Source organism: Emcibacter nanhaiensis (assembly GCF_006385175.1).
Classification (GTDB): domain Bacteria; phylum Pseudomonadota; class Alphaproteobacteria; order Sphingomonadales; family Emcibacteraceae; genus Emcibacter; species Emcibacter nanhaiensis.
This window is the reverse complement of the sequence record NZ_VFIY01000014.1, coordinates 1-57,671: the sequence shown is the minus strand read 5'-3', so window position 1 is coordinate 57,671 and position 57,671 is coordinate 1. Positions and strand designations below refer to the sequence as shown.

The following is a 57,671-nucleotide window of genomic DNA, read 5'->3' as shown; positions in this document are numbered from 1 at the left end:
CGGATAACGGTTCTGGATCGTGAACGGCTCGAGAAGCTGGTTCCCGAGGCCGAATATCCAGTCACCTGACATTTTGTTGTTATCCGGGAGAGACACCGGCGGGAAACCTGGCGAGGTCCCGCCGGGGAAATTCTCAGTGGCCAAGCGCCCTGGTGACTTCTCCAGTTGTCAACACGCCGTTGGCGATCATGGAATAGTTGACAAGGGCAGCCTTGTAGGCGTCTGCACCCGGTGCGGCAACGGCGTCCTTAACAACATAGACCTTGAATCCGTTCTCCATCAGGGCGCGCATATGGGAGTCGACGCAGAGATTGGCGACGAGGCCGCCCAGAATTACCGTATCGATGCCGCGGGCGCGCAGCTGATAGATCAGGTCATTGCTTTCCGGGCCATACATTTTGTGCGGCGCTACAACAATGGTTTTGCCGTCATGGATATAGGGTTTGTAGGGGCCGTAAAAATCAGCGCCTGATCCTTGAAAATTTCCGGCCTTGCCTGACACCCGTTGCAGGGCGCCCATATCCAGAAGCTGGCGCTGAAGGGCGCCGGCACGGGACCAGTCAACGTCAAGCGCGTTGTAAATCAGTGGATCGACAGCCAGGGCGAGACCTTTTGACTTGGCGGTTTTCATAAGTGTCTCGATATTGGCGACGGTGTTCAGCTCTTTCAGGTTTTCAGCAAGCAGTCCGTGGAGTTTGCCATCGGGCGCCAGGAAATCGTTTTGGGGGTCCGTGATCACGATCGCCGTGCGGGATTTGTCAAAGACCGGCAAAGGATCGTTGGCGGCGGAAGCCTGAAATGTTGAAAACGCAAGCGATATGCCTGCGATGACCAGAAGGAATGTCTTCTTCATTTTTAGTCCTTTCGAAATTATATTGTCTGCCTGTCAATCGGCATCTGTAGCGTGCTGTTGACGGTATTGTTCCTAGAACTTTCCGGAACGATAAGATGCAACAAATGTTCCACCCGGTTCCTGACAAGGTGTTTAAGATAAAGTTTGGTGCGAACGGGAAAGTGAACCGGGGATTCTTTCAGAAGAATGATTGAATAGAGTATTGCCTGAAAAAATATATAGTGTATGTTAGTATACATATATATTTTATTAAAGAATAATATCCCGATTCCGGGACATTTCCCGTATGATGTAATTGTCTATGTGATGAAGTGAGATGGGCGTTTTGATATGAGTAACTATGCAAAATCGATTATTGCCGGTGACAGGGAACATGTGCTGCACCCTACCACTAATCTGTTCGAGCACAGGGAAAACGGGGCGCTGGTGATCGAGCGTGGCCAAGGTATCCATGTCTATGATGTTCAAGGCAAGGAATATATTGAAGGCATGGCGGGGCTTTGGTGTACCAGCTTCGGTTTCAGCGAGTCTGAACTGGTCGATGCCGCAGTTGAACAGATGCGGAAACTGCCGTTTTACCACGGCTTCGGAAACAAGGCGGTTGTGCCGACTATTGAACTGGCACGCCGTCTGAAAAGCATGGTGCCATTTGAGGCATCCAAGGTATTTTTCACAAATTCCGGTTCGGAGGCCAACGATACCCAGCTTAAAATGATCTGGTATTATAATAATGCCGTGGGCCGCCCGGAAAAGAAGAAGATCATTGCCCGCTGGGGCGGCTATCACGGCGTGACGATTGCGACGGCCTGTTTGACCGGGTTGCCTGCCTTCAGGGGTGGATTCGATCAGCCGCTGGACAATATACTGCATGTGTCCTGTCCTCACTATTACCGGGATGCGGAAGAGGGGGAAAGCGAGGAGGAATATGCGGACCGTCTGGCCGAAGAACTTGAGCAGCTCATTCTGCGCGAAGATCCGGATACCATCGCGGCCTTTATTGCGGAACCTGTGATGGCGGGGGGCGGCGTTATTCCGCCGCCGCGGACATATTTCGAGAAAATACAAAAAATTCTCAGGCAGTACGATATCATTACCATAGCGGACGAAGTTGTCTGCGGTTTCGGCCGTACCGGCAATATGTTCGGGTGCGAGACCGTTGGTATGCAGCCGGATACCATGACGGTGGCAAAGCAGCTGTCTTCAGCCTACATGCCGATTGCGGCTGTTATTATTCCGGAATGGATGTATGAGGGACTGGTTGAGGCCAGCGCGGACAGGGGCATTTTTGGCCATGGTATTACCTATGGCGGGCACCCGGTGCCGGCCGCTGTCGCCCTGCGTAATCTGGAGTTGTTCGAGGAAAGGGATATGATGTCCCGTATCCGGGACGTCTCACCGCATTTCCAGGAGCGTTTGCGGGCGTTTGCAGATCACCCGATGGTTGGCAATGTCAGGGGTGTCGGGTTGATCGGCGCGGTGGAACTTGTGGCGTCAAAGGAGAAAAGGCTGCCTTTTGAAGCGTCCGCCGGCATCGGTCAGTTTTGCGACAACCGGTGCATTGAACATGGGTTGATACACCGTTTTTCCGGTAATGCGGCGTTGTTCTGCCCCCCCCTTATCATTACAGCAGAAGAGATAGACGAAATGTTCAAACGTTTTGGTCTGGCTCTTGATGAGACCTACAAATGGGCCCGTGAGACAGGGAGGTTTCCGGGGTGACGATGGCTAAATACGAGATGTTGATCGGGGGCGAGTGGGTTGCGCCTGTTAGCGGGAATTACATAGAAAGCATTAATCCTTACAATCAGGAGCCCTGGGCGCAAATTCCACGGGCAGGGCTAGAGGATGTCGAGGCGGCGGTGAGGGCTGCGTATGAAGCCTATACATCGGGGCCCTGGTCGAACATGACGCCGACGCAACGGGGTGCGCTGCTCAGGAGGCTGGGAGATCTGATTGCGGAAAATGTAGAAGAACTGGCGAAAATTGAAACCCGGGACAATGGCAAACTTTATGCCGAGATGTCCGCCCAGGTTCGCTATATGCCGGAATGGTTTTATTATTTCGGCGGGCTTGCCGACAAGCTGGAGGGCATGGTGCACCCGACAGACAAGGCCGATATGTTCAATTATTCCCGCTATGAACCCTATGGTGTCGTGGCGGCAATTACCGCCTGGAACTCACCGCTTTTGCTGGCGGCTTACAAGCTGGCTCCTGCGCTTGCGGCAGGAAATACGGTTGTCCTCAAGCCGTCGGAACATGCCTCCTGTTCCAGTTTGCAGTTCGCCCGCCTTGTCGAACAGGCGGGTTTTCCGCCGGGGGTGATCAATGTGATCACGGGGTACGGTAGTGAAATCGGGGACGATCTGACCGGACATCCGCTGGTGTCAAAGATTAGCTTCACCGGGAGCGAGGCCACGGGCCGGCGCATCCATGAAATTGCGGGCTGGGACTTCAAAAGCACCACCCTGGAACTTGGCGGCAAGTCCCCCAATATTGTGTTTGCTGATGCCGACCTTGACCAGGCTGCCAACGGGGTCATCGCCGGTATTCTGGCGGCCAGCGGCCAGACCTGTGTTGCCGGCTCAAGGCTTCTGGTGGACGAAGCAGTCTATGACGAATTTCTTGAACGGGTCCTGGCCATTGCAAAAGGGGCGAAATTGGGGGACCCGATGAGTCCGGAAACCAATGTCGGCCCGGTGGCGACCCGGGAACAATATGACAAGGTCAATGGATATCTTGAAACGGCCTTGTCCGAAGGCGCGGAATGTATTCTCGGCGGTCCTTCTGACGGGCCTCCGGAACCAGGGCAGGGACTGTTTATAAGACCCACTATTTTTACCAATGTTTCCAATGATATGCGTATCGCCCGGGAGGAGATCTTCGGTCCCGTTCTCGCGGTAATCAGGTTCAGGGACGAGGAAGAGGCAATCCGGATTGCCAATGACACCAGATATGGCCTGGCCGCCGGGATCTGGAGCCGGGATATCAGGAGATGTATGGAGCTTCCGGCAAAGCTGCAGGCGGGGACGGTTTGGGTAAATACCTACCGGGTTGTCAGCTATATGACGCCCTTCGGGGGATATAAGGCGAGCGGTTCGGGCAAGGAAAATGGCATGGAAGCCATCAAGCAGTATCTCCAGTTAAAAAGCGTCTGGCTTTCTACGGCCAGGACCTCTGCCAGTCCCTTTACCATCAGATAGCAATGCGTAAGGCGAATGACAATGAGACTTGAAAGATCAATGCTGGCTGTTCCCGCAACGTCACCGCATTTTTTTGCAAAAGCAGCGGCAAGCGAGGCGGATATTATTTTCCTGGATCTTGAGGATTCGGTGACGCCGGAACGGAAGAACGACGCGCGCACCAGCGTTATAGAAGCCCTGAACACAGTGGACTGGCGGGACAAGAATATGTCGGTTCGGATCAATGAAATTGATTCCGAATGGGGGTATCGGGATATCGTCCATATTGTCGAGCAGTGTCCCCGGCTGGATGCCCTCCTTGTGCCGAAAGTTGCGGCGGGAGAGGATATCAGGTTCGTCGCCAGATTGCTTGACGCCCTGGAAACACATCTGAACAGGGACCGCAGCATCCTTATCGACGCTCTGATCGAGACTCCGGCCGGCGTGACAAATGTGGATGAAATAGCCGCGGCTTCACCGCGTTTGAGCAGTCTTTCCTTTGGGGTGGGCGACTATTCGGTGGCCATGCAGGCACCGCAAACAAGTTTCGGATCACCTGATCCCCGGTATGGAATTCTCGGTGCAGAGGACGGGAACGGCAAACGCGGGTTCCACTGGAATGATCAATGGCATTATGCCCTGGCGCGTATTGCCAATGCCTGCCATGCAAACGGGGTGATGCCTGTCGATGGCCCGTTTACCGATTTCAGGGATGCCGAGGGCTACCGGGCCTGCGCGCACAGGGCCAGGGCGCTGGGATACGCGGGAAAATGGGCGATTCATCCTTCGCAGATTGTTGCGGCAAACGAGGTTTTTTCTCCCCGCGTCGAGGAGCTTGATCTGGCCCGTCGGATCAATGCGGCCATGGCAAAGGCCATGAAGCAGGGCGACGGGGCAGTGCAGCTGGACGGCAGGATGGTTGACCTGGCCCATGTCAAACAGGCCAGTGCGTTGTTGCTCAGGCAGGAAACCATCGCCAAAAGGGCGTCTCAGGCATAGGCAAAGGTCAGAGGAAAGCCGCCGCTGTGGAGAAAGACGATGACTTCGTCTTTCTGGTAACGCCCCTCTTGTATTCCTGAGATGAGGGCCGACATGGCTTTTCCCGTATAGGCGGAATCCAGGACAATTCCCTCGGAAAGGGCGACCTGCCGGATGCTCTCCTGTGCGGCGGGGGTGGTTGCGCCGTAGGCGGGGCCGGCAAAGTCGTCTCGCATGGTGACGGTGGGAAGGGCGGCGGCAGTTTCACCGATCAGGGGCATGACACCGGCCAGAAGACTTTTTGTTCTTTGTTCCGTCCGCTCACGGGCGGCGTCAATATCGATTCCTTCACAGACAATATCCTTATTCAATGCAGCGATGCCTGCCATCAGTCCCGCCTGGGTGCCGCCACTGCCGGCGGCAGAAACGATGCGCGTAACTTTGAGGTCAAGGTCTTTTGCCTGAGTGGCGAGTTCAAGGGCGCAGTTCACATACCCCAGGGCGCCGACAGGCGTGGACGCCCCGAGCGGAACAATGAACGGGATTCCGCCGGTGCGGGCGACATCTGATGCGAGGCTCTCCAGCGCCTGTTCCGGAGACTGTCCTTCCGGCAGAATATGAATTTCTGCCCCGAACAGGCGATCAAGGCAGATATTGCCGGAATTTTTGTAGGCCGAAGAGGCCCAGTCAGGCGGCGGGGCCAGCATCAGAATGCAGCGCAGGCCCAGCCTGGCGCAGGCTGCGGCAGTCTGGCGGGCGTGGTTGGACTGAATGCCGCCTGTGGTCAGGATGGTGTCCGCGCCGCCGGCTATGGCCTCACCAAGTACGAATTCCAGTTTCCGGGTCTTGTTTCCGCCCGACGCAAGTCCGGTGCAGTCATCCCGTTTGATCCAGATTTGTGGCCCGTCAAGTTCGCGGGAGAGATTTTCCATATATTCCAGCGGCGTTGGAAAATGGCCGAGTGTAATACGGGCAAAGGATGCCAGGCGTTCCCCGATTCTGGCAGCAGTCATGACCAGTTCTTCCCATAGGCGGTGAAAGGCGTTTCATCAAGCGGCCATATGGGGCGTTGAATATACCGGTAGGGATAGTCCCTGAAATCTGTTGAAACCGATCCAGGAGGGGAGGCATAGAGGACCTCCGCGGCAATGGGCGAGAATTGTGTATGAAAATGCTGGGCAGACTTGACAACAACTATTTTTTTGGAGGAGAGGTCTATGCCCATTTCCTGAAATGTGCGGGGGCCGAATATCTGCTGACGGACACGGTTGACGATGATTTCGACATTGTTCATGCGTATGGCGGCTGCTGGCCCGAGCGGTTCAAAATCACCGAATGTCAGTTGCTGCAGATCGTCCCTGATCCGGATCACTTCCGCAATTCCGTCAACGGGGGAACCGGATAACGGCCCCGCCTTGCCGCCAATGCGTAAGGGTAAAACGGTTCCTTCACCGGCTTTTTCAATCAGGTCATAGGCCAGCGGGTCCCAGATCATGCCGATCGCGGTATCGGGTATTCCGGCCTCAAGAATTGCTCGCAGGAAATGTGTTGAATCCCCTGCAGCACCGCCGCCCGGGTTGTCGGAGGCATCTGCGATAACCACCGGGCCGCCGTCGATTGCCATTGCCTGGTCGAGAGACTCCTGCACGCCCAGGCAGGGGGCGGCGATGTCATGGCGAAGCGCGAAGAATTTTTCCGCCAGCGATTTTGCCACAGATCCTGCAAGTGCCGGGTCATTGTCGGTCACGACCAAAACGCCGGCGCCAACACCGGGGAAATCCCCTGCCGGAAAGCCATGGGCCAGGGAAACGGAGAGTACGCCATCTCTTTGCTCTTCCCTGAACAGTTGATCCACAAGACTTCTCATGGGTTCACGCGTGGTATGGAAATAGCCAAGCATGGGGACGCGCTCATAGTGAACGACCGGGGAAATTGTCTTTTTGGCGGCGGCTTCCGTCAGGGCGACAAGTTCAGCGGCCCGGGCGTCAAAGTCAGTGTGGGGGTATTCCTTGCAGGCCATCAGTATCGCGGCGTTTTCCGTCATTGCGGGGGTAATGTTGCAATGCAGATCCAGTTCCACACCGATCGGGATATCCGGTCCGGCGACCTCCCGCAGGGCTTTCAGAATGTCTCCTTCGCAATCCTCATAGCCTTCCGCCATCTGGGCGCCGTGCAGAAACAGCAGCACCATGTCTACCGGCATGGCTTTGCGCAACCCGTCGACCATTTCGTCGCGCAGCGCTTCATAGTCCGCTTGCTTGCAGGGAGCGCTGGGACAGGCGCTTGTATAAAGACCGTCAATGACTTCCCAGCCTTGTTCCAGGCAATGATTTCTAAGAATTCCTTCCAGAGGGAGACTGTCGAGAAGACCCTGACCTTCACCTGTGGAGGGACGATACAGAAACATCTCACGGAAGTTGTCCATGTTGGTGGGAAGGGGGGAGAAGCTGTTGGATTCATGGGCCATGCTGGCGCAATAAACTTTCATGATCTGGGGTCTTTTCGTTGTAATTCACCAAGCGTGTCAAGAAGTTGCCTTTCCGTTTCGCCTTCCAGCGGAACATAGGGCGGCGCCATGGTGCGCCAGGCGGGGATTCCGGACTGGCTGGCCAGAATTGCCTTGACTGCAGGCACCAGGGGATGGGCCTGTATCGCTGTTCTGAGTTCAGTGAGGTGGTTTTGCAGGTGGGGGGCGTGACTGTCCCAGACCGCGCGCGCCATAGAGGATGTGATATTTATTGTGGCCGATATACAACCGGCGCCGCCGGCCTGGATCATGTCCAGAAGATATTCTTCGGTTCCGGAAAATACCCTGAAGGAGGGACTGATTGTCAGATAGTCCATCATTCCTTCCAGATCGCCGGAGCTATCCTTGAGACCGGCAATGGTATCGCCATGTCTGTCGATCAGATCATTGATGACGGCAGAGGTGAAGCGATACCCGGTCAGTTTGGGAAAATTATACAGGAAAATACAGACCTCCGGATCGTTGATCCCCTCGATCAGAAGGTCGTAATATCTCCGGATCCCGGTGTCCGTGACCGGCGTATAATAAAAGGGGGGAAGAACCAGAAGATTTTTAATGCCGTTTTCCGCGGCGCAGCGGCTAAGCTGCACGGCTTCTGCAATTGCGCAGGAACCGGTGCCGACCAGAAGGGTTTCTTTCGGCAGAAATTCGGCAGCCCGTTCGATCAGCTTTATTCTGTCGTCCAGATGTATGGAATTGGCTTCGCCGGTGCTGCCCAGAATGCCAAGTCCATGACAACCGGCATCCAGCAGATGACGGCAATGGGAAATGAAGAGATCGTAGTCCGGGCGCAAGTTCTTCTTCAGCGGGGTTGCGACAGCCGCAATAATACCGTGAAGCGGTTGACGGGTCATCTGTATTTCCTTTCAGGTCCATGTTCTGCCAAAGGCGTCAAAGGGGAGCGGGTCCAGAGGCCAGATCGGCCTGGTCAGATTCCTGTAGTCCCTTGAACAGAAATCACCGGTTACTGTTCCCGTGCCATCGGCATAAATGATCTGTTCCGCCATATCGGAAAAGGTTTCCCGGAAATGCTGGCTGGATTTGACTACAAGTACCCTGTGGGCGGCAGGATCGATGCCGAGTTCCGTGAAACATTCCGGGGAGAAGGTCTGCTGGCGAATGCTGTTGAGAACAATTTTGATACCGGCCGTTTCAACGGCAACGGCGGGACCAAGCGCAACTCTGGCTCCCTGGGCATGCTGGCGGGCGGTTTTGTTGACGGCCAGGACCCGGACATCTGCATCGACGGGAGAGCCGGAGCCGGGACCGGCCTTTCCCCCGAAACGGAGGGGCAGGGAGGCGCCAACGCCGGCTTTGATGACGGTTTCCACAGCAACAGGGTCCCAGATCATGGCGATCGCGGCGTTCCCTATCCCGGCCGCCAGCAGGCCTGACAGGATTTCCGTTGAATCGCCTGCCGCGCCACCGCCGGGATTATCTGTGCAATCGGCGATGACAAGCGGGCCGCGGTTGACCTTGCCGGCCTGTTCCAGGGCCTCCTTGAGAGGTGTCAATTGAACTGAGAAAGCTTCTCTTTGATGCCAGAATTCTTTTGCGATATCCCCGGCCAGACGATCCGCTTGTTCCTGGTCGTCGTTGGTGACGACAACCACCCCGGCGTGGGTGTCGGGCCCGTCCCCTGCGGCGAAACAATGGGCAAGGGAAATCGCCAGAATATTGTCCCGGCCTTCCATATCTTTCAGCTTGTCGACAAACCCCCGCATGGGCTGTTCGCTCGGCCTGAACAGGCCGAGCATCGGGATCGGCGCATAGGCCGTTGCCGGCCGGCATTTTCCGGCGGCCATCCGTTCCAGAATGTCCATGACCTGATCGGCCCGGATGCGGAAATCGGTGTGCGGATATTCGAGACACGCGAGCAGAATATCCGCGTCTTCAAGACTTTGGGCGCCGATATTGCAGTGAAGGTCGAATTCGACCCCGATGGGGATATCCGGACCGACTATTTTCCGTACCCGCGAAATGAGATCACTTTCGCAGTCCGGAAATTTTTCCGCCATTTGCGCACCGTGCAGAAACAGAAAGACGGCATCCACGGGCAGCGCCTGTTCAAGGTTTTGAATGATCTCGTCACGCAGGGTTTCATAGACTCCGCCGCCAAGGGGCATGCTGGGTTCTGCGTTGGCAATCAGGCCGACAATCGGTTCGTGGCCTCTCGTCGTCATCAGGTCGACCAGATCGACTTCAGCCAGAACCGTCCCCAGATGATGGCTCCCTTCCCCGGTTGAAGGGCGGTAGAGTACATCTTCCGCAAAATTCCGCAGGGAGGTTGGAATAGGCGAGAAGCTGTTGGATTCATGAATCATGGTGGCACAAAAGACCTTCATCCGCTGGGGGCTCCGTTTGGGTATGTCCTGGCGTAACTCTAGTAGAATACGCAATCTGTTTATCGGGTATAGATATAACAGCAAAAAAAGTATGAATCTATACTATTATACATTTTAGCTTCTGTTTCTGATTACAGAATGGTAGGAATATATATAACAGTATAGACAAGCTCGTGATTTCAGGAGACGGAAGAATGCGAATTTATATTTCGGCTGATATGGAAGGTATAGCTGGCGTTACTGCTATAAACCATCTGATACCGGGAGAATTTGAATATGACCGTGCTCGTGAATGGATGACGGGGGAAGTCAGGGCGGCTTGCGAGGCGGCTCTTGCTGCAGGCGCCGAAGAGGTTGTGGTGAGTGATTCCCACGGCAATGGGCAAAGCCTTCTGGTTGAAAAGCTGCCGCAGGAGAAAGTCACTCTTGTGCGGTCTTGGCCGAGACCGATGTTCATGATGCAGGGAATTGAAGACGGTCATTTCGACGGCGCGATGTTTATCGGCTATCATCTCGGGTCACGTCAGTATCCTGGTGCAATCGCCCATACGGTGGCTGGGGATGTCATCGAGATCCGCATTAACGGGAAGGTCATGTCAGAGACCATGATCTGTGCGGAAACAGCGGCCTGTTATGGGGTGCCGGTTGTTATGGTTTCCGGCGACGCGGGATATGTCGCACATGCCCAAAAGGTGCTGGGGGATGTCGAGTGTGCCGCGGTAAAAGAGTCTTATACCGGCCGTTCGGTCAAAACATTGTTACCTGCCGCGGCAGAGAAGCTCGTTGCGGAAAAGGTTGCGGCGGCGCTGGCGCGGATCAATGATTTTCACAGCCCCGACCCCACGGGTCCCTATGAGGTGGAGTTCTTTGTTTCGAATCTTCTGAAGGTGGATTGGCTCGAATTTCTTCCGGGATTCGAGCGTGTTGATTCACACACTGTCAGGGCGAGTGCGGAAAATGCGGTGGCGTTAAACAAACTAATCGGGTTTGTCGGATTTTATCAGCCCAGGGCCGTGTAGTTTCAGAGAGGAAAAGGGGTGACGCCTTTCAGGGCGTCACTTTTTCAAGAAGCATGTTCTGGATGCGATCCATACTGGCCCGCGCGGCTATGACCTGGCCTTTGCCGTCTCTTTCGAATCTGAGAGAAACCCTGAGTTGGGGATTCACGAAATAATCTTTCCCGGCATAGGAAACTCCAATACCTTCCTGGCCTGCAATCCAGGTGGTCAGGCTGTTTTCCTTGACTTTTATGGTCAGGAAGCTTTCGGTTTCAGGTAAATAGTAGCGGCCTGCGTATTCCGCCAGCTTTTCCGGACTTGCCGCATCGGTTTCGATTTTTTCGCCGTCGGTCAGGACGCCGGCATTGCGCAGCGTGGCTTTGCTATACCGGCCGCTGTCAAAACCGGAAAATTCCACCCCTGCATCGGCTTCCGTAATAAAGAAGCTGGTTGTGCTCGCCGGATAGAGTTTCAGAGCCGTCGGCCCAACCTGCAGGTTAATGCCGTCTTCGCGTTCCGTGATATGGAGAAAATTTCCGTCATTCAGAAGATACTGTCCGGAATATTGCTGCGGAACGATTTTTACATTCGCCGCATCGTCGGGTGTCATGCCGGTGGCCGGTGCTGTTTGGGCAGCTTCGGTTGACTGGGGGGCAGCCTGTTGAGGCAGGAACAGGTCCGCGATTTTCTGGGCGATGGTTTCCGCCGGGAATTCGGCGGTATTTCCCAGAATTGCTATCCCCAGTTTCTGGTCAGGGAAAACCATCAGACTGGACCGGAAACCGGCGTCGGTGCCGCCGTGGCGTATTGTTGGTACGCCATGGTAGGAGCCAAGATTGAGGCCGTAGCCATAATCCAGAGCCGAACCGTCATTGAGCTTTGTTTTCCGGATCATGCGATCTCGCAATGCGGTGCCACCGTAGGTGCCGGTGATCAGGTTGTCCATCCATTTTGCCAAGTCGTCAACAGTGGTCAGAAGGCCGGTGGACCCCACCATCGAGAAGTTCATCGGGTATTTACTGTAGCTGTTTCCGTCCTTTGCGGTACCGGCGGGCTGATAGGAATAGGCCCGGCCCGGGACGACTTCGCTGTAGTCGTCATTAAAGTGGCTATGTGTCATCCCCAGAGGGGTGAAAATCTCGTCGCTGGTCCACCGGCGAAAACTTTTGCCTCCGACACGGGCGACAATCTGCGCCAGAAGGGTGTAGCCGGCGTTGGTATACATGAAACGGCTGCCGGGCTCGAAGTTCAGATCCTGCTGCAAGGAAATCAGCCGCATTACATGCTGGTCAGTTGATACATCGGAGGGATTGCGCCCTTGCAGGGCAAACAGGGAGGTGACATCCCGAAGGCCGCTTGTGTGATGTATCATTTGCTCGACTGTTACCGGCCAGGGGAATTCAGGGACTTCCGGGATATAGTATTGAACCGGTTTTCCGACGTCCACTTTCCCGCGATATTCCAAGAGGCCAATAGCGAAGGCGGTGAACTGTTTGGACAGGGAAGCCGAGTGGAAAATGGTTTCCGGGGTGACAGGCACGCCGTATTCCAGATTCGCCAGGCCGTATCCTTTGCGGTGAATGACCTTGCCGTGGTGAATTACAATCACCGCGGCACCGGGCGTAGCGGCTGTACTCCAGGGGGCGAAGAATTCATCTATTTGTTTGGTGTGCTGCGACATTTCAGCCATAGCTCCGGTGTAGAAAATTATCGAGAATATGAAACCCAGTATCAGGCTGAGGCCGGAAAATCTTGTGGCCTTGTGCAGGTCGGCCGTGACCGGAAGAAAAGGTTTCATATTTCAATGCCTCGCTTTTTTGAGTTTAGGCCGGCTAAAAATTGCCGCGGGTGTTCCGAAAACTTATACCAGATGATTTGGTATGAAGCTATACCATTGAAAATATTGGAAGTTTCTCAGGTATGTTGCGATGTTTTTTCAGCTCTTGCAATAAATAAAGTATGATTATATACTTACATACAATAACTAACAAGAGCATCATAAAAATAAATTTACACCAGCAAGCTGATCATCCTCCCTGTCGAAAGTTCAGTGAGTAATTTGTCCGATCAGTGCATACAACAGGAGAGTTTCTATGAGCTACAATTCAATGCCTCGCGTGAGCAAGGGGGGAATATATAATAAAATGCGGTCAACAGCCCTCGGGTCGACCTTGTCGATGCTGGCGCTCGTCGGCACGGCTTATGGTGCAGACGGGGATGTTGAGAATGAAGAGGAATTCGCGTTTGACGAAATTGTGGTGACGGCGAACCGCAGGTCCCAGAGGCTCCTCGAGGTGCCGCAAAGTATCTCGGCGTTGACTGGAACTCACCTGGAAGAGCTCGGGGCGGATAACTTCTCTGATTATGCCAGATTTGTGCCGGGTCTGGATTTTGTTGAATTTTCGCCGGGACAGACCCGCATGACCATTCGCGGCGTTTCAGGCGAGGTCGGTGTTTCCACGGTCAGTTATTATATTGACGAGATTTCTATCACCGCAATGGATCAGGGGGCCCAGCCTGATTTCAAGATGTTTGACATTGAGCGTGTGGAGGTCCTGCGGGGCCCGCAGGGCACCTTGTATGGGGAAGGATCGATGGGGGGCACGATCAGGGTTATCACCAAAAAGCCCAATACGACGGAATTTGAAGGGGCGGTGGATGCTACCTTCGGCATGATCAAAGACGGGGGAGAGGACTACTCCGTCAGCGGCATGCTGAATGTACCGGTTGTCGAGGACAAGCTGGCGATCCGTGCGGTTGGCCTTTATCGCGATTCCGGTGGATGGATTGACAATATTCTTCCGGGGGCCGAGCAGGAAGACACCAATTCGGCTGAAACCTATGCGGCGCGCGTCTCCGCCCGTTTTCAGGCGACAGATGATCTGACGATTACGGCTATGGGCATTTTCAACCGCCTGGATACGGACAATAACAATGTGGTGAACGACGGTGAGGACGTAGCCCTGGCCGCGCTGAATCCGCGTTCGGATGACTATGATCTTTACAGTCTGACCATTGACTATGATTTTGGCGGCTTCACCTTGACATCGGCATCCTCCTATACGCAGCGTGATACAGCGATCCGCTATACCGATGCGCCGGGGACGCTTGCCTTTTTTGATACGTTCTTTGTCCCGATTACCGGCGGTGAATATAGTTTCACCCAGTCGCTGGTGTATATCGCCACGGATAGCGAGGCTTTCACCCAGGAAGTGCGACTGGTGTCGGACAATGATTCCCGTTTGACCTGGACGCTAGGCGGGTTTTACCGGGACTACGAAATCCAGAATTCCGCCTACCGGGTCTCAACTCCGGACTTTACCTTCGGCGCCGGCAACCTTCTCGGCGAAACCCCGGGTGAGCTGGTGCCGGGAGGAGTTTTCACCAGCGCGACAACAACGAAACTGGAAAATATCGCCATTTTCGGAGAGGCCTCCTACGAGATCACGGACAAACTGGATGTGACCGTAGGGCTGCGCTGGTTCCAGGAAAAACAGGATATCGTGGATTCCACAAGCGGCGCACTGGTATATACGCCAGCGTCCGGGTTCACACTGCCTTATGTGCTGGACAACAACAAGATTGATGATTTTACGCCCAAGGCCACTCTGTCCTATACGGCCAGCGAGAACGCGATGATGTTCTTTACGGTCGCGCGTGGGTATCGGTCAGGCGGCGCTAACCTGTTGGCGGATGTTCTGCCCAATGCCCAGAACCGCTACAAGAACGACAGCACCATAAACTATGAGGTGGGGGGCAAGTTTACCCTGGCGGACGGTCGCCTCACCGTTATTGCAGCGGCTTATTATATCGACTGGAAGGATTTGCAGATCTCCGATTTTGACGCAAATTTCGGGGTCGGCTATATTAGTAACGCCGGTTCGGCCCATTCAGCGGGGCTGGAACTGGAGATCGTGGCGCAGCCTACAGACCGTCTTACCCTGACTTTTGCCGGCAATATCAGCGAGGCAGAGCTGGATGAGGATATTCCGGGCGCCAATTTCTCCACCGAGGGGACAATCATCGAAAGCGGGTCGCGTTTGCCCAATGTGCCGAAGTATAAATTCGGCGGCACAGCCCAGTATGTTTATCCGATCAATGACGAACTGAATATGGTGTTCCACGGCGACGTCAGTTTTGTCGGGGAAAGTTTCAGCCGTCTTGAGGCCGGCGTGAACGAAGGCATTGGATTTGGCGATTCTGTTCAGCCTTCCTACGCTGTCGGCAATGTAAGTGTGGCCGTAGCGGCGGAGAACTGGACGGCGACCCTGTTTGTGGAAAATGTCTGGGATGAGTTCGCCGCCCTCGGGGACGACAATTTTGGCGGTTTCCACCGGAACAAACCCAGGACCGTCGGAATCAACCTGAAATATGATTTCTAGGGCTCTGCAGGATTGCAGGATATAATTTCGGGAAAATCGCATGGGAGTCATGCCGTGCGGTTTTCCTTTTTTTGACACCGACCGGAGTTTCCGCTCTGTCTGTCTGTGAAAGGCCGTCACGTGAAAGAAAGAAGCCAAGTGAATACAGGACGTCTTCTGGCCTATGCCCTGCCGGTTATTCCGTTATCCATGATGATGGGGCCGATCGGCGCGATTTTGCCTGCTTTCTATGCCAAGCATACAGCCATAAGCCTCGCTTCGATCGGAACGGCATTGTTCCTGATACGCCTTTTCGACGCCGTTACCGATCAACTTGTCGGGTATTTGTCGGATGTTACAGAGTCTCCTTTCGGGCGCAGGAAGCCCTGGCTGGCTGGTGGAGTTCTGGTGTCCGCACTTTCCGTCTATTTTCTTTATGCGCCACCACCGACAGCGGGATTCGGGTATTTTTTTACCTCCATATTTTTCCTTTATCTGGGCTGGACCCTGATTGCCGTGCCTCATCTGGCATGGGGCAGCGAGCTTTCCCGCGATTACAGGCAACGCACGCGGATCTCGTCGTTCCATGCGTTTCTGGGACCCCTTGGCTTCGCCCTGATCATGGCCGTGCCCTTGTTGCCGGTTTTCGAGAATTCCGAGATGACTCCGGACGCCATCTTTCTGATGGGGGTGATCGTGATGATTTCTCTTCCTCTCTTCATTGTTCCCTGTCTTGTGTTCGCGCCGCAAACGGAAGTTACGGCAGCGGGAAATCCCTCCGTCAGGGACCTGTTTAACGCGGTCCGCGGCAACAGGCCGTTCTGGCTGTTTGTGGCTGTCCTGCTGCTTATTGGTTCCGCGCTGGGGATGCTGGCGACCTGCATTGTGTTGTATATGGATTCCTTTCTCGGAATTGGCGATAAAATCTCGCATGTCATGATTGTGAATATGGGGGCGTTGCTGGCCTCTGTTCCCTTGTGGGTCCAGGTGGTCTACCGTCTTGGGAAACACGGGGCTCTGGCCCTTAGCTGCGGGTTGAATATCATTGTGATCCCTGTTGTGTTGCTGATTCCGCCCGGGCAGGATTCTTTTGTGCCTTTTACGGTGTGGATGGCGGCGGTGGCGATGGCAGGCGGGGCGACGACCGTCGTGCCGATGTCCATTCTGGGTGATGTCATTGATTATGATACCCTGAAGTCGGGCGCCAATCGGGCAGGAAACTATTTCGCCCTGATGGGATTCGTGCAGAAGGCCGCTGCGGCAATCGGCGGCGGCGTAGCCTTTTATATGCTGTCTTTTTTCTCTTTTGACGCCAAGTCTGCCAGCCAGACGGAGATGGCTGTTTTCGGGTTGAAGTTCTCTATGGTGGGGCTGCCTGTGCTGATCACGGTTATTGCCGTTATACTGGTGTTGAAGTTTCCCCTGGATGCGCGCCGGCACGACATTATACGCCGTCGGCTGGATCAACGGAAAGCATAGATGTTTTTGGGTTATCGTTTATTGAGCAGTAATGTTCTTGGCATAGTCATTGCCTGTCCTGTGGTCGGGGCAGGGCTGTTGCTTTTTCAGGCGGATATGATGAATGCAGGAATGGCTGTGCTGCTGCCGGGCCTGCTGATGTTGGTGGGGGCACTGTTCCATTTGTACAGGGTCTGGAGATTTCACAGATGCTACCCGGCGCCCGGCAAATATGCCGATGTGAATGGTTTTCGGGCGCACTATCTGGTCGAGGGGGATCGGGCATCCCGGCCGACAGTGGTCTGGATTCCGGGAAGTCATGATCCTGGAATTGAGATGCTGGATCTGCACAACGCCCTGTCCGGCTGGAACCGTTCATTTATATTTGACCGTTTTGGTAGCGGCTGGAGCGATACCGGGTCGGGCCCCCGGAGTTTGTCCAATGAGGCGGCGGAGCTATCCGCGATACTGGAGCAGGCCGGCGAAACCGCTCCGGTTATTCTGGCCGGTCACTCCCTGGGCGGCATGCTGGCGACCAGTTTTGCCAGGATGTATCCTGAAAAGGTTGCGGGATTGTTGTTGCTGGATGCCGGGACGGCGGATAATTTCGCTTATGTTTCCGGTTTGCGGGGACCGGGAAATATTCCGGGTGACAGTCTCTGGTTGTCAGTTATGGCGGCTTTCGGCCTGTTGTGGATGCGGTTGCCGGCGAAAGATCCCGGTAAGTATGATCGGAGCGAACTTGGTCAAATGCGTCTCGGTCTTATGGCGCAGCCCAAGTCCCATACAGGCTGGGTCTATGCCCTGAACGCCATCTTTGATGATCCGCTGGGACTTGTGCGGGAAGCCGGCTCCCTGGGGAATGTGCCGTTATATGCGCTTGTGCCGGATGGTCAGGGCATGAGTGACCGGCATCGTCTCAAGCAGGCCTTGCCGGATTTTTCCGATCTCCAGATCGCAAACCTCGCCGCGCTGCAGGAGCAGAGGGGGGAAGTAAATGCGGCGCTCTCCACACAGGGCAGGATCAAAGTGGGGCCCCCGGGAACCACTCACGATCTGCACCGGGAGGAGCCCGGCTTTATACTGGATGAGCTGCGGCATTTGCTTGAGCAGGTAACCGGGGAAACGGACGGGTAGATCATGTCTGGAAATGATATTTTTTACAATCTTCAAGAGCTTCTCGGGACAGCCCGGCAGGCAACCGATGTTCCGGGCGCAGTTGCCGCTGTCTACCACAAAGGGGAAATTTATCAGGCCGCCGCCGGCGTCGTGAATTTCAGAACCGGTGTTGCTGTGACGCAGGACAGCGTTTTCCAAATCGGCTCCGTTACAAAATCTTTGACCGCGACCCTGGTCATGATGCTTGTGGAGGAAGGGAAGCTGGACCTGGAAGCGCCTGTTACGAAATATCTGGATCATTTCAACCTGGCGCAGAAGGAAAAGACTGCTTTGATTACCCTGCGTCATCTCCTGTCGCATACCTCGGGCATAGACGGTGACCTGATTGCGGATACGGGACGGGGGGAGGATTGCCTTGAAAAATTCATCAGACTGCTTGACGGTGTCAACCTCCTGCACGAACCCGGCGAGTTCTTCTCTTACTGCAATGTGGGATATATCATTCTTGGCCGGATTATTGAACTTGTGGAAGGGGCGCCCTTTGACAAGGTGTTGAAAGAACGTCTTCTCGTTCCTCTGGGGCTGGATCATGCGGTGATGTTTGCCGAAGAGGCCCTGTTTTTCAATACCGCGATCGGGCATGTAATGGGACCACGCGGTCTGGATCATGCGGAAACGGCCTTTGCCCCGAGATCCAATGCGCCTTCCGGCACCGTATTGGGCATGTCAGCGCGGGACCTTTTGATGTTCGCCCGGTTCCACATGAACAAAGGCGTGACGGCCAAGGGGAAGAGGCTTGTACAGGAAAAAACGATTGCGGAAATGCAAAAACCGCAGGTCCGGATACCGCTTTCCGGCAGATATACCTCCTGGGGGCTGGGGTGGATGCAATATTATTGGGACGGTGCGGATATGACCGGACATGATGGCGGCTGGATGGGAATGAGCGCGTATCTGCGATTTTCCCCGCGCCATGATTTCGCCGCTGTTCTGCTGGCCAACGGGCCTGGCGCCCTGCAACTCTATCGAGCCGTGATGGAGCCGTTTTTGCTCGCCGGCGCCGGTTTCCGGGCTCCCGCACTGCCTGCCGCACCCGATCAGAAGAATTTTGATCTTTCCCGCTACTGCGGTCGCTATGTCCGGCATGGCCAGAGCATAGACATTACCTTACAGGGAAGCCGACTGAAGGCCTGCCTGGGGGGAGAATATATGGACGGAGCGACCATGGAATTCGATGTCAATTTGATAGAACACAATAGGGCGAGCTGTTCGTTTGACGGAATTCCCATGCCGGTTTCCGGGTATTTTCCAGGCTTTTCCGGCAAAGGTCGTCCCGCATATTTTCATGTCACCGAACGTGCATTCCGTCGACGGGACTAGGGGGCGGAGCAACAATAATATGATTTTATTGTACACTTCTTAAAATTGTATGTTAGTATTAAAACATACTATATTATGTCTGACAGACTGCAACCACTGTTGTTTGCTGTTCGGCCATATAGGGTGATATTGCTGGTATGAAGACTGAATCTGGGAACAATCCTTTGCCGCTATCCGGCATTCGCATTATTGATCTGGGCACATTTATTGCCGCCCCTTTTGCCGCCACGATACTTGGAGAATTCGGGGCGGAAGTCATAAAGGTGGAAAAACCCGGTGCGGGCGACCCCCTGCGCAAATTCGGTACGCCGTCGGATTCAAGTGATTCATTGTGCTGGTACAGTGAGGCGCGCAATAAAAAGTCCGTCACGCTTGATCTGTCCCGTGAAAAGGGCGCTGCACTCTTCCGCAAACTTGTTCGCAGGGCGGATGTGGTATGCGAAAATTTCCGCCCGGGAACGCTGGAGAAATGGGGGCTGGGGTTTGATCGGCTTGTCCGGGAAAATCCGGAGCTCGTCATGCTCAGAATATCAGGTTTTGGCCAGACGGGTCCGCTTCGCCATAAAGCAGGGTTTGCCCGGATTGCTCATGCTTTTGGCGGCCTGGCTCATCTGACAGGCCTGCCCGGAGGAGCGCCGCTGACACCCGGGTCCACCTCTCTTGCCGACTATATTTCAGGACTATATGGCGCGGTCGGGATCTTGCTGGCTTTGCAGGCCAGAGACAAGGTCGGCGGCCAGTTTATCGATCTGGCTCTTTATGAATCAATTTTTCGGGTTCTGGATGATATCGCGCCCAGTTACGCCAAATCCGGTATTGTCCGGGGCCGAATGGGAACGGGAACAAGCAATGCGTCTCCTCACGGGCATTTCAAATGCAGTGACGGCCAGTGGATTGCTCTGGCCTGTTCAAGCGACAAGATTTTTCAAAGGTTTGCGGAAATGGTTGGAAAACCTGAACTCGCCGGGCTGGACCGGTTCGGGAGCGTTCGACAACGTCTGGCCAGCGCGGACCATATCAACAATATTGTCGATGAATGGTTGTCCGGTAGGACCGCTGACGAAGCGGTTGAGGCCTGTGACAGGGCCGGGGTGCCCTGTGCGGCAATCCAGACCATCGCCGATATTTTTGTCAATGAGCAGTTTGAAGAACGAGAGAACCTCAGGACGGTCGTCACGGAAAGCAATGAGCGCTGCGTGATGCCAAATGTTATCCCCAGATTGTCGAAAACGCCCGGTCGGATAGAAAATCCGGGCCCTGTACTCGGCGGGGCCAACGAAATGGTTTACGGCGGTCTTCTTGGATTGTCGGAAAAAGAAATGAAAGTTTTGGAAGAAGAAGGAGTTATCTAGAGAATGATGTAGTTTTTCAATTTGAAAAGGTATAGGCACATACTTTCATGCCACTTGCAATGAGCGAGGAAATAGATCAATATCTCAACTTCATATCCGGGCGTTGGCAGGAATGCCGGTCCTGGATGGCCCGGAAAATAAAGTCACTTCATGGCTAACCAGAAGGACAGCTAAGACAAGGCAGATGAGTAAACAAAACACGAATGCCAGGACAGTTCCTTTTTACCGTCAAGTAGCAGATACGATCAAGGCGCGGATCATTGACGGTCAATATGCCGTGGGGGAATGTATTCCGGCCTCCAGCAAGCTGGAGAAAGTTTTCAATGTCAGTAATATCACGATGCGCAAGTCTCTGGCTTTGCTCAAGGAAGAGGGCTGGGTTACGACGCAGCGGGGCAAGGGGACCGTTGTTATTCGGGCCACGGAAGACGATGTTATCGACATCAAGCAGTCAGGACATTTTACAGACTGGTTGAACTGGGCCTCCGGTAAAACGCAGAATGTTGACCAGACTGTATTGAGCATCGAGGATGACAGGGGATCTGTTCATGTACGCCGCCTGCTGAATATTTCTGAAGATGACAATTTGTGGTGTATGAGAAGGTTACGGTCTAAAAACGGCGAACCGATCTCCTATCATGTGAGTTATGGCAGACCGGATTCAAAACAACTCATCGTCAAGGATGATTTTGAGGGGACGGGCAGTTTCATCGAGATGCTTCAGCGGAAGTTTCCCCGGAAAATCATTCGTATCGAGCAGCATGTGGAAGCAGCGGTGGCTGACATAGATATCGCGCGGATGCTGCATATTGAGTTTGGAGATCCTATTTTCTTCATGGAACATCTTTATGTTGATGAAAATGAGGATGTGATCGCCGTGACCCATCTGTTTATGCGGGCCGACCGGTATCGCTACAGCACCTCCATCGATCTTGAATAATCTGTTCCGAGATATCGAGCCTTTTCTTTCAAATTTGATTGAAGCCTTTTTCTGAATAATGTCGTCCGTGAAAACGGACGCCCTGTTCGGCATGTCCCGAAAGGAACCTGCTGTTGTCGTCAAACAATAACGGAAGATTTACCGATGTCTGCACTTTCTTCATTGAAAATACTTGATTTCTCGACTTTGCTGCCGGGACCGTTCGGCACCCTGATGCTGGCGGACCTGGGGGCGGGGATATTGCGTGTTGAAGCGCCTGACAGGCCTGAGTTAAGCCGGGAAGTCGGTGCAAAGGACGGCAATGCCTCTTATTTGCATCGTTACCTGAACCGGTCAAAGAAATCCATTGCCCTAGATTTGAAAAAGCCGGAAGCCGTTGAGATTGTCAAGAGGCTGATCATGGATTACGATATTCTGGTGGAACAATACCGTCCCGGTGTGATGGCAAAGCTCGGGCTTGACTATGATACGCTCGGCGAGGTCAACCCCCGACTGATCTATTGCTCCCTGACCGGATACGGTCAGACTGGTCCCTACCGGAACAGGGCCGGGCACGACAACAATTATCTTTCTATCGCCGGCATACAGGATCACAGCCGAAGGAAGGGCCAGGCGCCGGTTCCGGCAGGTGTGCAGATTGCGGATGTCGCCGGCGGCTCACTGCATCTTGTGGCGGGACTGCTTGCTGCCGTTGTGCAGCGAACAGAGACGGGCCTGGGACAGCATGTGGATGTCAGTATGACAGATGCAGCCTTTACCCTGAATGCCATTCCAGCCGCGGATTTTCTGGGGGCCGGCATTGACACCGGACCGGAACGGGGCTTGTTGAACGGTGGCGGGTTCTACGACTATTACGAAACTGCCGACGGACGTTATTTCTCGGTCGGCGGCCTTGAACCGAAGTTCAGGGAAACCCTGTGTACGGCTCTGGGAAGGCCGGAATTGCTCGAACTTGCTTTTTCCGAGGACGAAGATGCACAGCGCCGCTTCAAAGAAGAGATCGCGCAAGCCATCAAGAGCAGGAGCTACGAAGCGTGCCTGATGCTGTTCAGGGAGGTGGACGCCTGTGTCGAGCCGGTGTTGACCCTGGGGGAAGCCTGCGGGCATGAACAGTTCAGAAGTCGCGATATGATTGTGGAGGTTGACGGCATCCGGCAGATTGGGTGCGCCATTAAAATGTCGGGCAGCGAACCGGTCTACGCTTTTAAGGGCGGTGAAGTTGGCCAGAACACCGAACAGCTGATCCGGGAACTGGACTTTACCGAAGACCAGATGAACAGGTTTCGCGCCTCGGGAGTCTTCGGTAAATAAAGAAGTTACAGATTGAAGGACAGAATATCGGAACGGCGGATATCGCCTTCATTTTCCTCAAGATAGAAATCGATCTCCAGGGCCCGCTTGCCCGGAGCATAGAGGCAGAACCACAAAGTGCGCCCGGGAAAATCCGTGGTGATATATTGGCCCTGTCCGGGAAGTTCCCGCGCCTGGACACACCGGTTGATCTCTCTTATTTTCTCTGCGGTCAAGGGGCTAGGGGCCATGGAAATTTCTTTTTGCAGGCGATCCAGGCGGGTCACGGAGTTTTCCATTATTTCCGGGGGAGTGCGGACTTTATGCTCATGTAGCAGGTGATTGGTCACGGCAAGAGGAGCCCGGCCGTCGCAGGGGATGACATGCCCATGATTGCAGATGGCGGAATATTCCCATACAAAAGCGTTGCCCGAGGCGTCGGCGATCAGATAGTGGCAGGGACCGCTCATATAGTAGTGGGGCATGGTTCTGAGCGCATATATGGCGTCGTCCACAGTGGCGCAGGTTTCGAGCAGAAAGCGGCAGACCTGGCCTTCGCTCAGTCCGACACCATTGCGTCCCAATGGCTCAAAAATGTCGCTTGCCGCAGTTTCGTTGTCATTCAGAAGGGCCACGGTGAGCCCTTCCGAGTTAATGCCGTCCGTGCAGCCGCCGAGCAAATCATAGGCGCACATGAAGAGCATGGAATGGCCGGTGTCGGGATGCAGCTCGAACAGGAACGGGCGGGACAGGTAAGGCAGTCCCGCATCGCCATACGCCGTATGCGCCTGTCCATATTCTGAATCCGGGAGGCACAGGGGAAGGTCGGCATACCCTCCTGTAGTGAAATCAAAATTCCGGGCGAACAGGCCTTGTCCTGTTGCCGTGACCGTTCCCGGATAATAAACGCATGAACATCCGGGGATGCCCGACTGGTAGACAAGAAAGGAAAAGTCAAGATCGTCGTCTTCGAGATCTTCGCCCAGCGCTTCTGCGACGCCTTGCATGCGGGCATAGTGTTCGGGCCAGTGTGTTTTCAGGAACTGCCGCTGTATGCGGGTCGCCGTGGGGTCGGTCCAGGGGACCTTCCGCACACCCAGTTCATCCCGGGCCAGTTTCGCCAGATAAGCACCGATATCAACCTGAGATCCACGCAGGGTAATTTTCCGCACTTCGAGAAACTTGTCGGGACCGCCGGCAATCACCTCGTCTTTGACATCCAACATTGAACTCTTCCTTTCTTCGTTCCCTAGAAGGCGTATCGCGCGGTCAGACCATAGGTGCGTGGAATGCCGACGGAGTGGTAGGCGGCGCCAATGGGAGAGGCGGCGTTGTTGTCTACATCAAACAGGGCGGTCACATATTTCTTGTTGGTGATGTTCTTGGCCCAGAACTGGACGGTCAGGTTCTCCGATGCGGTCTTGTAGATCAGGGCGGCGTCAAACAACGTATAGGCAGGCTGGACATTCGGGACGCCTGTCCTGACCGTGGTCAGGGGCGTATCGTCACGATGTTCAACATTTCCCGATATTGTCAGGGTTCCTGAATTTCCCAGTTCCAGGGTATAGGTGAGGCCGCCGGAAATGGTGAAATTGGGGACATTCTCGACAGGGTCGCCTACAGCTCCTCCCAGATCCGCCAACCTGTCACTGACCGATGTGAATTTGGCATCGACTATGCCGAGGCTGGCTCTGGCCTGCAATTCCGGCGTGACTTGAAAGATCGTTTCAAGTTCGACACCTTTGATCTCGATGTCTCCGGCCGTATCGACCTGGAAGAAAGGAATAACGGAACCATCCGGAACGTCGGAAAAGATATTCTGCACGTTCTTCCAGGTCATCAGATAGCCCGCAAGATTGACTTGCATCCGGCCTTTCAGGAAAGTGGACTTGCTGCCGATTTCATAGTTCCACAGGGTTTCCTCTCCGAAGGCGGCATCGCTATTGGAGGTGAAACCGTCGTTGAATCCTCCGGATTTGAAGCCCCGGGCGGCTTTGCCGTAGACCATGGCTGTGTCCGAAAGATCATAGTCGAAGCCAAAGGCCGGTGTGAAGGATTCAAAGGACTTGTGATCTTCAAAGGCGGGGATTTCCGGCAAGCCAAAGAAAATATTTCCCGATGTACTGGTCTGCTCATAGGCAAAGTCCTTGTCTTCAGCTGTATATCTGAGACCGATATTGACGTTCAACCTGTCGGTCATGTGATAAACGGCATTGGCATATCCGGCATATGAGTTCAGCGTGGTTGTTCCTGTGGAACGCGTCTCTCCGAAAGGCGGCGTGAGCGCGCCGAAGAATTGCAGGGCGGCGAGCGTATCAGGCGCTTCAAGCAGGCCAATGGAAAACAGGTAGTCAAGCGTTGGCTGGTCAACACCAATGGCGGCCGGCGGCAGCAAGGTGCTGAGCAGACGGTCTTCGACCAGGGTTTCATTATTCAGAATTGAGGCGAACTCGTTGGCAGTCTTCTGATAATAATAGTTGAAGCCGACAATCCAGTCGATCTTGCCACCGGGGTCGGAGGTAAGCCGGAGCTCCTGGAAGAAACTGTCCATGTCCTCGGGCGTTTCCCGGACGGTAACGGCAATTTCGGTATTGTCGGCGTCATAACTCTGGAAATAGTCATGGGTGCGGTAGGCGGAAATGGATTTAAAGCTGACGCCTTCAAAGCCGATATTGATCGTTGCCGAGGTGCCGAATTCTTCCAGGGTTTCCTGGCCTTCAAAATCCTGGCTGATATTGCGGTCAAAGGGGTCGTCATCCACTTCCGCGGGCCCGGTCGGGGCAAACAGCGTTCCCGGTACGGTGTTGAAACCGGCAATGTCATAGGTGCGGGTGGACTGATCGACCTCGCGGTAGTCGGCCGAAAGGATAATCTCGACAGTGTCTCGCGGGGTGATAAGAAGTTTTCCCCGGATGCCCCAGTTGCCTTCGTCGTTGACGTCATTGCCGGTAAAGCGGTTGGTGACATAGCCGTCCCGGTCCGTGAAAGACGCTGAAAGACTGCCTGACAGTTTGCCATCGACCAGAGGTCCGCTGAGGCCCGCGCGCAGCCGCACCAGATTATAATTTCCATAGGTGGCCTCGGCATAGCCCTCCCTGCTTTCTCCGGGAACCGGGGTCACCACATTCATCAGTCCGCTCAGGGCGTTGCGGCCGAACAAGGTGCCCTGCGGTCCTCTGAGGACTTCTATGCGTTCGATGTCATACAGGGCGAAATTCTGCCCGACAGTGGTGCCCATATAAACCTCATCCACATAGGTCGCCATGGGGGTGTCTATCCCGGCCTGGGCGGCGCCAGGGCTGAATACGCCGCGAATGGACGGGGCCGTATTCTTGAGAGTGCCGTCGGACAGGAAGGAGAGGTTCGGTGTGGCTTTGGCCATGTCTGTCAGGTTGACGATACTGCGGTCAAGCAGGTCTTCGCTGGAAAAGGCCGTGATGGAAATGGGGACGTCCTGGATGTTTTCCTGACGTTTCTGGGCCGTCACAACGATTTCAGGCAAAATAAAATCTTCGTCTTCCCGGGCCTGAACCTGAACCGGGAGAGCGAGCGTACTGGCTGTTGTCAGCAACAGGGCCCCTTTTACTGTGAACCTGATGAATTTTTCTCCAAAAAGCTGCTTTGGGTGCTCTGCGGGGTACATGATATTTATCCTCCTTTAGTTTTGAGGCAAATGCCTGTTGAGCGCCTCTTTTCTCTTTATTCAGTTGTATGCTTGGGTAGTCTCGGTCTTCAGTCTGGAAACCCTTTGCTCCAGCCGTCGTCTGATAATGTCCTGTTTCCGGCTGGTCATGGGGTAACGCAGCAATGCAATGCCTCCCAGCGCAAATAAAACCGCCGGGAGAATGGAGAAGCTGAAAGCCAGGCCAAAGATGGCGGACGCGTCATTGTCTACACCCATCCGGTATCCGAAGAGGCCGACCAGCATCAGGGCCAGGCCGGTCCCCCCCGCATATGCGGCTTTCGTAACGATCAGCGAGGCCGAGAAAATGTTCCCGGCCTTATTGGCGCCGGAACGTAGCGTGTCGTAGTCCACAATGTCGCTGAGAAGAATAGGGGACACCGTGAAATGGCCGGCCAGTACACAGGCCCCGAGAACGCTGATGCCGAGCACGGGGATCAGGGATTCCATTCCGGGACTGATAAACCAGATCATCGGCGAGACCGGTACGGAGACAAGCAGGGCCCACAGCCAGACCCGGGCTTTGCCGTATCTGTTCACCAGTTTCATCCATACCGGCATGGCGAGAAAAACGGCGACCCCGTTGGTAATGGCGATGAAGGGAAAACCCTGTCCCATCTTCATATAGTCGACAAAGAACAAAAACATGACGCCGTAATACATTCCGATTCCAAGGCCGGTGAATGTCATGACGGCGAAATAGCGCCATAGCAGGCGGTTGCTTCTGATGGTCTTCCAGACCGAAGTGAGGGACGCCTTTTTCGAGGCGACCGGCTTGCCTTTGGGAACAACCAGCAGCATCAGGCCAAAGCTGAAAGGCAGCGCGATGACGGTCAGTAGGGCCAGGTCGCCCATCACATCGAGCGAGAGCGCCGTCGAGCCGTAACGTTTGAACAAAAGGATCGGCAGCACGGCATAGGTGATGCTGCCGATGTAGGTTAGCATCCCTCTGATCGTGAAGATCCGTGCCCGTTCCTTCGGGTTCCGGGTCAATTCCACTCCCCACGCCCCGCCCGGAATCAGGATCATGGTGCTGCCGAGGGTATAGAAAAAGGCCCAGGTGAGAAAATAGAGAGCGTCGCTCTCGGCCGTGGGGTGAAACAGGAACCAGATGGCTGGAATGAGTGTGACTGCGCCTGCGGCGATCCAGGGCTTGCGTCCTCCCCAGCGGGTTTTGGTATTGTCCGACAGATAGCCGATAAGGGGGTCGGTAAAGGCGTCGAGCATGCGCGCTACCATCAGGATCAGTCCTATCTGGGCAAGGGTAACGGCGGTATGTTGAGCATAGAGGGTCGGCAGAACCACCATGGCGGCGGTGACCGTTGTCGCGATAAAGAACGAGGGTGAGCAGTAACCGATCACCGTCAGTTTGCCGAGTTTGCCGCTCTCTTGCATGTCGTTTCCTCTCTTTATGTGCCCAGATAGGCCTCTTCGGTCATCTTGAGGAGGCTGTCGTCAAGCCTGGCCAGAATGGTTAGTTCGCTGAGAACGACAGGCAGTTTGTAGGTGAAGAAGAAATGGCAGGCCGAGATCTTTCCGGTGTAGAAGTTGAAGTCCGAACCTGTATCTTCCTGAGGTTTCTCCCGAAGTTTTCTATTGGCAACCTGCGCCTGCTTCAGCCACATCCAGGCAATGACGATATTGCCCATGGCGTCCAGATAGGGCGTGGCGTTGGACAGGGATAAATTGAGGTTCCCGCATCCGGTCAGTGCCAATGTGGTTTCAACCAGCTTTTGTATGGCGTCGGTCAGGTCTGCGGCATGTCCCTGGAGGTCGGGCGTGGCGGCGGCTTTCCGGATGTCGATGCGAATTTCTTCAATCAGCAGTTTGAATGCGGTGCCTTCCAGCATCCGGACCTTGCGACCCAGAAGATCCAGACCGTGGATGCCGTGAGTGCCTTCATGTATGGCGTTGAGCCGGTTGTCCCGGTACAGGCGTTCCACCGGGTATTCCCGGGTATACCCGTATCCGCCCAGTACCTGAATGGCATGCTTGTTGGCTTCAAGGCAGAATTCGGACGGCCATGATTTGACGATCGGTGTGAGAATATCAAGCAGCAAGCCAAGCCGCCTGCGTTCATCCTCATCTGATGCAACCGCCTGATCGTCCAGCAGGCGGGCGCAATACAGCGCCAGGGCGAGCCCGCCCTCTGCATAAACTTTCTGCCACATGAGAAGACGACGGATGTCGGCGTGCTCAATGATCATGACCTGCGGCGAATTCGGGTCTTTATCCTGCGGATGCCTTCCCTGCGGCCTGTTGCGGGCATAGTCAAGAGAATAGATATAGCCGGCATATCCCAGGGAAACGGCGGCCAGTCCCACGCCGATACGCATTTCATTCATCATGTGAAACATGCAGGCAAGGCCGTGGTTTTCTTCTCCCACCAGGTACCCTCGACAATCACCGCTTTCGCCGAAATTCAACAGGCAGTTGACGGTTCCCCGGCTTCCCATTTTGTGGTTCAGGCCGGCAAGGGCGATATTGTTGCTTTCCCCGACGGAGCTGTCCGGACCGACCCGGTATTTGGGGACGATGAACAGGGAAATACCCCGTGTGCCGGACGGCGCCCCGTCTATTCTGGCAATGACAAAGTGGATGATATTTTCCGAAAGTTCATGGTCCCCCGCCGATATCCACATTTTGCTTCCCTCTATCAGATAGTCGCCGTCTGCAGTTTTGGTCGCCTTGGTGCGGATATCGGACAGGGACGAGCCGGCATGGGGTTCCGACAAGCACATGGTGCCGAAATAGCGTCCGGAGAGCATCGGCTCCAGAAAGGTTTGTTTCTGGCTGTCACTGCCGTGAGTGATGAGAAGGTTGGTTGCCGCTCTGGTGAGGCCGGCGTAGCCGGACAGGGATATATTCGCTGCCGCAAAGATGGAACTGACGGCAAAGGAGATGATTCCCGGCAGCTGCATGCCGCCGTCCGCGAGATCAAAGCCCGCACCGAGGAAACCGGCTCCAATATAGTCCTCAAGGGCTTCCCTGACGCCTTCAGGCAGAACAACCTTGCCGTCCCTGAATTCGGGCTCATTGGCGTCCATGGTTGCGGCAAGCGGCGCAAACCTGTCTGCCGCCAGTGTGTACGCCGTATCCAGAACGGCATCAAAGGCATTCCGGTCATAGTCGACAAATCTGCCGGTTTCGCACAGTTCTTCGCACTGTAACAGTTCATACAGTATAAATTCCAGGTCACGGCGATTTATGGTCATGGCGTTTTTTCCATCCTAGATATTTCGGGTTCTGTCCTGCCAGTAAGGCGCCCTGAGCTTGCTTTTGAAAATTTTCCCGCTTTCCTGCCGGGGCAGTTCGTCTTCAACGACAACGGTTGCCGGCGCTTTCATCCGGCCAAGCCTGGTTCTGACAAAGTCGGTAACCTGGTCAGGAGTGACTTTTGCCGAAGGGATAAGGGTGATATGGCTGCAGACAACTTCACCCAGGTCGTCATCGGGAATGCCGAATACTGCGCAGTCCTCAATTCCGGGCATGTCCAGAATTGCAGCTTCGACTTCTGCGCTGTAGATATTGACGCCGCCGGAATTGATGATGTCCTTGCGGCGGTCACACAGATAAAGAAAACCTTCTTCATCCAGGTAGCCGATGTCGCCGACCCAGACGAAATCGCCCTGACTGATTTCCCTGCGGTCCTGTGATTTGCCGTGATAGTCGAAGTCGCCGAAAGCGTTGGTACGGATATAGATTTTCCCAGTGATGCCGGCGTCCTGCTGCTGGCCGTTATCATCAAATATGCGTATGTCCACGCCTTCGATTGCGCGCCCGACGGAGCCGGGCTTGCGGCTGGCGTCTTTGCTGGTCTGCACCGTTATGCCGCCTGTTTCCGTGCTGCCGTAATATTCATTTATGACAGGGCCCCACCAGTCGATCATGAGTTCTTTCACCCCGGGCGGGCAGGGAGCGGCACCGTGGGCGACCCAGACCAGTGACGACAGGTCGTATTTCATCCGGATTTCTTTTGCAAGGCGGAGGAGCCGGATAAACATCGTCGGCACCATATGCAGATGGGTGACGGCATGTTTCTCAATGAGCTGAAGCAGTTCGGTTTCATTAAACCGGGGTTGCAGGACAATGGTGGCGTTAAGCCTGGCGGCCAGAAGGCCATATCCGTTGGGGCCGGAATGATACATTGGCCCCGTTATTACCGTTGTTGCCGGCTGGTCCGGCTGAAAGCCGTACATGGCGCAGGCCATTGCCATCGCCCGGGGCATTTGCTCCTTGGTCAGGGGAGGGCGCCTGACGCCTTTGGGCCTTCCTGTGGTGCCCGATGTATAGATCATGCTGCCGCCGGAAGTCTGCGGGTGGTCCTGAAGGGGAGGGAAGTTTTCAAGCCATTGATCCCAGAGGAAAGCCTGTTCGGAACTCTTGGCAATAGCGTCCGGAATCCGGAAGGCCTGCTTGATAGCTTCCGGCGTGTCGACCAGAAGCAGGTCTAAGCCGGGAAGGGATGGCTGTTCCAGTCTGTTGTAGAGGTCCGTATGAGCCACAAGTATTCTGGCGCCGGAATCGCGAAGGATATAGTCCACCTCGTCTGCGGAGGCATGCCAGTTGATCGGAACAACTAGGGCGCCCAGTAAATTGGCGGCGAAGCTTGCTTCGAACAGGGAAAAATCATTTCGTAACAGGAGGGCGATTACATCGCCTGTTCCCATGCCGAGTTGTTTCAGCCCCTGTGCGGCGCGGGTGGCATTGTGGTTGATTTCGGACAATGTGCGAACTGTTTCGCCCAGAATTATTTTACCGATATGGGGTTGGGTATCTATATGCGTCATGTCCAATCACCTTGCCTTGTATCCGGAGGCAACGCCGCCCCAGAGTCGTGGGTCAAGGGCGCTCATTTCACCGTTGTTGAGGGACAGGCCATACTTGCAGTCGTGGCGTAGCAGGGCCGGGGAGTCGAGATCCACATATGAGGCGAACTGTGCGATCAACATGGCCGGGGCGATGGAAAGCGATGTTCCGAGCATGCATCCGACCATGACCTGGAAACCGTCCCGGCTGGCGCGGTTGTAGAGGTTCATGGCTTCGGTCAGGCCGCCGGCCTTGTCGAGTTTGATATTGATGACATCGTACAGTCCGGCAAGTTTTCCAAGATCGGCTGACGTGTGACAGCTTTCGTCTGCACCGATCGGCACGTCAAGATCAAGCCCTTTAAGGGCTGAGTCCTGCCCCGCTGGCAGAGGCTGTTCAATCAGGACGATGTTCAATTCTCTGGCCCGGGCGGCAACAGCCTCCAGAATGTCGATTGTCCAGCTTTCATTGGCGTCAATCAGCAATCCGCAGCCGGGCGCCTTGCCATGCACGGCTTCCAGGCGGGCTATCACATCTTCTGCGTCAAGCTTGATTTTGAGAACGGGAAAACCGGCGAGTTGCGCTGCGGCTTGCCCCATTTGCTTAGGGGATCCAATGCTGACGGTCTGAACGGAGGTGATATTCTGCGGCCAGGCTACCCCCATAAGGTCGCTGACTGCGCGCTTTTCAAGCTTGGCTCTGAGGTCCCAGAGTGCGCAATCAACGGCATTGCGCGCCGCGCCGGGGGGCATTTTATCCAGGAGGACCTCAGGCTGCAGTCCTTTTTTCAGCAACGGGCTGATTTCGCGTATCTGATTAACGACCGACAGGACAGTTTCACCGTAAAGGCCGGTCGGGACGCCCTCACCGCGTCCAATACAGCCTGCTTGCCGGATTTCAACAACCACAACACGGGTTTCCGTGCAGGTGCCATGGGCAATGACAAAGGGGTCTTTCAGCTCCCATGTTTCGCTCAGGACGGCGATGTTTCTGCTCTTGTTCATAACCGGTCCACACATTCCCCTACTCCGTCGATCAGGGGATCAAAACAGGGCACATCGAATTTTTCGCCGAGTTCCATGCAAAGCCTGCGGTAATCCTGTTCCGGGATCAGACGGGAGTTCAGGGAGATTCCGCCCAGCCTTACACCGGGATTGGTCAGGCGGGCCGCCCGCAAGTTGCTGTCGATACATTCCCCGATACCCGGCAGGGGACAATGATCGAGATCCTTGACGGTCTCGCGGCCGGGCTGGTGGCACATAATGAGGACATCCGGCTGGGCGCCATGAAGAAGGCCAAGGCTTACGCCGGAGAAGGCGGGATTGAATAGTGATCCCTGACCTTCAATCACATCCCAATGATCAGGATCGTTGTCGGGGGAAAGCTTTTCCACTGCGCCTGCGATAAAGTCTGCGACAACCGCATCAATGGCGACCCCGCTGCCGGCAATAAGAATTCCTGTTTGTCCGGTTGCCCGGAAATCGACCCGATAGTTCCGGTTTCTCATTTCGCGTTCAATGGAAAGCGCCGTGTACATTTTGCCGACGGCGCAATCCGTGCCGACGGTCAGCAGGCGCTTGCCGCTTCTTTTTCTGCCGGTGCCGGTTTCGAAATCAGTATCGCTGTGACGCACATCGTGCAGGAGTCTGCCGCACTTGTCAGCGGTGTCGCGGACGATAGGAATGTCCGAGAGGCGCTGATGGAGGCCGTTGGCAACATCAAGGCCGGCGTCGAGAGCTTCGAGAATATAGGGAATCCAGTCCTCGGAAATTATGCCGCCGTTGTTGGCAAGCCCCAGGACAAAGGTTTTAGCGCCACGATTGGCGGCTTCACGGGTGGAAAGCTCTTCAAGTTCAAGGGTTTGTCCGCCAGGCATGGAAAGCTGGCCGAGGCAGTTTTCCGGACGCCAGTGGGCAATCCCTCTTGATGTTTTGATATTCAAGGGGTCCGGATCCGCGCCCAGGAACAAGAGGTAGGGGGATTTGATGTGTATGTCGGCTGCGGCCATTGCTGCGTTTCCTGTTGAACGATTGGGGCGAAAACGGTCTTCCTTGGACTGTTCCCCCTTCCCTCGCGTTTATTTGTCAATATAGTATGTTTGTATACAACGTATATCAATAGAAAATCGGGCGCAAGAATAAACTTTCGCGCCACGCGGAATTGTGCGCAGGGTCCTGCGGCTGTCACGGACGGTCGTGACAGCGGCGAAATTGTCAGTGAAGGGGGTTGGGGATGGGGGCGGCCTACAGCCCTTTCCGGTAGCTGTAGGGTGTTGTGCCGGTCCAGCCTTTGAAGGCCCGGATAAAGCTGCTGGCTTCAGAAAAGCCGGCGCGAAAAGCAATATCTTCAATGGAAAGATTGTGTTTGCCCAGGTAATAGAGCGCGACATCCCGGCGCAAGTGGATTTTGATTTCCTTGTAACTCGTCCCTTCTTTCGCCAGACGTCGCCGTAATGTCTGCGGATGGGTGTTCAGGATGGTGGCGACATCGTCCATTTCAATCGCCTCGGTCAGGTTCTTTCGAATAATTTCCCGCACTCGCGGCGTCCATCCGATTTTGTCATATTCCTTGACCAGCATGATCAGGAGCGGGTGCCGCAGAAAGCGCGACAGGGCCGTGTCGTTCTGAAGAATGGGCTTTGCCAGGAAATCTATATGAAATGTGAGCTCTGTATGGGGGTGATTGAATGTCACCGGGGCGTTGAAAAACAGCGGGCGATATTCCTGTGCGTGCCCGGGGGAGGGATAGGCAAGACTGACATTCTTCAGGGGAATATGCTCCTGGATCAGCCAGCTTGTATAGCGATGCATGCAGGTCAGCAGAAGTTCATGGGCGTAGGGGTCTATCTCCTCTGTGTCGTCCCATTGGACAAGGCGGAAGCTGGCCAGGTCTTTACTGATCTCCAGTGTCGGTTTCAGGCCCCACTCAAAAAGGCCAAGGAAACGACAGTACCGGGACAGCGCATGTCCGAGCGTGCTGCATGAGATGGTGTGCTGGCACAGGGTTTTCCAGGTCCCTACAGGCTGACGCCTGGGCAGGTATCCAAGCATTTCATCCTCCATGGCCAGCATGGTTGACGCTTGCAGGCCGGTGAAGCATTCTGCGGATACCCGAGCCTTTTCTTCCTTCAAAAGCAAGGGCGAGATATGATTTTTCCGTAACAGCGCCGCGATGTCTATGTCCCGGTTTCGGGCATGCTTCAGCACAGTGTGAACCGACTCGACGGGAATGGAAATATTGTACATGCCTGTTCTTTGTGTTTGTGTTTTAAGGGCGCTCGGGAGTGTAATCCAATGTCAATTATATTTGTAGGGTGCCGTCATTGTCCAGACCGGTTGATCGGCATAGCATCATTTTTCCGATGAGTGAGGACTCAGGTTGAAGGAAACCAGGTTAGATTTCCGTTTCTTAAGGAGCCGTGATGCTTGAATCAGCGTATATTTTCGAAGCAGTTCGTACCCCGCGAAGCAAGGGAAAAAAGGACGGAACACTATATGAAGTGAAGCCTGTCGCGCTGGCTGCCGGGCTTCTGAATGAACTGCAGTCCCGGCATGATTTCGATACGGCATATGTGGATGACGTGATCATGGGCTGTGTCTGTCCGGTCGGGGAACAGGGCTCGGTCATTGCCAAAGCTGCCGTACAGCATGCCGGCTGGGATGAAAGCGTGGCCGGACTGCAGATGAGCCGGTTTTGCGCTTCGGGGCTGGAGGCTGTAAATACGGCCGCTCAGAAAATATTGTCAGGGTGGGACAAGCTGATTGTCGCCGGTGGAGTTGAAAGCATGTCCCGGGTGCCCATGGGGTCCGACGGCGGAGCATTGTACCAGGATCCGGAACTTGCCATGGAACAGGCGACCGTCGCCCAGGGAATTGGCGCCGACCTGATTGCAACTCTCGGCGGCTGGGAACGCGAAGATGTGGACGCTTTTGCCCTTGAATCGCAGAGACGCGCGGCCCGTGCCCGGGATCAGGGATATTTTGACAAGTCAGTTGTGCCTGTCAAGGACCGCAACGGAATTACCATCCTGGAAAAGGACGATTTCATCAAACCCCAGACCACCATGGAGAGGCTTGCGGCGTTGAAGCCGTCATTTGTCCAGATGGGGGCATTGGGGATGGATGATATGATCCTGGCGAAATATCCACACGTGGAAAAGGTAAATCACGTCCACACCCCGGGGAATGCTTCCGGCATTGTTGACGGGGCCAGCGCGGTGTTGATCGGCAGCGAGCAGGCGGGCAGGGATCTGGGGCTTGAGCCCCGGGGGCGGATCGTGGCTGGGGTGGTGCTTTCGACAGAGCCTTCCATCATGCTGACGGGACCGGGGCCGGCCGCCCGGAAGTGCCTCGCCGCCGCAGGGCTGAGCGCTGCGGATATCGACCTCTGGGAAATCAACGAGGCCTTTGCGTCAGTGGCTCTTCGCTACATGAGCGAGCTCGATCTGGATCACGAAATAACCAATGTCAATGGCGGTGCCATCGCCATGGGACATCCGCTGGGAGCCACCGGGGGGATGCTGGTAAGCATCATGCTCGACGAGCTTGAGCGCAGAAGCCTAAGGCGGGCCATGTTGTCCATGTGTGTCGGCGGCGGCATGGGCATTTCCACCATTATCGAACGTGTATAGGCAAGTCGCCACATTAGAATCAGGTGTTAGAAAATGGATGAATTTCATTACGCAAAGGATAGTGACGGCATTGTGACGGTTACCATGGATATGGCCGGGCCTGTCAATGCCATGAATGCCCGCTATTCCGAACTGATGGGGAAAACCCTTGAAAGGCTGGAAGCCGAGGAGCATCTGACCGGTGTGATCATAGCATCGGCCAAGGATACTTTCTTTGCCGGCGGAGACCTGAACGAACTGCTGGCGGTGCAAAAGGGTGACGAAGAGACTTTTTTCGCGGATGCGGAAAAAGGAAAGGGGCTGTTGCGGCGACTGGAAAAACTGCCGGTGCCTGTGGTTGCCGCGATCAACGGCGCCGCACTGGGCGGGGGTTTTGAAATCTGTCTGAGTTGCAATCGCCGTATCGCCTGGAACGACAAATCCGTCATCGTTGGGTTGCCGGAAGTCACGCTCGGTTTGCTTCCCGGAGCCGGCGGTGTGGTGCGTTTGACGCATTTGCTTGGATTTGAGAAGGCCTTGCCCTATCTGCTGGAGGGCCGGAAGGTCAGGGTGGGAAAGGCGTTGCGGGGCGGGCTGCTGGATGACGGAGTAGACCGGCTTGAGAATTTGCTGCCCCGGGCGAAAGAATGGATTTTGGAAAACAGGGAAAAAGAGGAGGCCGCATTGCAGCCCTGGGACCGTCCCGGGCATAAAATTCCGGGAGGGGATATTCGCAGTCCCGCGGTCATGCAGGTCGTACAGGTTGCACCCATAATGCTGTTGAAGAAAACCCGCGGACTGTTGCCGGCGCCACAGCGCATTCTGGAAAGTGCAACCGAAGCGGTGCGGGTGGATTTCGACACGGCCCTGCGCATTGAATCAAGGAATTTTGTCTCCCTGGTGACCTCGCCCGTCGCCAAGAATATGATCACCGCCTTTTTCTTTCAGATGAATCATGTCAATGGCGGCGGAAACCGGCCGGAAGGTTATCCTGCGTCCTCTGTGAAAAAACTGGGTATCATCGGGGCGGGCATGATGGGGCAGGGCATCGCCTATGTGGCGGCAAAAGCCGGCATCAGGGTCGTTCTGAAAGATGTCAATCTGGACCAGGCTGAAAAAGGCCGGGATTACTCCGCGCGCCTGCTTGACAAGGCGATTGAGGCAGGTCATGCGGATGAAGGGAAAAAAGCGGCGCTTCTGGGGTTGATCGAAGCGACGGATGAGGACGCCGGTCTTTCCGGATGTGATCTGATTGTCGAGGCTGTCTTCGAGGATCTGGAGCTCAAGCACAGAATCAACGAAGCAACAGAAGGGCAGTTGGCTGAAGAGGGAGTATGGGGGTCCAATACCTCTACTCTGCCCATCACGCGGCTTGCGGAATCAAGTGCAAAACCGGACCGTTTTATCGGGATTCATTTCTTTTCGCCTGTGGACAGGATGCCGTTGGTCGAACTGATCTGCGGGGCAGAAACCAGTGACGAGACGCTGGCCCGGGCCTTTGATTTTGTCCGCCAGATTCGAAAAACCCCCATTGTCGTCAATGACAGCACCGGCTTTTTTGCATCGCGAACCTTTGGAGTGCAGCTGGGCGAGGCATCGCAAATGGTCGCGGAAGGCGTGCATCCGGCGCGGATAGAGGCTCTGGCGAAGGCTGTCGGCATGCCGGTTGGGCCGCTGACGATATATGACGAGATCAGCCAGCGCCTGAGTCTGAAGGTATGGGAGACCCAGCGCAATATGGGATTGCGGCGGGAAGCGGATGACATGACCCCGGCCGGAACCGGAGTGATCAGGACGCTTGTTGAGGAATTTGACAGGGGCGGCCGGCACTATGGCGGCGGTTTTTATGACTATCGCGACGGAGAAAAAATGATCTGGCCCGGGCTGATCGAGCGATATTACAACCCCGGTCTGGAGATCAGTGACCGGGATATCATGGACAGATTGCTTTTCAGCAACGTGATCGAGAGCTTGAAATGCCTGGAGGAAGGGGTGCTGCGTTCGGTTGCGGACGGCAATATTGGTTCCCTGCTTGGCATCGGGGCGCCGGCCTGGACCGGCGGTTACATCCAGTTTGTGAACGGCTATGGCTTGAAGAAATTCAGGGAGCGCTGCAATGAGCTGGCGGATCTATATGGTGAGCGGTTCAGGGCGCCCGGCGTTGTTTCTGAAAAAATCGCTCAGGGTGAACTGTTTCGGCAGGATGGAAGCGAGAGGGCCAAATGACTGAATACACCGGCGTTGACTATATTCGCGAAGGCATGGTGGCCACCATCACCATGAGAAGGCCCGAGGTGATGAATGCCCTGGACAGGGCGCTGCGCAGGGAGCTCCTGGAGGTGATACAGCATGCCGAAAAGGACCCGGGTGTACGGGTGTTGATTCTGACCGGAGAGGGGGCCGGGTTCTGTACCGGAGCGGATTTGAACGCTGCAGCTTCCGAGTCCGGTGTTGAAAATATCGAGGAGGTCGTCAGAGACGAGTTTAATCCGATTGTAGCGGCCCTTGCAGGGTGCCGCAAACCGGTTATTGCTGCGGTAAACGGGCCTGCAGTGGGGGCCGGCGGGTCCCTTGCCCTGGCCTGCGATCTTGTCGCCATATCTGAATCAGCCTATTTCCTGCAGGCCTTCACCATGGTCGGACTTGTGCCGGATTGCGGTATGGTGTGGTCCCTGTCACGCACTATCGGTTACCAGAGAACATTCGAGATCATTGCCGATCCGAAACCTGTTTTTGCGAAAAAGTGCCTGGAGCTGGGACTGGTCAATCGTGTTACTCCCGATGAAAATCTGCTGGCCGATACAATGGCCTGGGCGCAAAGAATTGCCGAGGGTGCGCCATTGGCTTTGCAGGAAGCGAAAAGGATTTTGCGGTATGGCATGACCGGAAGCCTTCCGGAAGTCCTGGAGAAGGAAGCGAAAGCGCAGGGCAGGGTCGTTCATAGTCGTGATGTGCAGGAAGGCGTGCTGGCTTTTCTCGAAAAGAGAAAAGCGGTTTTCAACGGGAACTGAATCAACCGGAGTTGGCGGGGCTGATTCCGGCTTTGACCCTTCTCCGGAAAAAGAAAAATGAGGTGAAATGGAAATGAAAAAGGTAATCGTCGCCGGTGTGGGAATGACGCCATTCGTCAAGCCTGGACAGAGCAAGAGTTATGATGAACTGGGGGCGGCGGCCGCTCGCCTGGCGCTGGCGGATGCAGGGATTTCCTATGACAAAATCCAGCAAGCATTTGTGGGCTGGGTCTATGGCGATTCAACATCCGGGCAGGCGGCCCTGTACCGGGTTGGCCTCAGCGGCATTCCCATCATCAATGTCAATAATAACTGCTCGACAGGATCAACAGCTTTGTTTCTGGCGCGTCAGGCCGTGGAAAACGGGATTGTGGATTGTGTGTTGGCTCTCGGTTTTGAACAGATGGCGCCCGGGGCTTTGGGGCTGGTGTTTCCAGACAGGCCCAGCCCATTGGGAAGTTTTATCAAAATTGCAGATGAGACGTTTCCGGACTGCGGGGAGGTTCCCATGGCCTTGCGGTTGTTTGGCGGGGCCGGGTTCGAGTATCAGCAGAAATACGGCACCAGGAATGAAACCTTCGCCAAAGTCAGGGCGAAGGCCAGCGAGCATGCCGTGCATAACGACAAGGCCATTTTCAGGGAGCCGCTGAGTGTTGAAGATGTGATGTCCAGTCCGCAGTTGTTTAAAAACCTGACGCGCCTTCAGTGTTGTCCGCCCACATGCGGCGGCGCCGCTGCCGTCATCTGCAGTGAAGAGTTCGCCAGGGCTCATGAGATGCGGCAGGACGTTGTGATTGCAGGTCAGGCCATGACCACTGATTTCCCTTCGACTTTCGAGGAAAACAGCATGATCAAGGTGGTTGGTTTTGATATGACCGTGCGGGCCGCCATGGACGTTTACAATCAGGCGGGGACAGGGCCCGATGATGTTGATGTGGTTGAGCTCCACGATTGTTTTACCGCCAATGAAGTCATTACCTATGAGGCGCTCGGCCTATGCGGCGCCGGAGAGGCGGAACGTTTTATCTGGGATGGGGACAATACCTACGGCGGCAAGGTGGTAACCAATCCGTCCGGCGGGCTGCTTTCCAAGGGACATCCGCTGGGAGCCACCGGACTTGCCCAGTGTACTGAATTGGTGCTCCAGTTGCGCGGTGAAGCGGGGGCGCGCCAGGTTGAGAAGGCAAGGACGGCCTTGCAGCATAATCTTGGCCTTGGCGGCGCCTGTGTGGTGACCATGTATCAGGTCCGCTGAGAATTTCCAAAGACAAGCACATGGAAGGGGACGACTATGGGACATCTTTTTAACAAGGATACTTTCGCCGACAAGACTGTTTTTGTCGCCGGGGGAACGAGTGGAATAAATTTGGGCATTGCGGAAGCTTTTGCGGATTCAGGCGCAAATGTGGCGGTGTTGAGCCGCAATCAGGAAAAGGTCGCCGCCGCGGTGGACAAATTACAGTCAACGGGGGCGAATGCACTTGGTTTTTCCGCCGATGTGCGGGATATGGCGGCTCTGACGGAAGCTTTTGAAGCCGCGTCGGGAGAATTCGGTTCAATAGATATCCTGGTTTCCGGTGCGGCCGGAAACTTTCCGGCTCTGGTTGAGGATTTGTCGCCCAACGGATTCAAGGCGGTTGTCGATATTGATCTGCTCGGGACGTTTAATGTTGTCAAAGCAGCTTTTGGGTGTTTGTCAAAAGGCGGGGCCTCTATTGTCAATATTTCCGCTCCCCAGTCTCAGATTGCCCAAGGCATGCAGGCGCATGTTTGTGCAGCGAAAGCGGGAATAGACCATTTGACCAGATGCCTGGCCATTGAATGGGGACAATATAATATCCGGGTCAACGCCATTCAGCCCGGACCAATTGATGGAACGGAGGGCATGGAACGGCTTGCCCCGACACCTGAAGCCCGTGCAGCAATTGAATCCGCCCTGCCGCTTGGTCGTTATGGCACAAAGCGTGAAATAGCGGATCTGGCCATGTTCCTGAGTTCCGATGCCGCCCGTTATATAACCGGTGCCGTGATACCCTGTGATGGCGGTCTTTGTGCAGGACGGAAGTGACGACCGGTTGAGGGACCGCTGGTGCCGGGAAATATATCTGCGAAGAGGGCAGCGATGAAGAATGAAGCGATATATCGGAAGAGTGCGATCTTTGCCAAGCTTTCAGCGGGAGAGCCATGTTTGTGGAGAAACCCCGCTTTTGATCCTGATCCGGCGACTTTGCAGGATTTACCGCTTTCCATGACGCATGTCGTGGAAGCCGAACAGCGCCTCCAGAAGTTTGCGCCGCTTCTGGAGTCGCTTTTTCCCGAGCTTGCACCGTCCGGGGGAATTATTGAATCACGTCTTTTGCCTGCACCGGACCTGAAGGAGAAACTGCCCGCAAACGGCGCGAAGATCGACGGCAAGCTGTGGATCAAAGCGGACCATGACTTGCCGGTTGCCGGATCTGTCAAGGCCCGGGGAGGCGTATATGAGGTGCTGTGCTTCGCCGAAGAACTGGCCGTCGCCCATGGCTTGCTGGTCCCGGGAGGGGACTACCGTGATCTGGCCTCGCCGGAAGCCCGTGAGCTGTTTGGGAAATATACGGTTTCTGTCGGCAGCACCGGCAATCTGGGATTGAGCATTGGCCTTATTGCAGCGGCGCTTGGTTTCCAGGCCTGCGTCCATATGTCGGTGGAAGCCAAACAGTGGAAAAAGGACCGGCTGCGCCGCAACGGAGTCCATGTGATAGAGCACGATGATGACTATTCCAGGGCCGTTGCTGCAGGACGGGCGTCAGCCGAGAGCGACCCCTGCGGGTATTTTGTGGATGACGAGAATTCTGAGCGGCTTTTTTCAGGGTACAGTGTCGCAGCCTTGCGGTTGCGGCAACAATTGCAGCAAGAAAATGTCAGGGTTGACGAAGAACATCCTTTGTTTGTTTACCTGCCATGTGGCGTGGGTGGCGCGCCGGGCGGGATTACTTTTGGCCTTCGGCATGTTTTTGGCAGCGCCGTACATTGTTTTTTTGCCGAGCCCGTTGAAGCGCCGTGTATGTTGTTGACGCTGGCTTCTGCATCAGAGGATGATCTTTCCGTCTATGATGTCGGTCTTCGGGTTGACACCGAAGCCGACGGTCTTGCGGTGGCCCGCGCATCAAAATTTGTTGCTCAAATGATTCAGTCGTCAGTGTCGGGGGTATTCACCGTGAAGGACGAACGGCTTTTCCGGGATTTGTATCTGCTGGAGAAAATGGAAGGGATACGGATCGAACCATCTGCCGCTGCCGGCTTCAGTGGTCCGGAACTTTTGTGCAACGATCCCGAAGGCCGGCGATATATCGAGGACCACAAGCTGGAGAAAAAAATGTCGCAGGCAAATCATATACTCTGGACTACAGGGGGAAGCTTTGTGCCTGCGGAAGAATATAAGAAATTTCACGAGCTGGGGAAGAAGCTTCAGAAACAATGCAATTCCTGAGCGTCTCTGTTCAGTGTTCACAAACAGTGCAGCTATCCCCGGACACATCACCCGTTGGTTTTTTTGTTGAAGATCAGCCAGCCCAGCCAGAAAGAAGCGGTCAGGCCGGCAGCGACAAGAATTGCCGGGGTCGGGTTCTCCAGTGTGCTTATGGAGCCTGCGTATGACCCGAGTATTGAATATGGCACACCGCTGAGAAACCACAGAAGCAGGAATTTCGCATACTTCATGCGTGTCATGCCGGCCATGCAGGCCGAGACTTCAGGGAGAATCGGCGTGGCGCGGGAGAGCAATATAACAACGGGGCCGTGTGTGTTGAATGTGCTCAAGGCATTTTCCCGCTGCGCCTGGTCCCGGATAAGAAAATTGACCAGCCTGTCGCCATATTTCCGGCTAATGACATACCCGCAGGTGCCGGCCATAAAAAGGCCTGCAATGGCGGAAAGCGCCCCATAGAACGGGCCAAGGAAATAGCCTCCCAGAATGATCACCGTCAATGTCGGAACCGCAATGAATAAATCGGCGAATAGCAATCCGGCAATGACAATCGCCACATACAGGGTGTTAACATTTTTTGCTATTTCAAACCATAACTCGATTTTTTCGACGGTTATGAGACCGGTTGAATTGAGGAGGATAAAGGTGCTGGCAAATATCGATGCAAGAAACAGCATGATTTTCAAGAGTGGCTTCATTGAGTGCGCCTTTTCTGGTCGTTTTTGAGAATGTTCAATCTCATTGCTTTCTCATTATTCTGCCGGCCAGGGCGGGGGCCAGCCTGAGCAGAAGGCGGAGTAGTTTCACTTTGCCAACATCATTGACTTTCTTTCCTTGTTCGATCCCAAGAAGAATCTCGCTGGCCGCTTTGTCCACTGTGATTTTTCCCGTTCCACGGCCCGTGGTCATCGGCGTATCAACAAGGGGCAGAAAGGCCTGAAGAACCTGAACATTGGTGCCTTCCAGCTGGTAGGACAGTCCTTGCGAGAAGGCGTTGAGGGCTGCTTTTGTGGCACAATAAATGACTGATGTTTTCTTCGGGGTAAGGGCCAGGCCGGAATTGATGTTTGCGATGGCGGCTTCTTCATTACCGTGCGTCAGTGCCGGTAACAGCAGATAGCTCAGGGCACACACCGAGGTGAAATTCACATGGATTTCATGCTCGATGGTGGCATAGTCAAACTCCTTGTCCAGAAATGTGGGGACATTTTGAACCGCGGCGTTGTTGATGAGCACATCAATCCTGGGGTGTGTTTCAAGAATGCTGTTGGCAATCACACCATAGTTTTGAGGGTCGGAAAGGTCCGCGGCATGGACGTCTACATTGGGAAAGGTATCCCTCAGGGCCTGGAGCCGGGGGCTTTCCCGGGCAATGACGGCCAGAGTGTTGTGCGCCTGCAGCTTGTCGACCATTTTGCGGCCGATGCCGGATGTGCCTCCTGTCAGGACAATGATTTTGTTACTGAGTTTCACGGATGATTACTTCCCGATGTAATTGACTTTCCTGAGGTTCGAAATGATAGTGTAAGGACAGACGCAAGCTGCGGCATTAACCCAGGTTAAAACGTGCAGGAAAAATGAGCTTCGAAGCATTTGTAAAAAGTCACGGCAACCACTTGCAGGTTTCCAGGAACGATCATGTTTTCATGCAGGGCGATGAGAGTGACACACTCTACTATGTTCAGTCCGGACTTTTGAAAGCCTATTATGTTTCGCGGGAAGGGAAGGAGTTTATCAAGTCCTTTTTTCGTACAGGCGATTTGCTCGGAAGTTTGAGTGCGGTTTATAGAGGCTTGCCCTGCACATTCAGTGTGGTTGCCCTGCAGGATTGCGATCTGATCACTATGTCTTCTTCCAAATTGTTGGAGGCCGTACGAAAGTCACCAACGCTTTCACAAGAAATGTTGGATGCAATGATGCAGCTGGCAATGAAAAAGGAACAAAGGGAATATCAGTTCCTGACCCTGTCCGCCAAAGCACGCTATAAAGCTCTTTGCGAGTCCGATCCCGAACTTGTTCGGCAGGTCACCCAGAATGATATTGCGCACTACCTGGGGGTAACGCCTGTCGCCCTAAGCCGTATAAAAAAGCAATTGCAGCTGTAATGCCTGACATATGAAATATTTCAGTATCGGCCATACTCTTCCAATTGTGTGGGACCCGTGAGAATTTAGTCAAATATTGCGTCTCCGGATAACTTCCCATCTGGCTTTCTACACAGAAAGACCAAAAAGTCTGAGTATAGTTTCACTTCAAATCCTGTCCTGCTTTAAGCCAGGGTCATTAAGGTCAAGCTGCAGGCGCAAAGTGACTGCATCCGTAGTTGCATGCCCCTGCAACTACTATAAACGCTCATCATACAATGTGACGGTTTGTTTTAGAATTTGAGGGTTTCTAATGGTAGCGCACCAGGAAAATATGCCTGATAAGTAATATTGTCTATTGTGGGAAATGACTTGGCAGGTAAAATTGGTTCTCTTATTTTTTCACTGATTGTCATGTTCAGTCCCTAGGACGGAAAGAACAATTTGCAATTGTCCGGCAATATTCCCAAGCGCATCTTTTGCGGTCATGTCATCGTCCACGATAAAATTGTAATATTCGGCATTGGCGATTGAGAATATCACTTGGGCAAGTGATTTTGGCTCAACATTCCGGGCAAAGGCGGTTGTTTCCGACAATATCTGGGTGAGTTGCTCGATTTGTTCGAGCAGAGCTTTTTCAAGTTGAAAATAGTCCTCGTTTGCCGACGCCTCGTGGGTGATGGCATGTGCGGTAAACCGACGCAACAACGTTCGATCAATATGTTGGAATGTCTCGAAATAGGTTTTCAGCAAATTCAGGAATGCCTGTTGGGGTGATTTTGCCGGTTTGGTTACATGCTGTTCCGCCTCAACCAGTCCCGCTTCCATTTCTTCAATAATAATGGCGCTGATAAGGACGTCCTTCGACGGAAAATAATTATATAACGAAGCGATACTGATGTCTGCATCTGCAGCAATTGTCTCCATTGCCGTTCCATCCAGCCCGTGCCTGTCGAACAGGGCCTTGGCCTGGGTAATGACAGCTGCACGTGTTCGTTGTTTCTTTCGTTCTCTAAGGCCGTTTTTCATGTCAGTTTTCCTTGATCCTCGGGCACAAAGTAGCGCATTCGGGTTAATTTGCAATACCATACAAAAATATAGCGGCTATAAATTTATGGAGGGAGAATTCCTACGTTGATACTACGGTCCTGTTGAAATAAACCCTGGCTTACCGGTGGTGTCTTGTCGAAAGGAACAGAATGTCAGGTGTTTGGGGCACGATAAATTCCAACATGGGCAACAGCCTCTTCCAGACCATAAATTCCGCCGCCATTTTCCTGAATGGCGTGCCGGGCATTCTCAACCTGGCGTTTGCCTGCTTCACCACGCAGTTGTGTGACGATCTCGTGGATCTGTGCCAGACCGGTTGCACCTATAGGATGTCCACGCCCTTCAAGGCCACCCGAGGGATTCACGGGAATTCTACCGCTCGGACCGGTTGCGCCGGAGAGGGCCAAATCCCCACCTTCACCAATCGGGCAGAATCCCAGATTCTCCGACTGGATGATTTCCCCCATGGCAGCGGCATCATGTACTTCGGCCAAGTCCATGTCATCGGGGTCGAGAGCTGCCAGTTCATATGCTTCCCGGGCTGTATTGCAGGTGACCTGGTGGTGGAAGTCATCAGGTGCCCTCTCGCCGCCGGACTGGACGACAGAAGCCATAACCCTGACTGCGCGTCTGCGGTCAATTCCGTATTTTGTCAGCCCCTGTTCCGTTGTCAGAAGGATTGCTGCGGCACCGTCCGATATCGGTGAGCACATCAGAAGCGTCAAGGGGAATACAATCAGCCTGGAGGCAAGAATCTCTTCGATACTATAGGCCTTCTGGAAGTGCGCTATAGGATTTAAAGAAGCGTTCTTTCTGTTTTTCGCTGCTACCGTGGCGAGTTGCTGTTGAGTGACGCCAAAGCGTTCCATGCGGTCTCGACACATGGCCGCATAAACTTCCATGATTGCACTATAGGGCATTTCGGAATGGCTGGAGGCACCTTCGATTGACATGCCGATTGAGCGGAACCGGTGAAGTATTTCCTGAGCCTTCGAAACATCCCACCCGCCATCAAAAACGGAAAACATCTTCTTACGGTCATCGGAGATCATTTTTTCGGCGCCGACTGCGGCAACCAGATCGCCGTCACCTGCCCGAAGGTGGCGTGCCGCCAGATGGAAAGCGATACTGCCACCGGCACAGGCTGCTTCAACATTATAAATTGGCGTTCCTGCATAACTGCGAGGGATAAGGGCGACTTGGCCACGTATGGTGTCTTGTCCCTCCATATGGCCTTGGGTGGAATTGGAAAAATATATGGACTGTACCGTATTCTGCTCGACGGCTGCGTCAGACAGGGCATTTGTCATTGCTGCCCGGGCAAGTGAGCCCACCGAATTATTGGCATGATGTCCGAACGGAGTCATGCCGACACCAACGATATAAATGTCTGTTTTCATATTGCTTTTTCCTGACTGGCCCAATAAGGGACCCGAAGCTGGCGTTTTAATACTTTTCCCGCGGCACTTCGGGGCAGGCTGTTCATGAATTCGACGCTTTTGGGAGCTTTTACCGAGCCAAGTTTCTCTTTGCACAGAGTGATAAGCTCTTCCGCTTCCAGCTTGGCGCCGGGATTGAGTTCGATTACGGCATGAACCCTCTCACCCCACTCGCCATCGGGAATGCCGATTACAGCACAATCCTGAATCGACGGATGTCCCCAGATGACCTGTTCGACTTCACTGGGATATACGTTAAAACCACCGGTAATAATCATATCCTTTGCACGGTCAGTGATATGGAGACAGCCGTCAATGTCGAGATGCCCGATATCTCCGGTATAGAGCCATTCATCCTGGATGGCATCAGCGGTTTTATCAGGATCTTTGTAGTATCCTTTCATCACCAGATCGCCGAGGACGCAGATCTCACCGGTTTCACCAACAGGAAGTTGGTTCCCCTTGCTGTCCCGGATTGTTACCGACACCAGAGGACTTGGATGTCCGCAGGACGACAGGATCTGTTCATTTGCAGATTCATGTGCTTCCTTTGTCAGGCAAGAGATTGCTCCGGGAGCTTCACTTTGACCATAGAATTGGGTCATTACCGGCCCGAATGTGTCGATGGCCCTGCGCAGCTTGTCTGTTGACATTGGCGCGGCACCGTAGATGAAATAGCGAAGGGAAGAAAAGTTCCGCTCTGTGATGTCATCCTGTTGAAGGAGCCGGTAAATAACAGTCGGAGGGAGAAAGAATTCGGTTACTCTTTCACATTCCACCGTCTCCAGCATCAGCGCGGGATCCGGCTTTTCAAGGATAACTATCTTGCCGCCCCTTGCTGCCGCCGGCATGGTCAGAACGCCGGCTGTATGGGTCATGGGTGCCGCGGCAAGGTTTACAGGTCGTTCGTCAAAATATGGCGTGTTAAGCATATAATTGGCGGCGAAATTCAGAAGGTTTCTGTGCGAGAGCATAACACCTTTTGATTTTCCCGTTGTTCCGCCAGTGGGCATAATCATGGCCAGGTCTTCAGCACCGGCGGTATGTGGGTAAGGAGCATCGTCAGCATCCGCGAGCCAGGCTTGCAGGGATGGAAACTCATTCTCTTCATCCAGACAAACCAGAGTGAGCTCATCGGAGAGCTGGTCCCTGATTTGAGCGATTGCCGGTAAGAAGCTGCTGTGGAAGAACAGGATATCGACATCAAACCTATCAATCAGGTCCAGATTGTCAGCAATGGGATTCCTGGGGTTCAGGGGCACCCATGCCAGGCCGGCGCGCCACAGGCCAAGCGTCGTCAGCCAGGCCAGGTGACTGTTGGGGGATAAAACTGCTCCATGATTGCCTTTCCCGAGTGCAATATCCTTCAGGGCAGTCGCGATTTTGTGGGAAATATTTTGTGCCTCGCCATAGGTGATGCGGTTCTCGCCGCATACGAGATAGGTTTTATCCGAGCCAAAGGAAGCGCCACGGTCGAACAGACTAACAATATTCATCAACTATTCCTCCCGTGCCTCAGATTGCTTTTTCCAGGTGAGCATATCCGTAGTCTTCCAGCGCGGAGAGTACGGCCTCATGCCCAAAAGCCTGGCATGGAGAGGCGAAACCGGAAACCATATTTGCATCGGCAAGAAGTTGATTGGCAGCAAATGCCTGTAACAATCCGGTTTGCTGATAGCTGGCAGTGGAATGAACGCGATATTCGACATGTCGTCTCGGTCCAAAGCCAACGGCACGATCAAAATTTCGATGGACCTGACGGTTTTCTCGTGGCGGCATGCCGTTCTGAATGGATTCACCGAGTTGGGTCAGAATAGCTTCCTGCTCTTCGGCACTCTTATCCGAAATCTGCTCGTCGTACATGGAAATCAGACCAAAGACCTGCTCCATGATTGAACGATTATCAGCAAAACATACAAGAGCTTTCAGGTTTTCAATTTGCCTGTGACCTTCATACCAAATCGGCAATGCTGTGCCTGTCCATGGGAGAGAAAGCTGGGGTTCGCCCCAGAGCGGCAACTGAACTTCATATTTTTTCCCCCGGGCCCACGGCTGAAGCTTCCGGTCCTTCAGGAAAAATTCCTGAGCCCTGGCGCTTCTAACTACGGTCTGCGTAGAACCATAAGTGGGAACGCCAGCCGCCGCGCAATGGGCGTTTATAGTCGTGATTCCATGCTCTGCAGCTGCAAAGGAGACGGCAATATCCAGTGTCGCATGCATATAGGCGGTAGAAGGGGCAAGTAATAAGCCCGCTTTTTGAAAGTCGTCGGAAAATTTTTCTTTAACCGGAAGCACAAAATGCTGTTCTCCGGTTGTGTCGAGATAATGGGTGCCGGCTTTCAGGCAGGCCTGAATAACGGTTTCACCATAAAGTTCGAAAGGTCCGACCGAGTTGCAGACGACCTGAGCACCGTCAAAAAGACCGGCAAGCGCGTCAACGGTGTGGTCAACTTCCCGAATTTCATAATCAGCGGTCTCGATACCAGGCACTTTTTCCATCGCTGTTTCAAGACGAGCCTGATTTCTGCCGGCAGCAATAAAGGGAATTCTGTACTCTCTTAAAAATTCGCAAATCAGTCGGCCGGTGTATCCACTGGCACCATATACTATTACTGGTCGTTTATTTGGCATTTGGGTCTCCATTTGTCTTTGGGGTTACGATGCGGAAGTGTGTTGCCAGGTGCGGCTGAGCCAGTCAGCGGCGATCAGGCCGAGAATATTGTTTTCACCGTCCTCTATCAGTGCAGCACGGGCATCGCGAAAAATCTTTTCAACCGGATATTCGGCAGTCAGTCCCACACCGCCGAATATTTGTATTGCTTCATTGGCCACTTCGAAGGCCATTTGGGTGCAGTGTACTTTTGCTGTAATTGAGGCGAGTACATGAGGGTCAACCGACAGAAAGTTGAACTTTGAAACCCGGCGGGCCATTGCACGGCAGGATTCAACCTTGCACCACATGTTAAACAAGCGTGTCTTGACAGATTGATGTGCAATCAATTGACCGCCGCCCTGGCGACGATTGTGGACATAAGATATCGAATGATCGTAGGCCGCGCGCGCGACGCCAGTCATAATGCAGGCGATCTCAAGATTCCCGAAGGTGAGGGCACTGAATACAGCCGAGGGGAATCCCTTGTGCCCGGCCAGGATGTGATCCAGGGGGACCTCGACATCATCAAAGAAGATTTCACCCTGCGGTAGCGGTCGTTTGCCGATTTTATCAAGGGGAGGGCCTTTTGAAACGCCTTTCTGATCAAGGGATACCAACATGGCGCAACCGTTTATGGTGCCATTTTCGGAAACATAACCTTCGCCCAGGTCTGTGGCGCAGAATATCAGGGCAGTCTCTGCGAGCGGGCCACCGGAAACCCAGGATGAAGACTGACCGTTCAGCGTCAGGTGATCACCAGACAATTTGGCATGTAAATTCCCTTTTATCTGTGAGCCGCCACGCAAAAGATTAATACCTTTTGGGTCCGCCACGTCGCTGCCACGGTCGGGCTGTGTTGCAATCCAGCAGCCTTGTTTCCCATTAAACTTTTCTGTCAGCACCGGGTTGCCGGACATATCTGCGGCCAAGGCAGGAAAAGCACCAACGAGGGACAGGACTGTAAGGCCGGGGTCTCCCCACCCCAGTTCTTCCAGGACAAGGGGAAGCAAGCGGGAGGCAACCAGCGGTTCCAGTTGACTGATTGCGAGGGGGGAAAGACCTAGCTCGTCAAGCTGCTGTAGAAAATCCGATAACCCGGCCTCCGGTTTTACCACTTGCTCTGGGTTCAGTTTGTCAAGCTTTTGCCCCAGTGGGCGCATGACCTGCCTGGCAAATTTGTGGGCAGTTTCCTGAATAGCAATCTCTTCCTCCGTCAGATCAGCATCAAGACCTGACAAGGAGAGACGAGGGACATCGGGATTGAGAACCATCTTCATGACAGTCTCCCGATATCCTGTGTCGAGGGCGCGCGGGGTGCTTCCGGCCACTCAGTCCAGTGACCTGCGCCATTTTCACTAAAAGGACGGAAACGGACCGGGCTTAGCCAGGAGTTTACCGGAATGCCCAGCAGTTGTGACAGTCTTTCGTAAAAAACACCGGGGTTGATCCACTGCTCCGGAAAAAGACAGCCTGCCTTCGTACCCGGATCATTTTTAATGGCCTCGAGGAAGAAGGCCGCCTGAGAATAGCCTGTCGAGACATCCATAAATTTCAAGGGTGATCCAGCGGGGCTGGAGTCCACATAACGTATCAGTTCGAAGATATCCCCTTTGTATTCACCTCTGACGATGGCAGCAGTTGCTGCCTTTGTGGGATATTGAAGTTTTAACAGGTCACGAAAGAGGAACTCTGCTACATCCCATAACGAGATTTCGCCAGCTGACAGCTGTTGAGTGATTCCTTTCTTTGCTTCTTGTTCAACAGATTTATCCGTTTTTTGCCCCGCAATGGCGTTCTGCAGGAATGTAATTGCATCTTCGGTGGATACGCGGCCAGACTTTTCCGCTAGGGCGACACCCTTTATTATTCCATTGATAGGCGCCGGATGTAACGAGCCCCAGCATGTGACCGAACGAACGTCGGGATAACTGTGGCCGAGCATGACAGGTTCAGGATGCGCACATTCATAAAAAGACTGTTTCTTCAGGCCGGGGAGACTGAATCGACGGCTCGAGGCATAGCTTTGCCGTTCTGTTTGTTGACCATTTCTCCAGCCGGCGTAGGTGCCGGCCCCCATATGAAGTGTATGAGCAACAACAGAGCGTCCCAATAGTTGGGGGCCTTCGTCGCCGACACACCAGACAACATCAATTTCCTCAACCCTGTCCAGATGTTCTGCAAGGTCTTGCGCCAATACATTGGTCAGACCGGGGGACGCACCGCATCCGAGATAGAGTGCCGAGTTATTTGCTTTGGCCTCTTCGGAAAGGCATATACCGTCAAGGGTGCTTTCTGTGTCATCGTCAAGGTCGAGATAGGAAATGCCGGCTTTTATGGCCGCTCGACGGACAACTCCGGCAGTGAGGTGAAAGGGGCCTGCGCCATTAACAACGAAGTCGGCTTCGGCAATTGCAGACTGAAGCGCTTCCCGGTCAAAAAGATCCAATTCGCCTGCCGTCGCAACGCCATCGGGAAAAAGAGTTGCAGCTTGCTGTGCCGCCGCTTCATTGATGTCTCTCAAATTCAAGGATAAATTATCCGGAAGTTGGGCGGCAACACCTTTAAGGAAGGTTTGTGTCATACTGCCGCCGGCACCGACAACAAGAATTCTTTTTGGTTGGGTCACTTGTTTCATCTCCTGAGATGCATTAGGCGTTCCACTAAATACGCCTGAAAGTTCTATCCGCTGATGATGCTCTCGGCGTTTCCTACCAGGTTGGTTGCCTCATTCTGGGCCATCCATTCTGAAGATGAGCCGAGAGCAGTCATCGGGAAGTCTCCCCGTTCGGGGTCAATATGTTGCTTGCAGACGCACACCAAGGTTTCGCGGCATCGCGTACTGCTGAATGGCAATGCCAAGATCATCAACGATCTGAGACTGATTTATGTATTTTGTGTTAGTCAGATTTCGGCCATAGAGCGTTACGCGGTATCGGGCGTCACCGAAACTGAACCCGACTTCGGCATTAAACAGGGAGAACCCTTTCTGAAGGCTTTCGGCACGGTTGCTGGCAAGCAGATATTGTTTGCTGGAATAGCTCCAGTCCACATGGAATGACAATTCGTCAGCATCATTGAGCGGGATATGATAATCAACGCTGGCGTTGGCTGTTACCTTGGGGGCACGTGGCAGCCTGTTGCCGCTGTAATCCTCGGTCGAGGAAAAGACGAAAGTGTCATAAGTGGCGTCCAGCACGGCGAGACCTGCATTCAGATTCAAATTCTGAGTGGGGCGGGCCCGAACGGAGAATTCTATACCGTCTCCTGACGAACTGGCTGCATTCTGTGTGGTGGTTACCGCTTGTACGATCTGAACCTGCAGATCGTCGTATTTATAGTGGAATGCGGCGAGGTCATAGTTAATCCGACCGCTCCAAAGAGTCCCCTTGATCCCGAGTTCATATGACCAGATGGTTTCTGGATCAAAAGCACCAGCTTGCGGCACCAGAATGTTAAAACCCCCTGACTTGTAGCCCCGGGTGGCGCTTGCATACATCTGGATGTCTTCACTTAATTGATAATCCAGGGCGAAACGTGGCTGAACCTGTCCATAACTGTCATCAAGATTGAGCGTTCCGCTTGTTTCCTGCAAAAATAATGTGGTTGTTCCCAATGCTGCCGGTGCAATAACTGCATTTGCAGGGGCCGGGTTATTGATATCGGCAGACTTATCATCGTAAGAATAGCGAACGCCTGCTGTGAAGTTCAGGCGATCTGTGATCGAATAGGTAGCATCGCCGAAGATGGCCAGATTGAGATATTCGGCCTCGGCAAAATTCAATTCCGTGATGTCGCTACCTGCAAAACCCGGGACGCCGATTACCGCTTGGCAAGGCACACCGGCCAGCAACAGGCAAAAATCTTCTTCGGAATATTTCACGCTGGATGTTGCGGAAATTTTTTCATAGAAGGCGCTGACCCCGATAAACCAGATCAGTCGATTGTCTTGCGGAGAGCTCAGGCGAATCTCCTCGCTATAGGAATCATTTTTCTCGACGGTTCCGAAATGCAAGAGAGCCAATGGCGTGGCATCCGTATCTTCCAGATAGTCCATCTTGTAGTGGCGGAATGCAGAAACACTTTTCAGGCTATAGTCGCCGAGATCAATTTCGGCATGAGCGGAAATGCCATAAATATCCCGATTGGCGCGGTTGTCATCCGCCAGATCCGTAATAACTTCGTCCTTATTTGGTAATGTTCCGCCCGATGCAGGGAAGACGAGTGAACGATAAATTGCTGAATCGTCGCGGTTGCGTTCCCAGTCGAAATCAATTTGGAAGTTTTTATCGTCCCCCTCGAAACGAAGCGCACTTCTCAGGGCAATGGATTCTTTTTTGCCGAGCTTGTTGCCCGAAACCAGGTTAGTCAGATAACCATCTCGTTCGTAGTAACGTCCTGCAGTCCGGAAATATATATCTTCATTTATCGGAATATTGCCCATGGCCCGAAGTTCGGCAGTGTCAAATTCTCCATAGGAAGCGCTCAAATCGAGCGCACGCTCATTGTTTGGAGTATTGCGGACGATGCTTAGCGCGCCGGCAGTTGTATTACGTCCGAATAGTGAGCCCTGGGGGCCTTTTAGAACTTCGACACGGTTTACATCCAGAAGGCTGGTAATAGCGCCGGCAGAACGGCCGATATAAACGTCATCCACATATACGCCCAGTGCCGGATCGTTGCCGACAGTGAAGTCATTGCTGCCGACGCCCCTTACTGTAAGAAGGGGCTGGGAACTGGAAACGCTGAAGCCGGAAAAACCGGGTGTCAATGCTGCCAGATTTGATACGTCGTTGATTCCGGTTCGATTAATAGCGTTACTGTCAAAAACAGACATTGCGATCGGAACATCCTGTAAAGACTGGCTGCGCCTTTGGGAGGTTACAACCACTTCTTCAAGCACCAGTTCTGTAGTCTCGCTGCTACTTTCCTGAGCTGTTCCATTTTGTGAAAAAAGAGCGAATGCTGCTGAACTTAGTAGCAGGACGAGCTCACGGTTTTGTCTAGGCATCTTCATTGGATTGATTCCTCCACTAAAATATTTGTATTAAGAATAAAAATATAGTAACTATAATATTATAGCAAGTATAAAAATGGAGACGGTTATGAGAAAGAAACTGACAGGTTATTGCAGCGAACTGGTTGTGCGGGGCGGAGACACGCTGGATTTTATGATTCACGGCGAGGAAGTTATCGATTGTGAAGTGGATCTGGTCCGGATTGTAAATGGAGATCCCGATCCGGCCGGCCCGGGAGTTATTCTCGAGGAAATAGAAGCACCGTTTGCCGGTCGTCGCAAAGCTGTGCCGCAGGATAAACGCTCAGGCTCCTTTGCTGTATTACCTGTTAATAATGAAGAGGCAGAATTTGATGCGCTGTCTGTTACTCTTGCTGTGTTTCCCACACTTTTCAATGGTTGCAGGCAGACAATCGCTCATTTAACCCATGGGAAAGGGGAGGATATTCTTTCTCTGTGGCTGGATGACGGAGGACGTCTTTCCTGCGATTGTGCGGGGGTAACGGTTGCGTTAGATAAGCAAATGCCACTGGATCATTGGAGTATTATCGGCGTGTCCGTCAGTCAGGAACATTCTGAAATTACACTTTTTCAGACAGTATGTTCTATGGGAGTTGGCGATCTGGCCATGAAAGCTTCATGCCGGAAGAGGCAGGAAATTGACCTGGATGTGCCGTTTGTACCGGATCTGTTGACACTGGCTTCTTCGTGGGACCCTCAGGAAAAGCCGCTTCACTCCTTTAACGGCAAGCTGGAAGCGCCCCGCCTCATTGCAGAGTATATAGATGATAACAAATGTTTCGGGCTTGTTCTTGCCGAACAGCCCTCTGCCAATGAAGGGCGTCTATTGGGTTTCTGGGATTTTTCCAGGGATATTCAGACACCACATATTCGTAATCTGTTGACGGGTGGCCTTGACGGCAAGGTGGTAAATCTTCCCAATCGGGCCGTGCGGGGCTTGAGATGGAGCGGCAGAGAAAGAAACTGGCAGAATGCGCCGTTGGAATATGGTGCCATTCACTTTCACGATACTGACCTGTATGATTCCAGGTGGGATGTCACTTTTTCCTACCGGATTCCCGGAGACCTGAGAAGCGGGGCCTATGCTGCCAGATTAAGAGCCGGAACGGAAACGGAATATCTGACTTTTTTTGTCAGCCCGCCAAAACTCAGAAGGCCCGACCAGCCGCAGATTGCCTTGGTCCTGCCAACTGCATCCTATCTTGCCTACTCCAACGAAATTGCGCATGTGCAGGTTTTGCGTGCCCTGTATGGAGAAGATGTACCGCTGCTTCCGGAAGTGGAAATGTTTATGGAGAACCCCACTTTTGGGCACTCCATGTACCAGGGGCATGCGGACGGTTCCGGTGTCCATTATGTTTCTCATCTGCGGCCGATTTGGAACCTGCGACCGGATACACGGCCGTGGGCCTTTCCGGCAGATACCAATATTATTCACTGGCTGGAGACGCGGGGATTTCATTATGACGTGATTACAGACCATGATATCGAACTGTATGGGGCGGGGATACTGAACAACTACCGGGTTCTGTTGACAGGCACTCATCCGGAATATCTGACGGGGAAAATATTTGATGCCTATGATGGCTTCCTGGCCAACGGTGGGCGTCTCATGTATCTGGGGGGGAATGGCTTTTACTGGAGAGTTGCGTTCAGTGAAAACTGGCCCGCTGCGATGGAGGTGCGCCGCGCGGAAGACGGCAACCGCGGCTGGGTTGCGGAACCCGGGGAATATTATCATGCCTTTGACGGTGAGATGGGAGGGCTTTGGCGACGTCAGTTCAGGTCACCGAATACCCTGGTGGGTATAGGGTTTGCGGCACAGGGATTCACTGCTTCAACATATTTTCGCCGCACGCAGGATGCCGAAAACCAGAGATGTTCTTTCATATTTGACGGGGTGGAGGACAATATTATCGGTGATTTCGGTCTCCGCGGCGGCGGGGCTGTCGGAGAAGAAATTGATCGCTTCGATGTTGCCCTGGGATCGCCGGCGCATGGTCTGGTCCTGGCCCGGTCGGAGAACCATCCGGAGGACATGTTTCTCGCCAAAGAAGAATTTTTGTATACGGTGCCTCCGAACCTGGATGACAGGATCCGGGCAGATATGGTGTTTTTTGAAACTTCCGCGGGAGGGGCCGTATTTTCCGTCGGTTCTATCGCTTGGTCCGGAAGTCTGTCACATGACAATTTCGACAATTCGGTGGCGCGTATCACGGAGAATGTCCTTAACCGTTTTGCGGAGGATACAAAATTTGAGGTGCCGGATTGGCCGGAACAGGAGGTTCCCTCTTTCCGGGCGTCTGTGGCGAGTGGACAACGCATCAACGCCTGACTGGAACGTTCTCTCCGCAAAGGTGTTAAAGATGGCATGCAATGGATCTTTGTGGAAGAAAAATGCTGGCTGGATTATTCCAGCCAGCATTCATATTAGTCTTGGGGATGGTTGTACTTTTAAATGAAACAGTGATCGCTTTTACTTCTATATTGTAAGTTGAGTTTTAAGTCTTTCACTTATTAAGTGGGATTGATAGCGTATCGAGTTTTTGAAACAACTGTTTGCAGAATTCTACCTAAGATGGAGTTGAAAATGGCCACTTTTTTAAGGTAACTCCGGATCTCTGTTATGGCTTCTTTGTCTATGCAGCAAGACTTAGATAATCTGAGTATGGGTTTAATTCAAATCCTGCCCCCACAACCAACCTCCCCAAGCGAGCAAAGGCGGGGGCCTGTTTTTAGATTAGGCGTGTTCTTGGTTTAAGGCGTGCCCAGTTTAAATGCCGGCTTAATGATAATGATGAACGGCGTTCTGCATTTCATGGGCATAGTCAGTTACCATGAATATCTCGTCTACTTCAGCCCTTAAACAATCCAGAGCAGTCTGAACAATTTCGGGGTCCATCTGATGAGGTATCAGGTCCATCAGAATCTTTTCAACCTCGTCGGCGGTTGAAGCGGTGCGATATGTTCGTTTAGAAACAAGCGCTGACACAACATCGGCAACGCCTATGATCTGACCACCAAGCGATATCTCCGATCCTCTGAGACAATTG

At 53.8% G+C, this 57,671-nt stretch carries 43 protein-coding genes and 1 pseudogene (1 of these 44 running past the window's edge); 20 read left to right on the top strand and 24 right to left on the bottom strand.

Translation table 11 applies throughout. The annotated features are described in order from the left end of the window. Positions 1–69 carry the end of a Crp/Fnr family transcriptional regulator gene (locus FIV46_RS10895; protein ID WP_139940959.1) on the top strand. The gene continues 618 nt to the left of window position 1, outside the view, so only the last 69 of its 687 coding nucleotides appear in the window; the start codon falls outside the window, past its left edge; the stop codon is at positions 67–69. A 64-nt stretch (positions 70–133) separates the two neighbouring features. On the opposite strand, the gene FIV46_RS10890 is transcribed toward FIV46_RS10895, so the two are convergent. Continuing rightward, positions 134–853, bottom strand: coding sequence for a cysteine hydrolase family protein (locus FIV46_RS10890; RefSeq protein ID WP_139940958.1), 720 nt, complete (start codon positions 851–853; stop codon positions 134–136). Positions 854–1,183: 330 nt separating this feature from the next. Here FIV46_RS10890 and FIV46_RS10885 point away from each other — a divergent pair, with 330 nt between their 5' ends. From FIV46_RS10885 to FIV46_RS10875, 3 genes are read left to right on the top strand one after another with little or no spacing between them, the layout of a single operon-like run. After that, positions 1,184–2,572 carry an aminotransferase gene (locus FIV46_RS10885; RefSeq protein WP_139940957.1) on the top strand — a complete coding sequence of 463 codons (1,389 nt, stop codon included), beginning with the start codon at positions 1,184–1,186 and terminating at the stop codon, positions 2,570–2,572. Between the two features lie 2 nt (positions 2,573–2,574). After that, entirely contained in the window at positions 2,575–4,053 is a 1,479-nt protein-coding gene (locus tag FIV46_RS10880) for an aldehyde dehydrogenase (RefSeq protein ID WP_139941176.1), read from the top strand. A 21-nt stretch (positions 4,054–4,074) separates the two neighbouring features. Continuing rightward, entirely contained in the window at positions 4,075–5,031 is a 957-nt protein-coding gene (locus FIV46_RS10875) for an HpcH/HpaI aldolase/citrate lyase family protein (protein ID WP_219846086.1), read from the top strand. Here FIV46_RS10875 and FIV46_RS10870 read toward each other — a convergent pair. From FIV46_RS10870 to FIV46_RS10855, 4 genes are read right to left on the bottom strand one after another with little or no spacing between them, the layout of a single operon-like run. Further along, on the bottom strand, positions 5,022–6,023 hold the full coding sequence (locus FIV46_RS10870) for a D-cysteine desulfhydrase family protein (RefSeq protein ID WP_139940955.1): 1,002 nt from the start codon (positions 6,021–6,023) through the stop codon (positions 5,022–5,024). The two genes, FIV46_RS10875 and FIV46_RS10870, sit on opposite strands and share 10 nt — an antisense overlap. Beyond that, the gene (locus FIV46_RS10865; RefSeq protein ID WP_139940954.1) at positions 6,020–7,498 is read right to left on the bottom strand and encodes a M81 family metallopeptidase; all 1,479 of its coding nucleotides are present in this window, start codon (positions 7,496–7,498) and stop codon (positions 6,020–6,022) included. The genes FIV46_RS10870 and FIV46_RS10865 overlap by 4 nt, the downstream gene beginning before the upstream one ends. Continuing rightward, positions 7,495–8,391, bottom strand: a complete 897-nt coding sequence (locus FIV46_RS10860) for a dihydrodipicolinate synthase family protein (protein WP_139940953.1) — start codon at positions 8,389–8,391, stop codon at positions 7,495–7,497. Before FIV46_RS10860 ends, FIV46_RS10865 begins: the two co-directional genes overlap by 4 nt. 12 nt (positions 8,392–8,403) lie before the next feature. Then, on the bottom strand, positions 8,404–9,882 hold the full coding sequence (locus FIV46_RS10855) for a M81 family metallopeptidase (protein ID WP_139940952.1): 1,479 nt from the start codon (positions 9,880–9,882) through the stop codon (positions 8,404–8,406). 194 nt (positions 9,883–10,076) lie between these two features. On the opposite strand from FIV46_RS10855, the gene FIV46_RS10850 reads away from it, so the two are divergent. Beyond that, positions 10,077–10,901 carry a M55 family metallopeptidase gene (locus FIV46_RS10850; protein WP_139940951.1) on the top strand — a complete coding sequence of 275 codons (825 nt, stop codon included), beginning with the start codon at positions 10,077–10,079 and terminating at the stop codon, positions 10,899–10,901. Between the two features lie 28 nt (positions 10,902–10,929). On the opposite strand, the gene FIV46_RS10845 is transcribed toward FIV46_RS10850, so the two are convergent. Beyond that, positions 10,930–12,678 (bottom strand): serine hydrolase domain-containing protein, encoded by a 1,749-nt coding sequence (locus FIV46_RS10845; protein ID WP_139940950.1) that lies wholly within the window; start codon positions 12,676–12,678, stop codon positions 10,930–10,932. A gap of 346 nt (positions 12,679–13,024) precedes the next feature. Here FIV46_RS10845 and FIV46_RS10840 point away from each other — a divergent pair, with 346 nt between their 5' ends. The 7 genes from FIV46_RS10840 to FIV46_RS10810 all read left to right on the top strand — a co-directional run bounded on the left by FIV46_RS10840 (position 13,025) and on the right by FIV46_RS10810 (position 22,801). Continuing rightward, positions 13,025–15,262, top strand: coding sequence for a TonB-dependent receptor (locus FIV46_RS10840; RefSeq protein ID WP_181163194.1), 2,238 nt, complete (start codon positions 13,025–13,027; stop codon positions 15,260–15,262). 120 nt (positions 15,263–15,382) lie between these two features. Beyond that, on the top strand, positions 15,383–16,720 hold the full coding sequence (locus tag FIV46_RS10835; RefSeq protein WP_139940948.1) for an MFS transporter: 1,338 nt from the start codon (positions 15,383–15,385) through the stop codon (positions 16,718–16,720). 99 nt (positions 16,721–16,819) lie between these two features. Continuing rightward, entirely contained in the window at positions 16,820–17,836 is a 1,017-nt protein-coding gene (locus FIV46_RS10830) for an alpha/beta fold hydrolase (RefSeq protein WP_181163193.1), read from the top strand. Positions 17,837–17,839: 3 nt separating this feature from the next. Then, positions 17,840–19,198 (top strand): serine hydrolase domain-containing protein, encoded by a 1,359-nt coding sequence (locus tag FIV46_RS10825; RefSeq protein ID WP_139940946.1) that lies wholly within the window; start codon positions 17,840–17,842, stop codon positions 19,196–19,198. A gap of 137 nt (positions 19,199–19,335) precedes the next feature. Beyond that, positions 19,336–20,550, top strand: coding sequence for a CaiB/BaiF CoA transferase family protein (locus FIV46_RS10820; protein WP_139940945.1), 1,215 nt, complete (start codon positions 19,336–19,338; stop codon positions 20,548–20,550). Between the two features lie 184 nt (positions 20,551–20,734). After that, complete coding sequence (locus FIV46_RS10815; RefSeq protein ID WP_181163192.1) at positions 20,735–21,490, top strand: GntR family transcriptional regulator; 756 nt, start codon at positions 20,735–20,737, stop codon at positions 21,488–21,490. A 144-nt stretch (positions 21,491–21,634) separates the two neighbouring features. After that, positions 21,635–22,801 (top strand): CaiB/BaiF CoA transferase family protein, encoded by a 1,167-nt coding sequence (locus FIV46_RS10810; protein WP_139940943.1) that lies wholly within the window; start codon positions 21,635–21,637, stop codon positions 22,799–22,801. A 5-nt stretch (positions 22,802–22,806) separates the two neighbouring features. On the opposite strand, the gene FIV46_RS10805 is transcribed toward FIV46_RS10810, so the two are convergent. The 8 genes from FIV46_RS10805 to FIV46_RS10770 all read right to left on the bottom strand — a co-directional run bounded on the left by FIV46_RS10805 (position 22,807) and on the right by FIV46_RS10770 (position 34,516). Continuing rightward, positions 22,807–24,006 (bottom strand): C45 family peptidase, encoded by a 1,200-nt coding sequence (locus tag FIV46_RS10805; protein WP_139940942.1) that lies wholly within the window; start codon positions 24,004–24,006, stop codon positions 22,807–22,809. A 23-nt stretch (positions 24,007–24,029) separates the two neighbouring features. Then, on the bottom strand, positions 24,030–26,351 hold the full coding sequence (locus tag FIV46_RS10800; protein ID WP_181163191.1) for a TonB-dependent receptor: 2,322 nt from the start codon (positions 26,349–26,351) through the stop codon (positions 24,030–24,032). A gap of 132 nt (positions 26,352–26,483) precedes the next feature. Continuing rightward, a complete protein-coding gene (locus FIV46_RS10795; RefSeq protein ID WP_139940940.1) occupies positions 26,484–27,857 on the bottom strand; it encodes an MFS transporter in 1,374 nt (457 codons plus the stop codon). A gap of 14 nt (positions 27,858–27,871) precedes the next feature. Further along, positions 27,872–29,677, bottom strand: coding sequence for an acyl-CoA dehydrogenase (locus FIV46_RS10790; protein WP_139940939.1), 1,806 nt, complete (start codon positions 29,675–29,677; stop codon positions 27,872–27,874). 15 nt (positions 29,678–29,692) lie between these two features. After that, positions 29,693–31,252, bottom strand: coding sequence for an AMP-binding protein (locus FIV46_RS10785; protein ID WP_139940938.1), 1,560 nt, complete (start codon positions 31,250–31,252; stop codon positions 29,693–29,695). 6 nt (positions 31,253–31,258) lie between these two features. Continuing rightward, on the bottom strand, positions 31,259–32,275 hold the full coding sequence (gene dgcA, locus FIV46_RS10780) for an N-acetyl-D-Glu racemase DgcA (RefSeq protein WP_181163190.1): 1,017 nt from the start codon (positions 32,273–32,275) through the stop codon (positions 31,259–31,261). Next, positions 32,272–33,264, bottom strand: coding sequence for an N-acetyltransferase DgcN (gene dgcN, locus FIV46_RS10775; RefSeq protein ID WP_139941175.1), 993 nt, complete (start codon positions 33,262–33,264; stop codon positions 32,272–32,274). The genes dgcA and dgcN overlap by 4 nt, the downstream gene beginning before the upstream one ends. Positions 33,265–33,514: 250 nt before the next feature. Then, complete coding sequence (locus tag FIV46_RS10770; RefSeq protein ID WP_139940936.1) at positions 33,515–34,516, bottom strand: AraC family transcriptional regulator; 1,002 nt, start codon at positions 34,514–34,516, stop codon at positions 33,515–33,517. 176 nt (positions 34,517–34,692) lie between these two features. Between FIV46_RS10770 and FIV46_RS10765 the strand changes: the two genes are divergently transcribed. The 6 genes from FIV46_RS10765 (at position 34,693) to FIV46_RS10740 (ending at position 42,360) form a co-directional block, all read left to right on the top strand. Continuing rightward, entirely contained in the window at positions 34,693–35,901 is a 1,209-nt protein-coding gene (locus tag FIV46_RS10765) for an acetyl-CoA C-acetyltransferase (RefSeq protein WP_139940935.1), read from the top strand. Between the two features lie 33 nt (positions 35,902–35,934). After that, positions 35,935–38,106, top strand: coding sequence for a 3-hydroxyacyl-CoA dehydrogenase NAD-binding domain-containing protein (locus FIV46_RS10760; protein WP_139940934.1), 2,172 nt, complete (start codon positions 35,935–35,937; stop codon positions 38,104–38,106). Next, a complete protein-coding gene (locus FIV46_RS10755; RefSeq protein ID WP_139940933.1) occupies positions 38,103–38,891 on the top strand; it encodes an enoyl-CoA hydratase/isomerase family protein in 789 nt (262 codons plus the stop codon). Before FIV46_RS10760 ends, FIV46_RS10755 begins: the two co-directional genes overlap by 4 nt. A gap of 73 nt (positions 38,892–38,964) precedes the next feature. After that, on the top strand, positions 38,965–40,146 hold the full coding sequence (locus FIV46_RS10750) for a lipid-transfer protein (protein WP_139940932.1): 1,182 nt from the start codon (positions 38,965–38,967) through the stop codon (positions 40,144–40,146). 36 nt (positions 40,147–40,182) lie between these two features. Then, positions 40,183–40,959: an SDR family oxidoreductase gene (locus tag FIV46_RS10745; protein WP_139940931.1), complete on the top strand. Its 777-nt coding sequence runs from the start codon at positions 40,183–40,185 to the stop codon at positions 40,957–40,959. 54 nt (positions 40,960–41,013) lie between these two features. Continuing rightward, complete coding sequence (locus FIV46_RS10740; RefSeq protein ID WP_139940930.1) at positions 41,014–42,360, top strand: D-serine ammonia-lyase; 1,347 nt, start codon at positions 41,014–41,016, stop codon at positions 42,358–42,360. Between the two features lie 47 nt (positions 42,361–42,407). On the opposite strand, the gene FIV46_RS10735 is transcribed toward FIV46_RS10740, so the two are convergent. Next, complete coding sequence (locus FIV46_RS10735) at positions 42,408–43,055, bottom strand: TVP38/TMEM64 family protein (RefSeq protein WP_139940929.1); 648 nt, start codon at positions 43,053–43,055, stop codon at positions 42,408–42,410. A gap of 40 nt (positions 43,056–43,095) precedes the next feature. Beyond that, positions 43,096–43,830: an SDR family oxidoreductase gene (locus tag FIV46_RS10730; RefSeq protein ID WP_139940928.1), complete on the bottom strand. Its 735-nt coding sequence runs from the start codon at positions 43,828–43,830 to the stop codon at positions 43,096–43,098. A gap of 104 nt (positions 43,831–43,934) precedes the next feature. Between FIV46_RS10730 and FIV46_RS10725 the strand changes: the two genes are divergently transcribed. Further along, entirely contained in the window at positions 43,935–44,462 is a 528-nt protein-coding gene (locus FIV46_RS10725) for a Crp/Fnr family transcriptional regulator (RefSeq protein WP_139940927.1), read from the top strand. A gap of 381 nt (positions 44,463–44,843) precedes the next feature. Here FIV46_RS10725 and FIV46_RS10720 read toward each other — a convergent pair whose 3' ends face one another. The 7 genes from FIV46_RS10720 to FIV46_RS10690 all read right to left on the bottom strand — a co-directional run bounded on the left by FIV46_RS10720 (position 44,844) and on the right by FIV46_RS10690 (position 54,597). Then, positions 44,844–45,470: a TetR/AcrR family transcriptional regulator gene (locus FIV46_RS10720; protein WP_181163189.1), complete on the bottom strand. Its 627-nt coding sequence runs from the start codon at positions 45,468–45,470 to the stop codon at positions 44,844–44,846. A gap of 173 nt (positions 45,471–45,643) precedes the next feature. After that, on the bottom strand, positions 45,644–46,891 hold the full coding sequence (locus FIV46_RS10715; protein WP_139940925.1) for a thiolase family protein: 1,248 nt from the start codon (positions 46,889–46,891) through the stop codon (positions 45,644–45,646). Next, positions 46,888–48,426 carry an AMP-binding protein gene (locus FIV46_RS10710; RefSeq protein ID WP_139941174.1) on the bottom strand — a complete coding sequence of 513 codons (1,539 nt, stop codon included), beginning with the start codon at positions 48,424–48,426 and terminating at the stop codon, positions 46,888–46,890. The genes FIV46_RS10715 and FIV46_RS10710 overlap by 4 nt, the downstream gene beginning before the upstream one ends. A 19-nt stretch (positions 48,427–48,445) precedes the next feature. Beyond that, entirely contained in the window at positions 48,446–49,561 is a 1,116-nt protein-coding gene (locus tag FIV46_RS10705) for a saccharopine dehydrogenase family protein (RefSeq protein WP_181163188.1), read from the bottom strand. Between the two features lie 24 nt (positions 49,562–49,585). Further along, on the bottom strand, positions 49,586–50,860 hold the full coding sequence (locus tag FIV46_RS10700) for an acyl-CoA dehydrogenase family protein (RefSeq protein ID WP_139940923.1): 1,275 nt from the start codon (positions 50,858–50,860) through the stop codon (positions 49,586–49,588). Next, positions 50,857–52,218 carry a saccharopine dehydrogenase family protein gene (locus FIV46_RS10695; RefSeq protein WP_139940922.1) on the bottom strand — a complete coding sequence of 454 codons (1,362 nt, stop codon included), beginning with the start codon at positions 52,216–52,218 and terminating at the stop codon, positions 50,857–50,859. Before FIV46_RS10695 ends, FIV46_RS10700 begins: the two co-directional genes overlap by 4 nt. Before the next feature lie 156 nt (positions 52,219–52,374). After that, positions 52,375–54,597: a TonB-dependent receptor gene (locus FIV46_RS10690; RefSeq protein ID WP_139940921.1), complete on the bottom strand. Its 2,223-nt coding sequence runs from the start codon at positions 54,595–54,597 to the stop codon at positions 52,375–52,377. Between the two features lie 88 nt (positions 54,598–54,685). On the opposite strand from FIV46_RS10690, the gene FIV46_RS10685 reads away from it, so the two are divergent. After that, positions 54,686–56,953 carry a N,N-dimethylformamidase beta subunit family domain-containing protein gene (locus tag FIV46_RS10685; protein WP_139940920.1) on the top strand — a complete coding sequence of 756 codons (2,268 nt, stop codon included), beginning with the start codon at positions 54,686–54,688 and terminating at the stop codon, positions 56,951–56,953. Positions 56,954–57,403: 450 nt separating this feature from the next. Here FIV46_RS10685 and FIV46_RS18210 read toward each other — a convergent pair. Beyond that, a pseudogene (locus FIV46_RS18210) lies at positions 57,404–57,671 on the bottom strand (hypothetical protein); the annotation flags it as partial.

Excerpts from the sequence above, each read along its gene's own strand:
- FIV46_RS10840 (WP_181163194.1), top strand. The coding sequence starts at position 13,025 with ATGCGGTCAACAGCCCTCGGGTCGACCTTGTCGATGCTGGCGCTCGTC.
- FIV46_RS10710 (WP_139941174.1), bottom strand. The coding sequence starts at position 48,426 with ATGAATATTGTTAGTCTGTTCGACCGTGGCGCTTCCTTTGGCTCGGAT.
- FIV46_RS10815 (WP_181163192.1), top strand. The coding sequence starts at position 20,735 with ATGAGTAAACAAAACACGAATGCCAGGACAGTTCCTTTTTACCGTCAA.
- FIV46_RS10830 (WP_181163193.1), top strand. The coding sequence starts at position 16,820 with ATGAATGCAGGAATGGCTGTGCTGCTGCCGGGCCTGCTGATGTTGGTG.
- FIV46_RS10805 (WP_139940942.1), bottom strand. The coding sequence starts at position 24,006 with ATGTTGGATGTCAAAGACGAGGTGATTGCCGGCGGTCCCGACAAGTTT.
- FIV46_RS10860 (WP_139940953.1), bottom strand. The coding sequence starts at position 8,391 with ATGACCCGTCAACCGCTTCACGGTATTATTGCGGCTGTCGCAACCCCG.
- FIV46_RS10795 (WP_139940940.1), bottom strand. The coding sequence starts at position 27,857 with ATGCAAGAGAGCGGCAAACTCGGCAAACTGACGGTGATCGGTTACTGC.
- FIV46_RS10715 (WP_139940925.1), bottom strand. The coding sequence starts at position 46,891 with ATGAAAACAGACATTTATATCGTTGGTGTCGGCATGACTCCGTTCGGA.
- FIV46_RS10735 (WP_139940929.1), bottom strand. The coding sequence starts at position 43,055 with ATGAAGCCACTCTTGAAAATCATGCTGTTTCTTGCATCGATATTTGCC.
- FIV46_RS10750 (WP_139940932.1), top strand. The coding sequence starts at position 38,965 with ATGAAAAAGGTAATCGTCGCCGGTGTGGGAATGACGCCATTCGTCAAG.
- FIV46_RS10690 (WP_139940921.1), bottom strand. The coding sequence starts at position 54,597 with ATGAAGATGCCTAGACAAAACCGTGAGCTCGTCCTGCTACTAAGTTCA.
- FIV46_RS10875 (WP_219846086.1), top strand. The coding sequence starts at position 4,075 with ATGAGACTTGAAAGATCAATGCTGGCTGTTCCCGCAACGTCACCGCAT.
- FIV46_RS10865 (WP_139940954.1), bottom strand. The coding sequence starts at position 7,498 with ATGAAAGTTTATTGCGCCAGCATGGCCCATGAATCCAACAGCTTCTCC.
- FIV46_RS10700 (WP_139940923.1), bottom strand. The coding sequence starts at position 50,860 with ATGAAGATGGTTCTCAATCCCGATGTCCCTCGTCTCTCCTTGTCAGGT.
- FIV46_RS10810 (WP_139940943.1), top strand. The coding sequence starts at position 21,635 with ATGTCTGCACTTTCTTCATTGAAAATACTTGATTTCTCGACTTTGCTG.
- FIV46_RS10825 (WP_139940946.1), top strand. The coding sequence starts at position 17,840 with ATGTCTGGAAATGATATTTTTTACAATCTTCAAGAGCTTCTCGGGACA.
- FIV46_RS10820 (WP_139940945.1), top strand. The coding sequence starts at position 19,336 with ATGAAGACTGAATCTGGGAACAATCCTTTGCCGCTATCCGGCATTCGC.
- FIV46_RS10885 (WP_139940957.1), top strand. The coding sequence starts at position 1,184 with ATGAGTAACTATGCAAAATCGATTATTGCCGGTGACAGGGAACATGTG.
- FIV46_RS10685 (WP_139940920.1), top strand. The coding sequence starts at position 54,686 with ATGAGAAAGAAACTGACAGGTTATTGCAGCGAACTGGTTGTGCGGGGC.
- FIV46_RS10870 (WP_139940955.1), bottom strand. The coding sequence starts at position 6,023 with ATGACTGCTGCCAGAATCGGGGAACGCCTGGCATCCTTTGCCCGTATT.
- FIV46_RS10760 (WP_139940934.1), top strand. The coding sequence starts at position 35,935 with ATGGATGAATTTCATTACGCAAAGGATAGTGACGGCATTGTGACGGTT.
- FIV46_RS10725 (WP_139940927.1), top strand. The coding sequence starts at position 43,935 with ATGAGCTTCGAAGCATTTGTAAAAAGTCACGGCAACCACTTGCAGGTT.
- FIV46_RS10705 (WP_181163188.1), bottom strand. The coding sequence starts at position 49,561 with ATGCCAAATAAACGACCAGTAATAGTATATGGTGCCAGTGGATACACC.
- FIV46_RS10695 (WP_139940922.1), bottom strand. The coding sequence starts at position 52,218 with ATGAAACAAGTGACCCAACCAAAAAGAATTCTTGTTGTCGGTGCCGGC.
- FIV46_RS10755 (WP_139940933.1), top strand. The coding sequence starts at position 38,103 with ATGACTGAATACACCGGCGTTGACTATATTCGCGAAGGCATGGTGGCC.
- FIV46_RS10720 (WP_181163189.1), bottom strand. The coding sequence starts at position 45,470 with ATGAAAAACGGCCTTAGAGAACGAAAGAAACAACGAACACGTGCAGCT.
- FIV46_RS10845 (WP_139940950.1), bottom strand. The coding sequence starts at position 12,678 with ATGAAACCTTTTCTTCCGGTCACGGCCGACCTGCACAAGGCCACAAGA.
- FIV46_RS10855 (WP_139940952.1), bottom strand. The coding sequence starts at position 9,882 with ATGAAGGTCTTTTGTGCCACCATGATTCATGAATCCAACAGCTTCTCG.
- FIV46_RS10850 (WP_139940951.1), top strand. The coding sequence starts at position 10,077 with ATGCGAATTTATATTTCGGCTGATATGGAAGGTATAGCTGGCGTTACT.
- FIV46_RS10765 (WP_139940935.1), top strand. The coding sequence starts at position 34,693 with ATGCTTGAATCAGCGTATATTTTCGAAGCAGTTCGTACCCCGCGAAGC.
- FIV46_RS10770 (WP_139940936.1), bottom strand. The coding sequence starts at position 34,516 with ATGTACAATATTTCCATTCCCGTCGAGTCGGTTCACACTGTGCTGAAG.
- FIV46_RS10785 (WP_139940938.1), bottom strand. The coding sequence starts at position 31,252 with ATGACGCATATAGATACCCAACCCCATATCGGTAAAATAATTCTGGGC.
- FIV46_RS10890 (WP_139940958.1), bottom strand. The coding sequence starts at position 853 with ATGAAGAAGACATTCCTTCTGGTCATCGCAGGCATATCGCTTGCGTTT.
- dgcA (WP_181163190.1), bottom strand. The coding sequence starts at position 32,275 with ATGAACAAGAGCAGAAACATCGCCGTCCTGAGCGAAACATGGGAGCTG.
- FIV46_RS10790 (WP_139940939.1), bottom strand. The coding sequence starts at position 29,677 with ATGACCATAAATCGCCGTGACCTGGAATTTATACTGTATGAACTGTTA.
- FIV46_RS10880 (WP_139941176.1), top strand. The coding sequence starts at position 2,575 with ATGGCTAAATACGAGATGTTGATCGGGGGCGAGTGGGTTGCGCCTGTT.
- FIV46_RS10745 (WP_139940931.1), top strand. The coding sequence starts at position 40,183 with ATGGGACATCTTTTTAACAAGGATACTTTCGCCGACAAGACTGTTTTT.
- FIV46_RS10740 (WP_139940930.1), top strand. The coding sequence starts at position 41,014 with ATGAAGAATGAAGCGATATATCGGAAGAGTGCGATCTTTGCCAAGCTT.